Consider the following 57164-nt stretch of genomic DNA (forward strand, 5'->3'; position numbering starts at 1 on the left):
ACGCACGGCTCCACGACGGTGGTGGCGGGTACGGCGTCGTTTGCGCAGCTGACGAAGATGGCGCAGGCGCTGAAGATGGCGTGAGCGCCCGCGCGCACGACAGGGGCCCCGGTACCGCCGGGGGCCCCTGTCGTGCGCGGGATGCTCAGACCGTCGTGATGACGTCGTCGTACGCCAGTCGCGGCGAGCGCGGGAACCAGGCGTCCTCGCCCGGCCTGCCGATGTTGACGACCATCAGCGGAGTGTGGTCGGCGTCCAGGAACTCCTTCTGGACGCTGGCGAAGTCGAGACCGGTCATCGGGCCGGCGGCCAGGCCCGCGGCGCGGATGCCGATGATGAAGTACGCGGCCTGCAGGGCGGCGTTCATCGCGGCGGAACCCTCACGGGCCGGGCGCTCGCCGAAGAACACGTCCTTGGCCTGCGGGAAGTGCGGGAAGAGGGCCGGCAGCTCCTCGTGGAACTCGTTGTCCGCGGAGAGGATCGCGACCAGCGGGGCGGTGGCCGTCTTGGCCTGGTTGCCCTCGGCCATGTGCTGGACCAGGCGCTCGCGGGCCTCGGGGGAGCGGACCAGGGTGATGCGCAGCGGGCTCTGGTTGAAGGCGGTCGGGCCGAACTTCACGAGGTCGTAGATCGCCTGGACCTGCTCCTCGGTCACCGGCTCGTCGGTGAAGGTGTTCGCGGTGCGGGCCTCGCGGAACAGCAGGTCCTGGGCGGCGGGGTCAAGAACGAGAGACATGCGTGAACTTCCTCGAATGCGTGTCCGGTCCCGGAATGCCGGACCGGCTTACGCATCCGAACGTACGCCAATGAAGTTCAAGCTTCAACCAAAACCGGGGTGTGGTGATCCGCTTCACAGCTGACCAGCACAAACGGCTACTCGTCGGCCTCTTCCGCCGCGGCCGCCTCCTCCTCGGCAAGCGCCGCGTCCAGCCGCGCCCGCGCCCCCTCCAGCCAGCGCCGGCATACCTTGGCCAGCTCCTCGCCGCGCTCCCACAGGGCCAGGGACTCCTCCAGGGTCGTCCCTCCGGCCTCCAGTCGCCGTACGACCTCGATCAGCTCGTCGCGCGCCTGCTCGTAGCCGAGCGCCTCATCCACCTTGCCGGTCATCCACTCACCCTAAGAATCGACTCGTACGGAGAACTCACCCTCGGCGACCCGCGCCCGCAGCGCCTCGCCCCCGGCCACCTCGTCCGGGTCCCGCACCACATGACCGTCGGACTTCTGCAGCACCGCGTAACCGCGCTTCAGCGTCGCCGCGGGGGAGAGGGCCACCACGCGCGCGTGCGTGTGCGTCAGCTCGGAGTCGGCGCGGTCCAGGAGGTGCCCGAGGCAGCGCCGGGAGCGCTCGGTCAGCGACGCGATCTGGTCCGCCCGCTCGTCGACCATGCGGTGCGGATCCTCCATCGAGGGCCGGGCCAGCGCATGGGCCAGCCCGCGCTCCTCCCGCTCGATGAACGCCCCCACACACCGCCGCGCCCGGTCCCGCAGCAGGCGCACGCGCTCGAACTCCTCGCCCACGTCCGGCACGACCTTCTTGGCGGCGTCCGTCGGGGTCGAGGCGCGCAGGTCGGCGACATGGTCGAGCAGCGGGTTGTCCGGCTCGTGCCCGATGGCGGACACCACCGGCGTACGGCAGGCGGCCACCGCGCGGACGAGCTGCTCGTCGGAGAAGGGCAGCAGATCCTCGACGCTGCCGCCGCCGCGCGCGACGATGATCACGTCGACGTCCTCGAGCTCGTCGAGCTCCTTCACCGCCTGCACGACCTGCGGCACCGCGTGCACGCCCTGCACGGGAACGTTGCGCACCTCGAATCGCACGGCGGGCCAGCGGTGCCGGGCGTTCTCCAGCACGTCCCGCTCCGCGGCCGAGGCACGGCCGCAGACCAGGCCGATGAGCTGGGGGAGGAAGGGCAACGGCTTCTTGCGCTCGGGCGCGAAGAGCCCCTCCGCCGCGAGCGTCTTCTTCAGCTGCTCCAGCCGGGCCAGCAGCTCCCCGACCCCGACCGGTCTTATCTCGGCGGCCCGCAGCGACAGCTGCCCGCGCGGCGCGTACCACTCGGGCTTCGCGTGCACGACGACCCGGGCGCCCTCGCCCACGACGTCGGCGACGGCGTCGAACACCTGCCGATAGCAGGTGACGCTCACCGAGATGTCGTACGACGGATCGCGCAGCGTCAGGAACACCACGCCGGCACCCGGCCGCCGCGACAGCTGCGTGATCTGCCCCTCGACCCACACCGCCCCGAGCCGGTCGATCCAGCTCCCGATGAGCCGCGACACCTCACCGACGGGCAGCGGTGCGTCCGCGGACGTGTTGACAGCCATGCGCCCGAGGTTAACGGCCGCCACCGACATCCCGGCCCGATCTTCGGCCTCCGCATGCGGCCTTACGATGGTTCCCATGACTGCTTCGCCTGGCCGCCGTGTCCTGCTCGCCGCCCCACGTGGCTACTGCGCGGGTGTGGACCGCGCCGTGATCGCCGTCGAGAAGGCCCTGGAGCAGTACGGGGCCCCGATCTATGTCCGGCACGAGATCGTCCACAACAAGTACGTCGTGCAGACCCTCGAGAAGAAGGGCGCGATCTTCGTCGAGCAGACGGAGGAGGTCCCGCCCGGGAACATCGTCATGTTCTCCGCGCACGGGGTCGCCCCCGTGGTGCACGAGGAGGCCGAGCGCGGCCGCCTCGCCACCATCGACGCCACCTGCCCCCTGGTCACCAAGGTCCACAAGGAAGCCGTCCGCTTCGCCGACGAGGACTACGACATCCTCCTGATCGGGCACGAGGGCCACGAGGAGGTCATCGGCACCTCCGGCGAGGCCCCCGACCACATCCAGCTCGTCGACGGCCCCGGGGACGTCGCCAAGGTGGAGGTCCGCGACCCCTCCAAGGTCGTCTGGCTGTCGCAGACCACGCTCTCCGTCGACGAGACCATGGAGACCGTCGACGCCCTGAAGGACAAGTTCCCGCAGCTCATCTCCCCGCCGAGCGACGACATCTGCTACGCCACGCAGAACCGCCAGCTCGCCGTGAAGCAGATGGGCGCCGAGGCGGAGCTCGTGATCGTGGTCGGCTCCCGCAACTCCTCCAACTCCAAGAGGCTCGTGGAGGTCGCCAAGCTCGCCGGCGCCCGCGAGGCCTATCTGGTGGACTTCGCCGACGAGATCGACGAGGCCTGGCTGGAGGGCGTGACCACGGTCGGCGTCACCTCCGGCGCCTCCGTCCCGGAGGTCCTGGTGGAGCAGGTCCTGGAGTGGCTCGCCGAGCGCGGCTACGGGGACGTCGAGCTCGTCAGGGCGGCCGAGGAGTCCATCACCTTCTCGCTGCCCAAGGAACTCCGCCGCGACCTGCGCGAGGAGGCGGCGGCCCTGGTCGCCGAGCGCGGCGGATCGGGTACGTCGGACGTGTGACCGGCGGTCCGCCCGGGGCGTGACTGTCAGTCGTACGACGTAACGTAGAGCCATGCAGATCTTCGGCGTGGACATCGGCGGATCCGGGATCAAGGGCGCCCCTGTGGACCTGGAGCGGGGCGACCTCGCGGAGGAGCGCTTCAAGGTGCTCACTCCGCACCCGGCGACGCCCGACGGGGTGGCCGACGGAGTGAAGGAGGTCGTCGAGCACTTCGGCTGGACGGGCCCGGTCGGGCTCACCTTCCCGGGCGTGGTCACCGGCGGCGCCATGATCCGTACGGCCGCCAATGTGGACAGGAGCTGGATCGACACGGACGCGCGCGCCCTGTTCAGCGACCGCCTGGGCGGCCATGACGTCACGGTCGTCAACGACGCGGACGCGGCGGGCATCGCGGAGATGAACTTCGGCGCCGGCCGCGACCGCCGGGGCACGGTCATCCTGCTGACCTTCGGCACCGGCATCGGAAGCGCCGTGTTCGTCGACGGCGCCCTCGTCCCGAACACCGAACTGGGCCATCTCGAGCTGAACGGCCACGACGCGGAGAAGCGGGCCTCCAGCAAGGTCAAGGAGGACCACGACATGACGTGGGAGCACTGGGCCCGCCGGGTCCAGAAGTACCTCGCCCACGTCGAGATGCTGTTCTCCCCCGAGCTGTTCATCATCGGCGGCGGCGTCAGCCGCAAGTCCGACAAGTTCCTGCACCTCATCGAGGGCATCAAGGCGGAGATGGTCCCGGCGCAGCTGCAGAACAACGCGGGGATCGTGGGGGCGGCGATGCGGGCGGTCAAGCAGGGCTAGCGGGGGTTGCGCTCACGCCCGTCGCCGACGCCTGACCAGCCGGATCCTCCGTACGATCACGATGACACCGGCGACGAGCGTCCCCCCGTACAGCCACCCGGCCTGCGTGGCCAGTGCGGTCACCACGCCCATCAGTTCCCCGGCCGTCCCCCCGCTGCTGTTCGCGACGGGCAGCAGCCCCGCGGCGAAGGCGATCGGCACGACGACGGGCGCGATCATCAGATCGCTCCCGCGCACCCACAGCGCGGTCAGTACGCACACCGGCAGGAACAGCACGCCGTACACCGTCAGGGACGCCCCGAACAGCAGCTGGTCGAGGTAGCCCAGCAGGAACATCACCGCCCCGCAGAACAGCCCGCCCCCCAGCCCGGTGAGCCGGGGGTTCGACATTCGCCGCGAGGGCCGGGCCGGTCGTGCCGGACCGGGAGAGGGCCGTCGTACGCCCTCCGGACGGCGTCTCGCCTGGGGCGGCAATGGCGCTCGCGGGGTGCCGCGTCGCGGTCCGTGCTGCGGGGGTCGCGTCCTGTGTTGCTCCACTGGACCAACTTAGGTCTGTTTATGTGTCGAATCGCCCCTCAGACACGCCGATGGGCAGACCTTGGCCAACCGTTCGACGCGGCCGCCGGGGCCCCGCCGGGTACGCCGTAGACTGGTGGATCGGCCGGACTCCTGGCCCCCTGGCCCTCTCCACATACGGGAAGTCGCAACGTGTCGCTCACGATCGGAATCGTCGGTCTGCCGAATGTCGGCAAGTCGACCCTGTTCAACGCCCTGACCAAGAACGACGTGCTCGCGGCCAACTACCCGTTCGCCACGATCGAGCCCAACGTGGGTGTGGTCGGCGTCCCCGATGCGCGCCTCACCAAGTTGGCCGAGATCTTCGGCTCGCAGCGGATCCTCCCGGCCACCGTCGACTTCGTCGACATCGCCGGCATCGTGCGCGGCGCCTCGGAGGGCGAGGGCCTGGGCAACAAGTTCCTCGCGAACATCCGTGAGTCCGACGCGATCTGCCAGGTCATCCGCGCCTTCAAGGACGAGAACGTCGTCCACGTCGACGGCAAGGTCTCGCCGAAGGACGACATCGAGACGATCAACACCGAGCTGATCCTCGCGGACCTCCAGACGATCGAGAAGGTCCTGCCGCGCCTCCAGAAGGAGTCGCGCATCAAGAAGGACGTCGCGCCCAAGGTCAAGGCCGTCGAGGAGGCCAAGGAGATCCTGGAGAAGGGCGACACGCTCTTCGCCCACGGCATCGTCCAGGGCACCGAGCGCAATGAGCTCCTGCACGACCTGCACCTGCTGACCACCAAGCCGTTCCTGTACGTCTTCAACGTCGACGAGGACGAGCTGGTCGACGAGGACTTCAAGAACGAGCAGCGCGCCCTGGTCGCCCCCGCCGAGGCGATCTTCCTCAACGCCAAGCTGGAGGCGGACCTCGCCGAGCTCGACGAGGAGGACGCGCTGGAACTCCTGGAGTCGGTCGGCGCCGAGGAGCCCGGCCTCGCCACCCTCGCCCGCGTCGGCTTCAACACCCTCGGCCTGCAGACCTACCTCACGGCCGGCCCGAAGGAATCCCGCGCCTGGACCATCAAGAGGGGCGCCACCGCCCCCGAGGCCGCCGGTGTCATCCACACCGACTTCCAGAAGGGCTTCATCAAGGCCGAGGTCATCTCCTTCGCCGACCTGGTCGAAACCGGTTCGGTCGCCGAGGCCCGCGCCAAGGGCAGGGCGCGGATGGAGGGCAAGGAGTACGTGATGCAGGACGGGGATGTGGTGGAGTTCCGCTTCAACGTCTAGTCGATCCGGCAAAGGGCCGTCCGACCTGCGGTGGAGCGGGTCGGGCGGCCTTTGTGCGGCCGGCCGCCAGGAGAGAGGGGCAGGTCCGTCGAGGCGGTAGGGGCGGCCGCGGCCGGTCGATCAATGAACCGCCCAAGCCGTCGTACACCGCCAGCCTCCGCCCCCGTACCTGCTCGTCGGCCACGGGCGTGAAGTACTTCTTCAGCACGGCGGTCTTGATCCTGTCCCGATCGGCCGTCACCGGTTTCGCCGCCCGAGCCGCGTCCGTCACCAACAGGATCCGTTGCTGGGCAAGCATCGCAGCACGTATGTGCTCCGGGCTTGCCTCCACACCCTTCAGCGTCCCGGACTTCTCCCCGGCTCTGGGTGAGCCCCGTCGCATGACCGGGTGAGCCCGCGCCCGCCGAATGGCCCACCCCGCGTGGCTTCGCGCGGACGTGGGCCGCTCTTGCCGCTTACCGTCACCCGGGGAGCAACTCCCGATCTTGTTGCCGGGCGCCAAGGAGGCGGCAATGGTGTCGCGAGAGTCGTGGGCTCGCCGGTCAGGGCGAGGGTGCCGTCGCGCCGTCGGGGCCTGGGCGCTCGCGGTGGGGTGCGTCGCGGCAAGCTGCGTGCCCGCGGCGGCCGTGGCGGGTCCGGAAGGGGACGCGGCCCGGCAGTGCGCCACGACTCCCTTCCCTCCGTCGGAACCCACACCTCCGCCGATCCTGTCGGGCAGCGACGTGTGGAGCTTCGTCTCCGAGCCCGGTCTTCACCCGATGCGGGTCAGTGTCACCGCGCACCGGCCGGGGACGGCTCCCGGCGGGATCTTCGTCGGCCCGTTCAGCGCGGATCAGATGGTCGGCCAGACCGGGGCGCTCATCAACGACAACTCCGGTGATCCGGTCTGGTTCCGTCCGCTGCCCTCCACGAATCTGCAGAACGCCGACTTCAGGGTGCAGACCTATTACGACGGCCGCGGGGGCCGGGGGCGGCCGGTGTTGACCTGGTGGCAGGGCACCCTCGCGCTTCCCCCGGCGTATACGAACCTGCCGGCCGGTGCGCCGGAACCGGGCGGGTGCTACTACATCTACGACACCCACTACCGCCTGCTCAGGACGGTCCTCGCCCATCACGGCTACTACCCGGACGAGCACGAATTCACCCTGACCCGCAGGGGCACCGCACTGTTCATCGCCTCCAAGCCGGTGCCCATGGATCTCACGCCCTATGGCGGTCCGGAGAACGGGGCCATCGAGAACAGCGAGATCCAGGAGGTCGACCTCGCCACCGGCAGACTCCTCTACTCGTGGAACGCACTGGACCACCTCGACCCCGCCGATTCCGAGGAGGCGGCCTCGACCGCGTCGTCGTCCGGCGGAGTGTGGGACGCCTTCCACATCAACTCGGTCGACGAGGGTCCCGACGGCCGGCTGCTGATCTCGGCCCGGAACATGTGGGCGGTCTACGACGTCGCCAAGAAGTCCGGGAAGGTCCGCTATCAGATCGGGGGCAAGAAGAGCGACTTCACCTTCGGCCCCGACGCCGACTTCTACTGGCAGCACGACGCCCGGTTCCGGCCGGGAAACCGGATCAGCATGTTCGACGACGGCTGCTGCGATCTGCCCGACGGCTCCCCCGAGCAGCGGTCGCACGGCCTGATCCTCAACCTGGACTTCCGCGGCCGGACGGCGACCGTGGACCGGGCCTACTACCACCAGCCGCCGCTGGAGTCACCGACCCAGGGGAACACCCAGGCCCTCGCCAACGGCAACGAGTTCATCGGGTGGGGCCAGAGCCCGTACTACTCGGAGTACGCGGGCGCGGGGAACACCGAGGGCAGCGCCGCACGGAACCTGCTGTACGACGCGAAGCTGCCCGGCTCCGACATCTCCTACCGGGCGTTCCGGAACGAGTGGATCGGCACGCCGTACTACCCGCCGAGCGCCGCGGCACGCACCGACGGCGGGCACGGCGTCGTCTACGCCTCCTGGAACGGCTCGACCGAGACCAGGGCCTGGCAGGTGCTGGCCGGGCCTGCCGCCGACCGGTTGTCGGTCGTCGCCGGACATGTTCCTCGAGCCGGGTTCGAGACCGCCGTCAGCACGAACAGCCCCGGGCCGTACTTCCAGGTGAAGGCGCTGAACGCGCAGGGCAAGGTCCTTCGCGCCTCCCGCGTCGTGACTCTCTCGGGCGGGTGAGATGAGCAGGGTGTGGCTGATCACCGGCGCCAGCAGCGGGTTCGGGCGCGCCATCGCCGACGCGGCGCTCGCCGCGGGCGACACCGTGGTCGGTGCCGCCCGCAGGACGGAGGCGCTGGACGAGCCGGCCGCCGCGCACCCCGGCCGGCTGGAGCCGCTGCGCCTGGATGTGACCGACATCGCCGCGATCGGACCGGCCGTGCGGGACCTGGTGTCCCGGCACGGCCGGATCGACGTCCTCGTGAACAACGCGGGCCGCACCCATGTCGGCGCCCTCGAGGAGACCACCGACGCCGAGCTCCGTGCCCTCTTCGACCTGCATGTCTTCGGCCCGGCCGCGCTGGTGCGGGCGGTCCTGCCGCACATACGCGAGCGGCGGTCGGGCGCGATCGTGCAGATGAGCAGCATGGGCGGGCAGATGTCCTTCGCCGGCTTCTCGGCGTACAGCGGGACGAAGTTCGCCCTGGAGGGCATGTCCGAGGCGCTCGCGGACGAGGTGCGGGAGTTCGGCATCAAGGTGCTGATCGTGGAGCCGGGCGTCTTCCGGACCTCGATCTTCGGCAGGGGCAGGGCCGGCGCCAGCGCCGACAGCGGTGTCTACGCCAAGGTGACCGAGGCCCGTCGCTTCATCGAGGGCGGCGACGACACCCGGCCCGGCGACCCCGCCAAGGCCGCGGCGCTGATCATCGCCGCGCTCGATGCGGACGAGACCCCCCTGCATCTGCCCCTGGGCGCCGACTCGGTGACCGCCGTGCTCGGTCAGCTCGACACGGTACGCAGCGACATCGCCGCCTGGGAGCAGCGCACCCGGGCCACCGCCTTCGACGACTGACCGTCAGATTCCCCGCACGGACGCCACGGTGAACGGCGACTCGGGCACCCCGGGTCCCATCGGCCCGCCCTTGTCGAACTGCGAGCGCACGACCAGCAGCCGTCCCCGGTCGCGGACCAGTGTGGTCGGGATCTGCAGCGCGGGGTCGGTGAACCGCCGCTCCAGACGGGCCGAGGAGCCGTCCGGAGACAGCCGCCACCTGGTGATCGTGTCGACGGCGTTGTGCGCGGCCCACAGCGTGCCGTGCGCCAGCTCCAGACCGTCGCCGTGCGTCAGATCGCCGCCGTGCAGGGCGACTTGGCGTACGGCCCCGGTGGCGACGTCCACCCGGTAGAGCCCGCCGCCGGTCATGTCGACGGCGAACAGCCGGCGCCCGGCCGGGTCGGCCACGATGCCGTTGAGAGTGAAGGCGTCCGGGGAACCCGGGTCCTTGACGTAGCTCAGGTCGTAGGCCGGGGTCAGCGTCCCGCGCGGGCCGCGGGCCAGGTCGGCGGGGCTGACGCGGTAGATCACCGCACGGGTGCTGTCGGTGAGGTAGACCGTGCCGTCCGCGGTGACGGCCAGGTCGTTGACGAAGCGGGGCGCGTCGCCGGGCACCTCGAAGCGGGCGATCAGGGACCGGTCGCGCAGGTCGTAGACGTCGACCCCGGCGGTCGAGTCGGTGACCCACAGCCGTCCGGCCCGGTCGGCCTTGAGTCCGTTGGCGGTGGCGCGGCCGTCGGCGCCCGCGGGCAGGAACACCTCTGCGGTGCGCTCACCGCGAGCGGCGCGGTAGACGGCGCCGGTCGTGTACGAGCCGACGTATATGTCCCCGGTGCGAGGGTCGAGGGCGATCCCCTCGGGGTAGACGCGGTCGCCGGGCAGCGCGAAGGCGGCCGAGACACGGGGCGTGGTGGCCGCGTGTGCCGTGGGGGCGGCCGCGGCGACGGCCAGGGCGGCGGCGGTGGTGGTGAGGAATGTGCGGCGGTGCATCGAACGGGACACAGCGGTGCCTCTCGGTTCGGCTTCTCATAGAACAACGAACATGAACGTAGATTAGAACCCTAATTATCGTCAATGCATTAACGTCCCGCAGAGGGTGAATCGATGCATGGGGCGACTAGCATGCGCAGATGACGTCCATGCCCGCCTCCGAGCGCCTCGGCTCCCACCTCAAGCGGGCCGAACAGGCCCTCGCCGCGACCAAGGCCGCGGTCCTGAAACCGGCGGGCCTGACCGTCGCTCAGTACTCGGCGCTGCTCCACCTCGCCGGCAATCCCGGCATCAGCGCGGCGGCCCTCGCCCGGCTGTGCGGGGTCACCCCGCCGACCATGAACACGGTCCTGAAGAACCTCCAGGACCGTGCGCTGATCGAACGCACGCCGCACGAGTGGCACAGGAACGTGCTGGAGACGAGGCTCACGGACGAGGGCCGCGCCGTCATGAACGACGCGGACGCACGGGCCGTACGGGTGGAGCGGGCGCTGGCCGCGGAGTTCACCGACGAGGAGCGGACGGCGCTGACCGCTCTCCTCGCCCGTTGTGTCAGCGTCCTGGAGCGGGAACGCCCCTGATGCCCGGGGTGTTGAACGGCGCCGGATCCGTGACCCAGCCGGCCGCGAGCACGAGACGCGTCTCCCGGTGCACGGCGAGGAAGCCGAAGGGCCGGTCGAACGCCACCCGGACGACGGTGGTCTCGTAGCGGTACCGGGGAGGGCCGCTGCCCGCCACGGGCATCACGGCCGTCACCGCGGCGGCGCGGAACCCGAGGGCACCGAACTGGGCGACCGCCGACTGCCGGGCCGCCCCGACGGCCAGCGGAGAGCCGCTGATCCCCGGGAAGTGCCCCTGCCGGGTGTCCCGCGCCGCCGTGAGCCCGAACAGGCGGTGCAGGGCCAGCAGATCGTGGTCCGCCCGCACCTCGTACGCCACCGTCCTGATGTCCAGTGTCGTCGGCTCCGGGGTGAGGGAGGGCTGCCGCTCGACGCGGAGGCCCGGTCCCGCGTCCCCGTACGGGAGTCGGCCGCCCCCGACGGCCGGCAGCGCGCGCTCCAGGATGCCGACGCCCGCCCTCAGCACCTGCCCGGGGGCCATCCGCTCCTCGCCGAGCAGCAGATGGACGTCGATGCCGTTGTCGCCGGGCACCTTCAGGGAGGTGACGAAGCCTTCGGGTGTGCTCGTCAGGCCGACCCGGTCGGGCCGCACACTCCTGCGGTAGAGCCCGAGCAGCGTGCGGCCCTGCCACGGCCCGGCGCCCGGTCGCAGCGGCAGTTCCCTGAACGGGTGCGGCCAGTCCGTGCGCAGGGCGAGCGCGCCGGCGAGCACCATCCTGGCGTCCTGCGACAGCTCGACCGGCATCCGCTCGATCAGCCCGCCCGTCCGCTTGGCCGCCCAGGCGTCCAGCGCCTCCTGGGAGGCGGCGAGGTCGTGCGTGAGCACGCCGTGCGTCTGTGCGGGCAGCCCCGCACGCCATTCCTCCCGCAGCTCCAGCGTGCGGTCCGTCCACAGGCCGAGCGCGGAGTCCAGGCCGGGCATGGCGTCCATCGCGGCCAGCAACTCCCTTGCGGCGTAGGCCGCCTGCTCCGCCGGCATCCCGAGCGCCGCCGCGAGCTCGGACCGCGCCGGACCCGCCGCGCCGTCGGCGAGAAAGGCCAGCAGCGGCCACACCCCGGCGGCCGAGAACACCGTGCCCTTGTCCGAGGCCCCCGCCCACCGTGCGGTCAGTCCGTTCACCGCCCGCACGGTCGCATCCGTGACCCGCATTCCACCCCCGTCGGCAGCGCGCTTACCATGCGCCCAGTCGTACGTCAGTTCAGCGTCGCCGCTGCCCGACCCAGGAGCACGGTACCCGTGTCCATACCCCCGCCTCCCGGCCCCCACCAGCCCGAAGGGCAGTACCCGTCGTATCCGCAGGAGCCTTACGCGCGGGACCCGTACGCGCAGGGCCCGTACGCCCAGGGCCCGTACGGCGGACTGCCGTACCAGCCCTGGTCCCAGGGCTACAGCCCCTTCAACCAGCCGGCGCCCGTCAACGGGCTCGCCATCGCCGCCCTCGTGCTCGGCATCCTCTGTTTCCTGCCGGGCGTGGGACTGGTCCTCGGGATCGTCGCGCTGGTCCAGATCAGGAAGCGGGGCGAGCGCGGCAAGGGGCTGGCCATCGGTGGCTCCGTGCTGTCCGGGATCGGGCTCGCGCTGTGGGTGCTGGCGCTCGCCACCGGCGGGGCCTTTGACTTCTGGGAGGGCTTCAAGGAGGGCGCGCGGGGCGGCGCGAGCCTGTCGCTGGCCAAGGGCGAGTGCTTCAACGCGCCCGGCGGCTCGCTGTCCGGCGAGACGGAGGACGTCGACAAGGTGTCCTGCGACCGCGAGCACGACGGCGAGGTGTTCGCCTCCTTCAAGCTGAAGGGCCGCTCCTACCCGGGCGACGGCCCGGTCACCAAGGCCGCCGACGAGCGCTGCTACGGACTCCAGGACAGCTACGCGATGGACGGCTGGGCGGTCCCCTCCGACGTCGACGTCTACTACCTCACGCCCACCCGGGACAGCTGGAGCCTGGGCGACCGCGAGGTCACCTGTGTGTTCGGCAACACCACCGAGGGCAAGCACCTGACCGGCTCGCTGCGCAACGACGAGACCGTCCTCGACCCGGACCAGGTCGCCTATCTGAAGGCGGCTCACGTGCTCAACGCCGCGATGGAGAGCGCACCCGAAGCGGAGTACGTCGAGGACGACCTGCCCGGGCACAGGGCGTGGGCGGGCCGGGTCGAGGTCGCACTCGCCGCGCAGGCCGGGATGCTGCGCGGTCACCAGTGGCCGGCGGGCGCGAAGAAGCCGGTCGCCACGTTGGTCGTGGAGCTCGACAAGTCCCGCGCCGAGTGGGCGAAGGCCGCCGTGGCCGACGACGCCGACTCCTTCTACGCGCACTACGACAAGGGCTTCAAGCTGCTCGACCGGAACAGGACGGTCACCGCCCGCAAGGCTCTGGGCCTGGCCACGACCCCGCCGTCCTACGAAGACGACAGCGGCGGCTCCGACAGCGGGGGAGACGGCACGGGCATGGAGGTGTGATCGCGGCTATAGCGGGGAGAAAGTGCCTGCGTAAAGCCCTCCCGGGCCACAAGTCATCACATCGAGTGATTCTCTGGCCTTTGCTTGCATGGCACAACCCACGGTTGCCACGCTGTTGCTGTCTGTACAATCTGATGGGAGCGGCCAGTGACTTTCGGTGAGCAGCCGGCGTATCTGCGTGTCGCGGGTGATCTCCGCAAGAAGATCGTCGACGGTTCGCTGCCGCCCCACACCCGGCTCCCCTCCCAGGCGAGGATCCGCGAGGAGTACGGCGTCTCGGACACGGTCGCCCTCGAGGCCCGCAAGGTGCTGATGGCCGAGGGGCTGGTCGAGGGCCGTTCCGGCTCGGGGACGTATGTGCGCGAGCGGCCCGTGCCCCGGCGGGTGGCCCGCTCGGGGTTCCGCCCGGCCGGCGGCGCCACGCCGTTCCGGCAGGAGCAGTCCGACGCCGCCGCGCGCGGCACCTGGGAGTCCAGCAGCGAGCAGACCGAGGCGAGCGGCGCCATCGCAGACCGGCTCGGCATCCGGCCCGGCGACCGCGTGATGTGCACCAAGTACCTCTTCCGCGACGGTGGAGAGCCGATGATGCTCTCCACCTCCTGGGAGCCCCTCGCCGTCACCGGGCGCACGCCCGTGATGCTGCCCGAGGAGGGCCCGCTCGGCGGCATGGGCGTCGTGGAGCGGATGCGGGCCATCGACGTCGTCGTCGACAACGTCACCGAGGAGGTCGGCGCCCGTCCTGGCCTCGCCGAGGAACTGCACATCCTGGGCGGCGTGCCCGGTCATGTCGTCCTCGTCATCCAGCGCACGTACTACGCCTCCGGCCGCCCGGTGGAGACGGCGGACGTGGTCATCCCCGCCGACCGCTACCGGGCCGCGTACCACCTACCGGTGAAGTAGCGCACACCCTCGGGGCAGTTGCCCCCGTCACCCCATCGATCCGCGGGCTGTGCCGGGCCGTTGGAATCCGGCCGTTTTCGCAGGTGACCCCCGCTGTCCCCGGTATGCCGCCGACCGGACGCACCGGGGCGCCCGGACGGCGCATTCGTCATCGTGCGCCCCCGGGGTTCTGGCTGGTTGCGTACCTCTTTGTGAAAAGCCGTGTTCGCTGCGTAAAGGTTAGGCGTACGCTCGGGCATATGCGGATTGCGGTTTCCTTAGAGCGCGGGTCCATGGGGAGCGGAGGGGTGGGGCGCCATGAGTGAAGGGACGGTCGCTCTTCCCTGGCTCGTGATACGGCAGGACGACAACGGCAATCGCTACCGCGTGGGCAGGTACGCGACGCGGGCCGAGGCGCAGAAGATCGCCGACAGCCTCGACGACCGCGGACACAAGCAGCTCTACTGGGTCGAGCGCATCGCCCACAACGGAGACGGCGGCACGCGCAACTGACCCCGTCCGCGCTCCCGTAGGCTCCCGGCCATGACGGAACGGATCGTGGTGGTGGGAGCCGCCCTGTTCGACGACGCCCGCCTGCTCGCCGCGCGCCGCAGCGCACCCCCCGAGCTGGCCGGCCGCTGGGAGCTGCCCGGCGGCAAGGTCGAACCCGGCGAGAGTCCCGAGGCCGCCCTGGTGCGCGAGCTGCGCGAGGAACTCGGCGTCGAGGCCGAGGCCGTCGAGCGCGTCCCGGGGGAGTGGCCCCTGAAACCCCCGTACGTGCTGCAGGTGTGGACCGCCCGCCTGCGCCCCGGCTCCGCCGACCCCAAGCCCCTCGAGGGCCACGACGAACTGCGCTGGCTCGCCCCCGGTGAGATCTGGGCCGTGGACTGGCTCGACCAGGACGTCGCCGCCGTCCGGCAGCTCGAGAACCGCCTGGAACCGGGAGCGGGCTGAGAATCCCTACGCCGTTCGTGCCACACTGCGCCCCTCCGGGCGGTACTGCCCCCTGGATATCGGGTATGTGCCCATTAACCCCACGAAACCGGACATGGGTGGGCTCGCTTGCCTGGGAAGTGATCGGGCGTGATCGACACCGAAGGCGACTGTGCCGAATGGACCTTCCCCGCGGATCCCGGTGCCGTGCGCACCGCCCGCACGGCGGTCCGGGCCCAGTTGCTCGGCTGGGGGCTGGAAGCCCTTGCGGACATGACGGCGCTGCTGGTCAGCGAGTTGGTGACAAACTCGCTCCGGCACGCCACCGGCCCCATCGGCGTACGCCTCGTGCGCCCCTGCGGCCTCGGAGACACCCTCCTGGTGGAGGTCTCGGACCCGCTGCCGGATCCGCCGCACGAACGGGTCGCCCATCTCGAGGACGAGAGCGGCCGTGGCATCCAACTGGTCGCCAGTTCCTCGCGCCGCTGGGGAACACGGCCCGGCGACAACGGCAAGACGGTCTGGTTCGAGCTCGCGGTTCCGGGATGAACCGCGCGCCGCAGGCGTGGTGAACCGCGCGGCGCAGGCGTGGTGAACCGCGAGCCGCGGACGTGGTGAACCGGGCGCCAGGGGGGGCGAACCGGGCGCCCCGGGGGTGGTGAACCGGGCGCCCGGGGTGTACAGCTTCCCCTTCCGCCGTCCATGGAACGGCACAGGCCGGTGACCATTGCCGGAGTCTGTGATTCGAGGGTGTGTTCCCTGGTTAGAAGACTGGGAGTGTTGTCGCGGTCCGGTCCGAAAACCGCTTGGACCGACCTGTGATCGTGAACACCGTGTCGTGCGGCGCCGTAGTGCTGGATACTGCGGGCAGCCGCCTCCGGTGACCGGTGCCGGACGCGGTGAGCTGGAGGGGACGGTTCGCGTGAGCGAGATACCAGCGAAGGCCACGGAGTCCGAGGACCCGTCGGACGGCGCAAGGGCGGGGGGCGTGGATTCTGCCGCGGCTCCCGGGGACGCCATGTGGCAGGTCAGTCCGCCCGGCTCCATGTACGACTACATCAAGGTCGCGTCCTTCTCCATCGGACCCGGCGGGCTCGTCGACCAGTGGAGCCTGCGAGCCGAGCAGCTCTTCGGCATCACCGCCGAGCGTGCCGTCGGCATGGACCCCATCGAGGCCTTCATCGACCCCGATCTGCGCGCGCGGGGCCAGCGCAAGATGGCCGAGATCCTCGACGGGCGGGAGTGGACCGGGGTGGTCCCTTTCCGGCTGCCCGACACGGTGGACGGCGAGCGCGGGGAGGAAGGCCTCGCCGAGGTCTATGTCATGCCGACCCGGACCGCCGAGGGCGACCGGGCCGCCGTGTGCATCGTGGTCGACGTCCGCACTCTGCGCAGCATCGAAACCGACCTCGCCGCCTCGCAGGCCATTTTCGGTCAATCTCCCTTTGGCTTCCTGCTGATCGACACCGACCTGCGGGTCCGCCGCGCCAACATGCGGTTCGCCTCGATCTTCGGCGGTACGCCGGACGACCACCGGGGCAAGGGAGTTCACGACTACCTGCCGCGGGGCGAGGCCGAGCGGGTCGCCGCCACCCTGCGCCGGGTCCTGGAGAGCGGGAACTCCATCACGGACATGCACGTCACGGGCTTCGTGCCCGGTTCCGAGGAGCGCCGGCACTGGTCCATCAACCTCTATCGCGTGCACAGCGGCAGCGGCCGGCCCATCGGCATCGCCTGGCTGGGCACCGACATCACGGCTCGTCGTGCGGCGGCCCGCGAGGCGGCGGCCGCACGGCGAAATCTCGCCCTTCTCAACGAGGCGGGCGCCCGCATAGGCAACTCGCTGGACCTGGAGACGACGGCCCGCGAACTCCTCGACGTCGTCGTGCCCGGCTTCTGCGACCTCGCCACCGTCGACCTCTATCAGGGTCTCCTGGCCGGCGACGAGACCCCGCCAGGCCTGGCCGACGGCAGCGCGGAACTGCGCCGGGTCGCCTTCGCCAGCGCGGTCTCGGACGCGCCGTTCGTCGGCGGCGGCTCACCGGTCGCGGTCGGCGCGGTCCACCACTTCCCCTTCAACTCGCCCTGCGCGGACGCCCTGCGCACCGCCCGCCCACAGAACGTCCCCGCCGAGGAGGGCGGGCTCGTCCAGTCCACGCTGGCCGTCCCGATGGTCGCCCACGACACGGTCGTGGGGCTCGCCCAGTTCTCCCGGACGAAGGGCAGCGAGCCGTTCGGCGACCGTGACCGGGACCTCGCCGTGGAACTGGCCGCGCGGGCCGCCGTCTGTATCGACAACGCCCGCCTGTACCGCCGCGAGCACGAACGCGCGCTGATACTGCAACGGTCCCTGCTGCCCCCGGGCGACCCCGAGGCGTCCGGCCTGGAGATCGCCTGCCGCTACCTGCCCGGCAATGCGGCGACCGAGGTCGGCGGCGACTGGTTCGACGTGATCGAACTCCCCGGTCATCGCACCGCGTTGGTGGTGGGCGACGTCATGGGCCGCGGACTGCGCGCGGCGGTGGCGATGGGCGAACTCCGCACGGCCGTCCGCACGCTGGCGCTGCTCGACCTGGAACCTGCAGAGGTCCTCTCGGCGTTGGACGAGATCGCCCGCGGCCTCGGCACCCCCGGCGGCGTCCAGCAGGCGACCCGCGCGGCCCGCCAGCCCCGGGACGCGGACCTCTCCGAGGTCTATCTGGCGACCTGCGTGTACGCGGTGTACGACTCGGTGACCAGACGCTGCACGTTCGCCAACGCGGGCCATCTGCCGCCGGTGCTCGTGGAGCCGGGCGAGGCGGCGCTGATGCTGGACGTGCCGCCGGGCATGCCGCTCGGCGTGGGCGGCGAGCCGTTCGAGGAAGTGGAGGTCGAACTCCCCGAGGGCGCGCTGCTCGCCCTCTACACCGACGGACTGGTCGAATCCCGGGACCACCCCCTCGACGAGGGCCTCCAGGCCTTCGTGGGCGCGCTCACGGACCCGACCAGCCCGCTGGAGGACGTCTGCGACCACGTCCTCAACACCCTCGACACCCACCACGGCGAGGACGACATCGCCCTGCTGATGGCCCGCGTCCAGGGGCTGCCGGCCGACTCGGTCGGCGACTGGGCACTGCCGCGCGAGCCGCGCAGCGTGGGCCGCGCCCGTGAGTACGCCCGCGGCCAGCTCGTCAGCTGGGATCTGGGGCCCCTGGTCGACACCACGGAGCTGCTGGTCAGCGAGCTGGTGACCAACGCGCTGCGGTACGGCGAGGGCGAGATCAGACTCAGGCTCCTGCTGGACCGCACCCTGGTCTGCGAGGTCTGGGACTCCGGCCTGGTCCAGCCCCGCCGCCGACGTGCCCGCGACACCGACGAGGGCGGCCGCGGCCTCCAGCTCGTCGGTCTGCTGAGCGCCGCCTGGGGGTCCCGGCGCACACCTCGTGGCAAGACGGTCTGGTTCGAACTCCCGCTGCCCGACGGCGAGAACACCCTGACGGACCCCGCGGAGGCGTTGCTGAGCCTGTTCTGAGGACGGGCGGCGGCCGGGGCCCGCGAAAGTCCCAACCGGCAGTCCCAACAGGCCCTACTCCCGCGGGAGCCTGCGCCGGTCACGCGTGTCCGGGCCGCCGAAGCTCGCCGGCGGCCCTCCGTCGGGTTCCTCGCCGAGCAGGATGCCGCCGAGGACCGCCCCGGCCAGCCCGCTCGCTCGGTCGGCGGCGCCGTCGTACGGGTTGCCGTGTGCCCGTACGTCCCGCTCCGCCAGCTCACGGGCCTCCCGGGCGAGGCCGTCGGCGACGGCGTACTCGCCGGCCTCCGCGGCGAGCAGCCGCTCCGCCTCCGCCAGGCGCGTGCGGGCCTCGGCGCCCACCGCGGCGCGGTGCGTGGCGATGAAGTCCCCCGCGGCGGACGTGGCACTGCGGGCGGCCAGCAGGCCGGCCACGGGCACGACACCGGCGCGTCCCACCCCGAGCAGTCCGACGGCCCGCGTGATCCGCCGCAGGGCGTCCAGCGGGTCGTACGGGCCGCGGATCAGCTCCTCCCGTACGGCGGCCAGGGCCGCGTCGGCGTGGGCCAGGCGGGCCCGGAGCTCACCCTCGGGAAGGAGCGGGGGCCGCCTGCGCGCCTCGGCGACCTCCGCCTCCCCGCCGGTCAGCACGGCCGGCACCAGCCCCGCCGCCTCCGCCAGCTCCGCGGCCAGCCGCTCCACTCCGGACACGAGGATCTCCGCCTGGGCCACGGCCCCCTCGGCCGCGCGCAGTTCACGGGCGGCGCGCTCGCCCTCCCCGGAATCGGCCAGCTGACGGGCCCGGTTGAGGTGGGTCGTGGCGAACACGAGGCGGTCCTTGGCCTGTTCGACGTACCCGGTGACGGGCGCGGCGGCCGAGGGCGCATATCGCTCGCCCAGCTCGGCCGGCACGGCACCGGCGCCCTTCGTCCGTCCGGCCAGTGCCCGGAACCGACCCTCCGCGACCCCCAGCGCCTCATCCATCCCCCCTTCCAGTGACCGCAGTTGATCGAACCCGGCCGCCTCCGTGTCCAGCCGCCGTCCGGCCTCCGCGCACCGCCCCACGATCCCGACCAGCGCCTGCCGCCGGGCGGTCTGGTCCTCCGGAACCCCCTGCTCGTACCGCCGCCGTATCGCGAACGCGGCCGCCAGCTCGGTCTCCGCCGCCCGCAGGGCCGCCGCGAAGGGCTCCACCGCATCCACCGCCTCCGGCCCGAACCGCGCCTCGGCAAAGCCCAGTTCCTCCCGGCTCGTGCGCACGCTGTCGTCCGCCGCGACCAGCGAGGCCCGTGCCTGCCGCTCGAAGTCGCGGGTCGACGGCTCGGGCGGGTGCGCGGACACCAGGCCGGGCGTCGTACGGCTGCGGGCCCGCCGGGTGCGGCGCAGGTACCCGTACGCCGCCAGCACCACCGCCGCGGCCACGACGACGAGCGGCAGGACCAGGTCGGCGGGAGAGGTGCCGCCCTGCTCCGCGGCGGCGGTCACCCCGGCCACGGGAACCGGCTCTTCGGCTCTGATCGTCATCCCCGGCAACACCAGCCACACGACCCCGACCACACACCCCAGCAGGGCGTGCGCCACCCGCACGGCTATGTGCGACTTGGCATGCCTGGGCCGGCCACGGATCGAGGATGACGTCACATTTCGGAGCGTATGGGCAGGTAAGCGCCTCCGCGACCGCTGTGGATGCGCGTGGGGGACGACGGACAGGGGGTACGGGATGGACACGGCACCGATACGGCCCGCGGAAGGCGAGGTGCCGACGGCGGAAGGCCAGGACGCCGGTACGGGGGCCGGTCCCCGCGTCCGGCGTCGGGGGTGGGTCACGTGGGCACGGCGAGCCGTGCTCGGGGTGGTCCTCGCCGTCCTCGTGCCCCTTCTCGCCGTCGAGACCGCCCTGCGCGTGAACTACGCCGGTGACCCGGCCGACGGCACGTACACCAGGAACAAGGACGCCATCTGGCTGGGCCACGCCTGGGTCGACGGGCGCAAGGGCGACGCCGACGTCGAGGCCCTCGCCCGCCGGCTGCGCGACACCGGCATCCGGGATCTGTACGTCCACTCGGGTCCCCTGGAGCACGACGGGACCCTTCCCGAGTCCGACCATCCGAAGGCCCGTTGGCTGATCGCCGCCGTGCACCGGGAGCTTCCCGGCGTACGCGTCCAGGCCTGGCTCGGCGACAAGCTGGCCAGTGAGTCCCCGGACGGCCTGCGCCTGGAGCGAGCCGGCACCCGCGCGGCCGTCGTCCGCTCCACCCGGCAGATCCTCGCCACCGGCTTCGAGGGCGCCCACTTCGACCTGGAGCCCCTCCACTCCGGCGACCGCGACTACCTGTCCCTCCTGGACGACCTGCGCCGCGTCACCCGCGACAACAACGCCCTGCTCTCGGTCGCCGCCCACCAGATCGACCCGCTGCCCGCCTTCCACTCCTTCTGGGGCACGACCACCGGCCACCCCAAGTGGTGGTCGCAGGCGTACTTCGGCCAGGTGGCCCGCCGCGTCGACCAGATCGCCGTCATGTCGTACGACACCATGCAGCCGCTGCAGAGCCTGTACGGCGGCTATGTCGCCGAGCAGACCAGTCTCGCCCTCGAGGTCACCCCGGCCTCCACCGACCTCCTTATGGGCCTGCCCTTCTACCACGAGAACCGCTTCGGCCACTGGGCGCACGCCGAGACGGTCCCGGCCGCCGTACGCGGCGTACGTCTGGGCCTGTCCCGTACGGACGCGGACCGCTCGCGCTTCGGCGTCGCCCTGTACGTGGACTTCGCGGCCACGGAGGCCGACTGGAGCGCCTACAAGGAAGACTGGGTGCGGTGACCCGCGCACGACAGCAACCGACCGTTACCGCACTCGCCCCGCTCGCCCGGGCCGCCGTAGGCCCGGACCGTACCCTCGTGGCCGTCACCCGGCTGCGCGGCGGCTCCAGGAAGGGTGCTTACCGTCTCGCCTTCGACGACGCCACGACGGTGGTCGCCTACGTCTGGTCCCCGGACGAGGACTACTGGGACCAGCCGGACGGCGACCCCCGCGACCCGTTCTCGCACGCCTCCGCCCTCGACCTGTTCACCGCGTCGCACGCCCGTCTGTCAGCCCTCGGCGTCCGTACTCCCCGCCTGCTGCACACCGACCCGGAGGCGGACGCGGCCGTCGTCGAGGACATCCGGGGCGGCAGCCTGGAGGAGGCGCTCCGGCGCGACCCGGAGGCGGCCCGCCCGGTCCTGGAGCGGCTGGCCGGGGCGCTGGCGGCCATGGGCGACTGCACGGCGGCCGGCTTCGGCAAGGTGAACCTCGTCGACAACGGCGGCTCCTCGCACGGCGGTTCCTGCGAGCGGCTCGTCACCGACCGCGCGCTGGGCGACATCGCCGAGGCCGCCGTACGCGACCCGCGGATCGCCGCCGCCCGCCAGGCGCTGGAGGACTCCGTGCGCTCCCTGGCCGCCGAGGTCCGCCCGCGCGCCCGTCACTGCCTGATCCACGGCGAACTCGGCCCGGACCACGTCCTGGTGGACGCCGGCGGGAACCCGGTGCTCATCGACATCGAGGGCCTGATGTACTTCGACGCCGAGTGGGAGCACGTGTTCCTGCGGCTCCGCTTCGGCCCCGCGTACGACGTCCTCCGCGCCCCCGGTCTCGACGAGGCCCGCCTGCGCCTTTACCGGCTGGCCATGCACCTGAACCTCGTCGCGGGCCCGCTGCGCCTGCTCGACGGGGACTTCCCCGATACGGAATCCATACGCGGTATCGCGGAGTACAACGTGGTCCAGGCGCTGGCTCTGGTGGCACCATGACCGTCATGCACATGTACTTGGTCGTCGCGGCAGCGCTGGTCGTGACGCTGATGGCGGTGTTCGGCATCGCAGGCATCACGACCGGCTGGGTGGTGCCGTTCGGTCGGCGCCGCATCCTGCGGCCGAAGCTGTGGGGGTACAGCCAGCTGCTCGGGGCGGTCGGGATGTCCCTGTGGATGTTCCTGGGCGTGTTCCCCGAGAAAATGGATGTGATCCCGCTCATCGGCTGGTTCATGTTCATGGGGAGCCTGGGCATTCAGGTACTGGCCCAGCGCCCCGGCCGTACACCGCGACTGCCCCCTACGAAGTCCGCCTCCTGATCTTCGACCCCAGCCACACCAGCGGGTCGTACTTCCGGTCGACGGCCCGTTCCTTCAAGGGGATCAGCGCATTGTCCGTGATCTTGATCCCCTCGGGACACACCTCCGTGCAGCACTTGGTGATGTTGCAGTAGCCGAGGCCGTGTTCGTCCTGGGCCGTGCTCTTGCGGTCCAGGCCGGTCTCGGCCGCCGCGTCCAGCGGGTGCATGTCCAGTTCGGCCACCCGCATCAGGAAGCGCGGCCCGGCGAACGCCTTCTTGTTCTCCTCGTGGTCGCGCACCACATGGCAGGTGTTCTGGCACAGGAAGCACTCGATGCACTTGCGGAACTCCTGTGACCGGTCCACGTCCTCCTGCATCATCCGGTACTCGCCCGGACCGACGCCGGCCGGCGGCACGAACGACGGAACCTCCCTGGCCTTCTCGTAGTTGAAGCCGACGTCCGTCACCAGGTCGCGGATCACCGGGAAGGCGCGCAGGGGAGCGACCGTGATCGTCTCCTCGCGGGTGAAGACCGACATGCGCGTCATGCACATCAGCCGCGGCCGCCCGTTGATCTCCGCGGAGCACGAACCGCACTTGCCCGCCTTGCAGTTCCAGCGCACGGCCAGGTCCGGCGCCTGGGTGGCCTGGAGGCGGTGGATGATGTCGAGCACCACCTCGCCGTCGTTGACCTCGACCTCGAAGTCCTCCAGGCCGCCGCCCTCGACGTCGCCCCGCCACACCTTGAAGCGGGCCTCGTAGCTGCTCACTCGTAGAGCTCCTCTTCGGCGAGGTACTTGACCAGCTCCTCCTTCTCGAAGAGGGCGAGCAGGTCCGGGCGGATGGGTTCGGTGGTCTCGCGGGTGAGCTCGATCTGGCCCTGGACCGGGTCGGTCGCGGCCAGGCCGCCGGTCGGGTCTGCGAGCCCGCACAGCAGGTTGATACGGCGCCACCTGCGGTCCATCGTCGGGTGGTCCTCGCGGGTGTGCCCGCCGCGCGACTCCGTGCGCTCCAGGGCGGCCCGCGCCACGCACTCGCTGACCAGCAGCATGTTGCGCAGATCGAGGGAGAGGTGCCAGCCCGGGTTGAACTGGCGGTGACCCTCGACACCGGCCCGGCGGGCCCGTACCCGCAGGTCCGCGAGTTTCTCCAGGGCCTGGGCCATCTCGCCCTCGCGGCGGATGATGCCGACGAGGTCGTTCATGGTCTGCTGGAGTTCCTGGTGGAGGGTGTACGGGTTCTCCGGCGGGCGGCCCCGTTCGGGCTCCTCGCCCGGTACCGGTCCCTCCGCCGAGAACGGGCGCAGCGCCTCCGCGGCCGCCGCGTCGACCTGGACGTCGTCCACCGGGGGCCGTCCGTCCGCGAGCCCCGCCACGTACTCGGCCGCGTGCCAGCCCGCCCGGCGCCCGAACACCAGCAGGTCGGACAGCGAGTTGCCGCCGAGCCGGTTGGAGCCGTGCATACCGCCCGCGACCTCGCCGGCCGCGAACAGACCGGGCACCCCGCGCGCCGCCGCCGTGTCGGACTCGACCGCGATGCCGCCCATCACGTAGTGGCAGGTCGGCCCGACCTCCATCGCCTCCGCCGTGATGTCGACGTCGGCCAGCTCCTTGAACTGGTGGTACATCGACGGCAGCCGGCGCCGGATGACCTCGGCGGGCATACGCGTCGACACGTCGAGGAAGACCCCGCCGTGCGGGGAGCCGCGGCCCGCCTTCACCTCGGAGTTGATGGCACGGGCCACCTCGTCGCGGGGGAGCAGCTCAGGGGGACGCCGGTTGTTGTCCGGGTCGTCGTACCAGCGGTCGCCCTCCTCCTCGGACTCCGCGTACTTCTCCTTGAAGACGTCCGGGATGTAGTCGAACATGAACCGCTTGCCCTCGGAGTTCCTGAGCACCCCGCCGTCGCCGCGCACGGACTCCGTGACGAGGATGCCCTTCACCGACGGGGGCCAGACCATGCCCGTCGGGTGGAACTGCACGAACTCCATGTTCAGCAGCGGCGCCCCGGCGAGCAGCGCGAGGGCGTGCCCGTCGCCCGTGTACTCCCACGAGTTCGACGTGACCTTGAAGGACTTGCCGATGCCGCCCGTCGCGATCACCACGGCGGGCGCTTCGAGGACGAAGAAACGGCCGGATTCCCGCTCGTACGCGAAGACCCCGGACACGCGCCCGGCGGCGGAGCCGCTGATGGATGCGTCGTCCTTGAGGACCCGGGTGACCGTGCACTCCTGGAAGACCTTCAGCCGCGACTCGTAGTCGCCCGTCTCGCGATGGTCCTCCTGCTGGAGGGAGACGATCTTCTGCTGGAGGGTGCGGATCAGCTCCAGGCCCGTGCGGTCGCCGACGTGCGCGAGGCGCGGGTACTCGTGGCCGCCGAAGTTGCGCTGGGAGATCTTCCCGTCCTTCGTGCGGTCGAACAGCGCGCCCCAGGTCTCCAGCTCCCACACCCGGTCCGGGGCCTCCTGCGCATGCAGCTCGGCCATCCGCCACTGGTTGAGGAACTTTCCGCCGCGCATGGTGTCGCGGAAGTGGACCTGCCAGTTGTCGTGCACGTTGACGTTGGCCATCGCCGCGGCGATGCCGCCCTCGGCCATCACTGTGTGCGCCTTGCCGAACAGCGACTTGCAGATCACCGCCGTACGGGCGCCCCGCTCCCGGGCCTCGATCGCGGCGCGCAGCCCGGCACCGCCGGCACCGACCACGACGACGTCCCACTCCTGCCGGTCGACCACGGACATCAGAAGGCCCCACCCAATCTAGAAGAAGCGCGGATCGTCGAAGACACCGGACGCGATCAGATAGACGTAGAAGTCGGCGAGCGCCACGCTCACCAGCGACGCCCAGGCCAGCAGCATGTGGCGGGCGTTCAGCCGCCCGACGAACTGCCACGCCTTGTAGCGCACGGGATGCTTCGAGAAGTGCTTGAGCTTCCCGCCGACGATGTGCCGACAGGAGTGGCAGGAGATGGTGTACGCCCAGATCAGGGCGATGTTGACCAGGAAGACCAGGGTGCCCAGGCCCATGTGGCCCCAGCGGTAGTGCTCGTCGCGGAAGGACAGCACCGTGTCGTAGGTGAGCACTCCGGCGACCAGGAGGGCGGCGTAGAAGAAGTACCGGTGGATGTTCTGCAGGATCAGCGGGAAGCGGGTCTCACCGGTGTACTTCTTGTGCGGCTCGGCCACCGCGCAGGCCGGCGGGGAGGCCCAGAAGCTGCGGTAGTAGGCCTTGCGGTAGTAGTAGCAGGTCAGGCGGAAGCCCAGCGGAAAGATCAGGATGATGATCGCCGGGGAGATCGCCCACCAGCTGCCGAACAGATCGGCGTTCGGGCCCGCGTGCATGGTCCGGCAGTTCTCCGCCAGGCACGGCGAGTAGAAGGGTGAGACGTACGGCGCCGCGTAGTAGCGCGCATTGGCGAAGGCTCGCCAGGTCGAGTAGACGACAAAGGCGAACAGACCGGCCGCGGTGACGGCCGGGGCCAGCCACCAGCGGTCGGTCCGCAGATGCGGGGCGGCGATCGCGGCGCGCGTATCGGTGTGTACGCCGCCGCTGTTCATATGGGGTTCCGTACCAGTGGCCAACTCATGACTCCGGTCGGGTTCGGGTTGTGGGAGTGCCTGCGGGCACGCCCTGGGCGGCCTGCGGGCAGCGCTCCTAGGGGGCGTGCCGGTCGCGGGCGCCGAGACCCTCGTCGTCCGAGTCCGTCCACAGGCTGATGTCGTACGGCGTGTCGGAGATGGTCACGAGATCGGGGCGACGCGGCTGGCCGAGGCCGGGGGCGGCCTCGCGCAGCAGTGCCACGCTCTCGCGCAGGTGATCGGCGTCGGCGCGGACGCGGCGCATCTCCAGTCCGCCGCTCCCGAGCTGTTGCTCCAGGCGTCCGACGGACCGGAACAGGTCGTCGAGACAACGCTGGACTGACGTCAGGTCGTCGTGCACGGACATGACGTGACCTCACTTCCCGCGGACCTCGTGGTCCTAGGTGGCAACGTTCATGCGCCTGCGAGTGTTGCGCGTCACACCTGCAGATGTGAAGGCATGTGCAGCGATTGGCGGATTGCGCGCCTCCACCGCACGCCCGCATGCGCGCTCTGTATGCGCCGGGAGCGCGTGTTGCGCCGCACGGGTGGGCTTACGAGCCCCCGCCGCCGTGTCGCCCCCGACAGGCGAACCCTTTCCTCTTCAGTGGGGTCCGTACATCTGATCAGCACCAAAATACCGCCAAATGTGAACAGACCACACCCGTGTCACCGGGCTCCCCGGAGGTAGCAGATGTCCCACGACGGCGTCGCACTGCGCGCGGTCATGCGCTCGGTCGCCTTCCTCACCGCCGGCGCGCTCGCGGTAACCCTCCTCGTCGGCTGCAGCTCCGGGGACGACGAGGCGGGCCGTCCGCTGGCCGGGCAGGACATCGCACCCGCCGCCCGGAACCTGGTCGCCGAGGGCGGCACCCTGCGCTGGGCGGTGGACGCCGTCCCGGAGACCCTGAACACCTTCCAGGCCGACGCCGACGGGGGCACCACCCGGGTCGCGCAGGCCGTCCTGCCCTCGATGTTCCGTACCGACCAGAACGGGCGCCCGGTCCGCAACCCGGACTATCTGGAGTCCGCCAAGGTCATCGAGACCGAGCCGCGCCAGGTCGTCCTGTACAAGCTCAACCAGCAGGCCGTCTGGAGCGACGGCCGGGAGATCGGCGCGGCCGACTTCGCCGCCCAGTGGCGCGCGCTGTCCGGCAAGGACGCCGCCTACTGGACCGCCCACAACGCCGGCTACGACCGCATCGCCAAGATCGAACGCGGCGCCAACGACCTGGAGGTCCGGGTCACCTTCAGCCGCCCCTACGCCGACTGGAAGTCACTGTTCTCCCCGCTGTACCCGAAGGACGTCATGGGTACCCCGGACGCCTTCAACGACGGGGCGCGCCGCAAGCTGCAGATCAGCGCCGGGCCGTTCAAGGTCGCCAAGGTCGACACCGCCAAGAAGGACGTCGTCCTCACCCGCAGTCCGCGCTGGTGGGGTCGCCCCACCAAGCTGTCCGAGATCGTGCTGCACGCCGTGCCCCGCGACAAGCGGGCCGCCGCGCTGGCCGACGGCACCGTGGACCTGGCCGAGATCGACCCCGCCGAGGTCGAGCGCATCACCATCGCCGGCCGCGACGGGGGCACCGGCACGCCCCTGCAGGGCGCCGGGCGCATCTCCGCCAAGAAGCTGCGCTCCTGGGCTCTCGCCCACGGCCTCGACCCCGAGCAGGTCAAGGGCAGCCGGGAGAAGGTGAGCGAAGCCATCACGACGTACCGCCGCGAGCAGGACCAGCTGCGTGGCGTCGAGGTGCGCAAGTCGCTGGAACCGGCCTACACCCAGCTCGCCCTCAACGGCTCCGGGGGACCCCTTGCCGACGAGCGGGTCCGCCGTGCCGTCGCCCGCTCCCTGGACCGCACGGCGCTCGCCAAGATCGTCCTGACGCCGCTCGGCCTGCCCGCCGTCCCCGTCGGCAGCCACCTGGCCCTCGCCGGGCAGACCGACTACGCCGACAGCAGCGGCGCCCTGGGCGGCCAGGACACCAAGGAGGCGCAGGCGCTGCTCGCCAAGGCCGGATGGGTGCTCGGCGGGCCGGTCAAGGAGCAGAAGAAGTCCGAGAAGGCGGCCGGACCGAAGGGCAACCCCGCCGACCAGTCCAACGGCGGCGACGACGGCGTGTACATCGTCGGCGAGGACGACAAGGACCCCAGGGACCACAAGAACAAACACCGCGAGCCGACCGGTGACGAAGGCGGCAGACACCTCGCACAGGACGGCAGGCAGTACACGGACCGGCATCTGCAGCAGGGCGGCGCACCCGGTGCGTACGCCCCCAAGGGCACCGCAGCCCCGGCCGGAGCCGCCGCCGGGACGCTGGCCAAGGACGGCAAGGCGCTCACCCTCCGCTTCGTGATCCCCTCGGGTCCCGGCTCGGACGGCCTGCGCTCGGTCGCCGACCGGATCACGCAGATGCTGGAGAAGGTCGGCATCCGCACGGAGATCACCAGGGTCTCGGACGAGAGCTACTTCAGGGACCACATCGCCTCGGGCCAGTACGACCTGGCCCTCTACTCCTGGCCGTCCTCCGCCTACCCCGCCACCGACGCCCGCCCCGTCTACGCCAAGCCGGTCCCGGCCGCCGACGGCTCCCTGAGCGTCGAGCAGAACTACACCCGCGTCGGCACCGACCAGATCGACCAGCTCTTCGACGAGGCCGCCGCCACCCTCGACGAGGACGAGGCCAAGGACCTGATCCGCAAGGCCGACTCCCGCATCTGGGCGGCGGCCGGCTCGCTGCCCCTCTATCAGCGTCCCCAGCTCATCGGAGCCAGGAAGGGCCTGGTCAACGCGGGTGCCTTCGGTTTCCAGACACCGATCTACGAGGACATGGGCTTCCTGAAGAAGGGTGCGAAGGCATCCCCGAGCCCGTCGGCGAAGTAGGCCCTGTGCGGCCCTGCGGAAGCCGCCTCCCGCTGGGCCACGTAACATGGGGTGAGGCCGTGGCATGTCAAGCCCGGCAGGGCCCGCGTCACACGGACGTACACAGAGGGCCTTCCTCACACTCCGGGAGTACGTCGCAATATGGCCACGCGCCACGACATCCGCAACGTCGCCATCGTCGCCCACGTCGACCACGGCAAGACGACCATCGTCGACGGCATGCTGAAGCAGGCCGGTGCCTTCGCCGCCCACCAGCTCGAGCAGGTCGACGACCGAGTCATGGACTCGAACGACCTGGAGCGTGAGAAGGGCATCACGATCCTCGCCAAGAACACGGCGGTGAAGTACCACCCCAAGGACGGCGGCGAGCCGATCACCATCAACATCATCGACACCCCCGGCCACGCCGACTTCGGCGGCGAGGTCGAGCGCGGTCTGTCGATGGTCGACGGTGTCGTGCTGCTCGTCGACGCCTCCGAGGGTCCGCTGCCGCAGACCCGCTTCGTGCTGCGCAAGGCCCTCCAGCAGCGGCTGCCCGTCATCCTGTGCATCAACAAGACGGACCGCCCGGACTCCCGCATCGACGAGGTCGTCAACGAGACCTACGACCTCTTCCTCGACCTGGACGCGGACGAGGAGCAGATCGAGTTCCCGATCGTGTACGCGTGCGGCCGTGACGGCATCGCCTCGCTGACCAAGCCGGACAACGGTACGGTGCCGGCCGACTCCACCAGCCTGGAGCCGTTCTTCTCCACGATCCTGGAGCACATCCCGGCCCCGACCTACGACGAGGAAGCGCCGCTCCAGGCCCACGTCACCAACCTGGACGCCGACAACTTCCTCGGCCGTATCGCGCTGCTCCGCGTCGAGCAGGGCGAGCTGCGCAAGGGCCAGACCGTGGCCTGGATCAAGCGCGACGGCTCGATCAGCAACGTGCGCATCAGCGAGCTGATGATGACCGAGGCCCTCACCCGCAAGCCCGCCGAGAAGGCCGGCCCGGGTGACATCTGCGCCGTCGCCGGTATCCCGGACATCATGATCGGCGAGACTCTCGCGGACCCCGAGAACCCGGTCCCGCTCCCGCTGATCACGGTCGACGAGCCCGCGATCTCCATGACCATCGGCACCAACACCTCCCCGCTGGTCGGCCGCGGCGGCACCGGCAAGGGCGCCGACGCGAAGGCGGCCGTCAAGGACCGCAAGGTCACCGCCCGCCAGGTCAAGGACCGCCTCGACCGCGAGCTGATCGGTAACGTCTCCCTCCGTGTCCTGGAGACCGAGCGTCCGGACGCCTGGGAGGTCCAGGGCCGTGGTGAGCTGGCGCTCGCCATCCTGGTCGAGACCATGCGCCGGGAGGGCTACGAGCTCACCGTCGGCAAGCCCCAGGTCGTCACCAAGGACGTCGACGGCAAGGTCTATGAGCCGGTCGAGCGCATGACGATCGACGTGCCCGAGGAGCACATGGGTGCGGTCACGCAGCTCATGGGCGTCCGCAAGGGCCGTATGGACAACATGTCCAACCACGGCTCCGGCTGGGTGCGCATGGAGTTCGTGGTCCCCTCCCGCGGTCTGATCGGCTTCCGTACCGAGTTCCTGACCCAGACCCGCGGCACGGGCATCGGCCACTCCATCCACGAGGGCTTCGAGCCCTGGTTCGGCGCCCTGCAGACCCGTAACAACGGCTCCCTGGTCGCCGACCGCGCCGGTGCCGTCACCGCCTTCGCGATGACGAACCTGCAGGAGCGCGGTGTGCTCTTCGTCGAGCCGGGCACCGAGGTGTACGAGGGCATGATCGTCGGCGAGAACTCCCGTTCCGACGACATGGACGTCAACATCACCAAGGAGAAGAAGCTCACCAACATGCGGTCCTCGACGGCCGACGTGGCCGAGTCGATCGTGCCGCCGCGGAAGCTGTCGCTGGAGCAGTCGCTGGAGTTCTGCCGCGACGACGAGTGCGTCGAGGTCACCCCGGAGGCGGTCCGCATCCGCAAGGTGAACCTGGACGCCCGCGAGCGCGCACGCGCCGCGAGCCGCGCCAAGCACGGCTGACGCACAACGGACCCTCAGCCCGGCCCGGGTGTCCCCATGATGGGGACACCCGGGCTTTTTGCAACCCGTTTTCTGGTGGCTGATGTCCGTATTGCGGAGATCGCTGCCCGATACCCATGTAACACGTCCGTTTCGCGCCCTTCTTCGGTCGAACAGTTTGTCCAGATTTTGGAAGGTCTACGCGTGAGCTGTGACTGAATTGAGATTTAAGAACGGTGGTCGGTGGTCGGCCCATGGCAGATAGTTAGCCGCGTAGCGCTCGGGTCAATGGGTCTCGCGCTGTGGGGACAGCGCCGACTCACGAGCACCAGGGGGTGTCTGACCCTCCGTCAGGGGTGTCGGAGGACGAGGACGGTTACCCCCTCCCGTTGGTGAACACGTGATGTCATGAGGAGGAACCCCCATGCGTGGTCATTCCGGCCGTTCGTCCGGCGACCAGGTCTGAGAATCCCGCGACCGCTCAGTGCGGCCGCTCAACTACGCGCGTCCCACTGCGGATTCGCGTGGCTCGGAGTACCTGGACGCCTCTCACACCCACACTTGTGAAACGGACGAACAGTGACAAGTCCTATCGACATTGAGGGCGGCGGGACAACGGTGGCCGTCGGTGGCGACCCGGGGCCGCAGGCGCAGCCCGAAGCCGCCAAACTCGAAGGCCGGTCCCCCGGCCAGCTGATGTGGATCCGCTTCAAGCGCGATCGTACGGGCGTGATCTCGGCCTACGTCGTGGGTTTCTTCTTCCTGGTCGGGCTGCTCGCGCCGCTGATCGCCAAGCTGTACGGCAAGGATCCGTACACGGTGTACGCGGACGAACGCCCCGAACTCTTCGACAGCGCGGGTGTGCCCGTGCAGCCCAACGGCGGCATCAGCAGCGAGTTCTGGTTCGGCCTCGAACCCGGCAACGGCTACGACGTCTTCACCAAGCTCATCTACGGCATCCGCACCTCGCTGATGATCTCGGTCGCCGTCACGATCGCGGTCGTGCTGACCGGCATCGTGCTGGGCGTCGCGGCCGGCTATCTCGGCGGCAGGACCGACTTCTTCATCGGCCGGGTCATCGACTTCCTGCTCGCCTTCCCGGCGCAGCTGTTCTTCATCGCCAGCATGCCCGTCGTGGTCTCACTGTTCGTCAGCCCGCGCGACGAGACACCGACGTACGTGCGCGTGGTCGCGCTCATCCTCGTCCAGTGGTTCCTCGGCTGGATGAGCCTGGCCCGTATTCTGCGTGGCACCTCACTCGCCCTGCGTGAACGGGAGTTCATCGAAGCGGCCAAGGTGAGCGGGGCCTCGCCCTGGCGGATCATCCGCAAGGAGATCCTGCCTAACGTCGTCACACCGCTCCTGGTGCAGTCGACGTATCTGCTGCCCAGCTTTGTGACCGCCGAGGCCGGTCTCTCCTTCCTGGGCGTGGGCATCGTCGAACCGACGCCCGATTGGGGGCAGATGTTCTCCAAGGCGTCCACCGAACTGGTGATGCAGAACGACATCACCTACATGTTCTTCCCCGGCATCTCGATGATCATCTTCATCGTCGCGTTCAACCTGCTCGGGGATTCGGTCAGGGACGCCTTCGACCCCAAGACCGCTCGCTGACCGGGCACTTGCACATCTTCTCCACGGCAGTTCTTCCGCACTGGTGGCAGACGGGGCACCGGTGACACACAAGATGGGTGGGAAACTGAGTGATGAGTAGGGGCGGACGCCACGTCTACGGCGCACTCTCCGTGCTCGCGGCCGGAGCTCTTGTGCTCACCGGTTGCAGCAAGGGCGGCAGCGACAGCGGTGGCAACGACAAGAAGGACCAGGAGAACGCCAAGCGCCAGCAGGCGTCGATCAAGTTCGGCGGCACGGCGGACTCCACCGGCCCGGCGGCCGACGTACCCGGCGCCAAGCCCGGCGGCACCATGGAAGTACTGCAGCGCGACAGCTACGCACACCTCGACCCGGGCCAGATCTATGTGTCCGACGAGGGCTCCCTGGCCACGCTGCTCCACAGAGGCCTCACCGGCTACAAAGCGACCAGCAACGACGGCTCGAAGCACGAGGTCGTCGGTGACCTCGCCACCGACTCCGGTACCACCACGGACGGCGGCAAGACCTGGAAGTACACGCTGAAGGACGGCATCAAGTTCCAGGACGGCTCCCCGATCACCTCCAAGGACATCCGGCACACCATCGAGCGGCTCTTCGCGCCGTTCATCAACCAGGGCCCGACCTACCTCCAGCAGTGGCTCGCCGACTCCCCGGGCGCCGCCTACCGCAAGCTCCTCAAGGACGGCCCGTACAAGGGCAAGCACCTGCCCAGCAGCGTCCTCGAGACGCCGGACGACAAGACGATCGTCTTCCACTTCAAGACGCCCCACCCCGACCTGCCGTACGCGCTGGCCATGGCGGGCTACGCGGCGGTCTCCGAGAAGGGCGACACCAAGGAGAAGTACGACAAGGCACCGGTGGTCACCGGCCCGTACAAGATCCAGTCCTTCAAGTCCGGCAAGTCCATGGTCCTGGTCAAGAACACCAACTGGGACCCGAAGACGGACCCGATCCGCCACCAGTACGTGGACCAGTTCAACATCACCTTCAACCAGCAGTTCGAGACCTCCACCAAGGCGCTCCTCGCCGACAGCGGTGCCGACCAGACCGGCCTCAGCTTCAACAACCAGGTGGACGCGGGCAACCTGTCCAACGTCCTCAAGGACCCGAAGATGAAGGCCCGCACGGTCTCCGGCTACCAGCCGTACGTGGGCCAGATGAACATCAACATGAGCCACCCGGCGCTGAAGGACAAGACGATCCGCGAGGCGATCGCCTACGCCCTGCCGATCACCCCCTTCGTCCGTGCCTACGGCGGCACCGACGCCATGGAGGTCGCCGGCGGCCTGATCTCCCCGACCGTCAGCGGCTACGACGCGGCCTTCGACCCGTGGGGCAAGAAGAAGAAGCCCGCCGGTGACCCGGACAAGGCCCGCGAGCTGCTGAAGAAGGCCGGCAAGCTCAACATGAAGCTGACCTTCGGCTACATCAACACCCCCGAGGGCCAGCAGTACTCCACCGCCATGGCCGCGGGCCTGAAGAAGGCCGGCTTCAACGTCCAGCGCCAGGAGATCCCGGCCGAGACGTACTACGACCAGGTCTCCAAGCTGAACAACAACTACGACATCTTCCACACCGCGTGGGGTGCCGACTGGCCGTCCGCCTCTACCGTGCTCCCGCCGCTGTACGACGGCCGCGTGATCGCCGACGGCGCGCAGAACTACTCGCAGGTCAACGACCCCAAGGTAAACAGCGAGATCGACCGCATCAACCAGATCACCGACCCGGTGAAGTCCGCGGCCGAGTGGGAGAAGCTCGACCAGTACCTCGTCAAGGACGTCGTCAACGTCGTTCCGACGGCGTACTACAAGCAGACCCAGATCGCCGGTTCCAAGGTCGGCGGCCTTGTCTACGACGACGTGATCGGCGGCATCGACCCGCGTCGCCTCTACATCAAGTAACCGTCCCCGCCCGGTACCCGGTGCATCACCTCAGTGAGGGGGAGCACCGGGTACCGTCCGGCCCGCCGACGTCAGAGAGCTGCCCCTGTCATGCTGCGCTTCCTCGTCCGCCGGATCCTCGGTGCCATCGTCATTCTCTTCCTGCTGAGCATCGTCACGTTCTTGCTGTTCTTCGGGATGCCGCGCGACCCGGCGCTGCTGATGTGCGGCAAGACCTGTAACCCGGCCAGCCTCGCGAACATCCATCATGTGCTCGGCCTCGACAAGTCGATACCCGAGCAGTACTGGATCTTCCTGCACAACCTGGTGATGGGCAGCAACCAGTTCGCCCAGGGCCCCTGCCCCGCGCCCTGCTTCGGGTACTCGTACCACACCAACGAACCGGTGTGGGCCACGCTGATGGACCGGCTGCCCACCACCGTCTCGCTCACTCTCGGCGCGGCGTTCTGCTTCCTGCTCGTCGGTCTCGGCAGCGGCCTGCTCGCCGCCTGGCGGCGCGGCACGCTCATCGACAAGGCGGCCACGGCCGGGGCGATGGTGCTCAGTTCGATGCAGATCTACTTCCTCGGCCCGCTCGCCCTGGCGATCCTCGTCTACCAGACCCACTGGTTCGACAAACCCGCCTACAACAACTTCACCGCCGACCCGATCACCTGGTTCACGGGCCTGATCATCCCCTGGGTGGTTCTCTCCACGATCTTCGCCGCGCAGTACACCCGTATGGCGCGCTCGTCGATGATCGAACAGCTCCAGGAGGAACACGTACGCACCGCCCGCGCCAAGGGCATGTCCCGGCGGTACGTCTTCTTCCGCTACGCCTGGCGCGGCTCGCTGATCCCCATCGTCACCATCTTCGGCATCGACCTGGGATCCCTGCTCGGCGGCGCCATCATCACCGAGTACACCTTCAGCCTGCCGGGTCTCGGCCAACTGGCGGTGCTGTCCGTCTTCTTCAGTGACCTGCCGCTGCTGCTCGGCGTGATGCTGTTCTCCGCGACCATGATCCTTCTCTTCAACATCATCGTCGACGCCTGCTACGCCTACATCGACCCGCGCGTGCGGCTGGCCTAGGCCGTTTAGGAGCACTTTCGTGACCACTCTGACCAAGGAGGCCGGCGCTCCCGTCCCGGCCGGTGCGGGTCCCCTGTTGTCCGTGCGGGACCTGCACGTCAGCTTCAAGACCGAGGACGGCATCGTACGGGCCGTGGACGGACTCTCCTTCGACCTGGAACGCGGCAAGACCCTGGGCATCGTGGGGGAGTCTGGCTCGGGGAAGTCGGTGACGAACCTGACCATCCTGGGCCTGCACAACCCCATGTTCACCACCGTCGAGGGCGAAATCCTGCTGGACGGGCAGGAGTTGACCACCGCGCGGGAGTCGGAGCTGGAGAAACTGCGCGGCAACAAGGTCGCCATGATCTTCCAGGACCCGCTGACCGCGCTGTCCCCGTACTACACGGTGGGCCGCCAGATCGCCGAGCCGTTCATGAAGCACAACGGTGCCTCCAAGCGGGCCGCCTGGGACCGCGCGGTCGAGATGCTCGGCAAGGTGGGCATCCCGAATCCGAAGGAGCGGGCGAAGGACTACCCGCACCAGTTCTCCGGCGGTATGCGCCAGCGCGCGATGATCGCCATGGCGCTGGTGTGCGACCCCGACCTGCTGATCGCCGACGAGCCGACCACGGCCCTGGACGTGACGGTCCAGGCCCAGATCCTCGACCTCCTCAAGGATCTCCAGCAGGAGTTCGGCTCCGGGATCGTCTTCATCACCCACGACCTCGGCGTGATCGCCGACATGGCCGACGACATCATGGTGATGTACGCGGGCAGCGCGGTGGAGCGCGGCACCGTCGACGAGGTGCTGCGCTCGCCCCAGCACCCGTACACCTGGGGTCTGCTGAACTCGATGCCGCGACTGGACTCCGACCTGGCGGCCCCGCTGTCGCCCATCCCGGGCACCCCGCCCTCGCTGCTCACCCCGCCGTCCGGCTGCCGCTTCCACCCGCGCTGCACCTTCCAGGACCGGGTGCAGGGCGCCGGACGCTGTGTCAACGAACGCCCGCTGCTGGCGCCCGACCGGGCCTCCGCCTGTCATCTGACGGGCGAGCAGAAGCGGACCATCTTCATCGACGAGATCAAGCCCGCTCTGGGCTAGGGCCAGGAGGACACGGCATGAAAGAGGACCTCGTCCTCCCCGCTCCGCGCGAGTCGGCCGGCGGCGTGGAGGGAGAAGCGCTCCTTGAAGTCTCCGGGCTGACCAAGCACTTCCCGGTCAAGGGCGGTTTTCCGATCCGGCGTACGGTCGGCCATGTCCAGGCCGTCGACGGCATCGATCTGACCGTGCGGGTCGGCGAGAGCTTCGGCCTGGTGGGCGAGTCGGGCTGCGGCAAGTCGACGACGGGCCGGCTGATCACCCGGCTCCTGGAGCCGACGAGCGGGAGGATCGCGTACCGGGGCAAGGACATCAGCCACGCCTCGCGGGCGCAGTTGGCGCCCATCCGCTCCGAGATACAGATGATCTTCCAGGACCCCTACTCCTCGCTGAACCCGCGCCAGACGGTCGGCAGGATCATCTCCAACCCGATGGAGGTCAACGGGATCGCGCCGGAGGGCGGCCGGGAGAAGCGCGTTCGTGAGCTCCTGGAGATCGTGGGCCTCAACCCCGAGCACTACAACCGCTTCCCGCACGAGTTCTCCGGCGGTCAGCGCCAGCGCATCGGCGTGGCCCGCGCGTTGGCACTCGAACCGAAGCTGATCGTGGCGGACGAGCCGGTCTCGGCGCTGGACGTCTCCATTCAGGCGCAGGTGGTGAACCTCCTCCAGGAGGTCCAGCAGGAACTGGGCATCGCGTTCCTGTTCATCGCCCATGACCTCGCGGTGGTCCGCCACTTCTCGCAGCGTGTGGCGGTGATGTACCTCGGCAAGATCATCGAAGTGGGCGACCGCGACTCCATCTACACCCGTCCCCGTCACCCCTACACCCACGCGCTGCTGTCCGCGGTGCCCGAGGTGAACCTCACCGAAAGCGACTCGGCCGGGCGCGAGCGCATCCGACTGGCCGGCGACGTCCCGTCCCCCATCTCCCCGCCGTCCGGCTGCCGCTTCCGCACCCGCTGCTGGAAGGCCCAGGACAAGTGCGCGGCCGAGGAGCCCCCGCTGGTCCAGATCTCCGGCAACCTGACCGGCCACCTGACGGCGTGCCACTTCCCGGAGGAGCCGACCATCGAGGCCCGGGACGAGGACATCGTGCTGGACCCGGCACTGGCGGCGTTGGAGGAGGGCGACAGCTGACAGGACCGCTGGGCCCTGTCGTCATATTCCCGCCTGCCCTGCGACGCCATGCACGCTCCCCCAAGCTCTTCGAGCAGGGGGGACCCCCACTCGCCGCACCGGGCGCAGCCCCCAGTACATCCAGTACGAGGGCCTGTGCCCGGCACGCCGAGAGCACGCTCCCCCGCGCTCTCGGCTTCGCCCGAGCAGGGGGACCCCCATGACGCCGCAGGGCCGGCCCTCCGGCCGGACGACGGGGATTCGACGACAGGACCTAAGCCATCCGCTCCGCCACGGTGATGATCTCCGGGCTCGCGGGGGTCACCGGCCCCCGTTCCCAGTCGCCGTACTGTTCGACGACCTCGAGTCCGGCCTCCGCGAGGAAGCCGGAGAGGGAGCCGGGGTCCAGGAAGCGGAGTGTGGCCCGGCTGACCCGGGGCCGGGCCCAGCCGTCGCCCTCGTAGGTCTCGGTGAACGTCACCCGGCCCGCGACGGGACCGCCCTGGACCTCGTGCCACACGCGTACGGCCGTGCCGTCGGCGCCCGTGACCTCACGCACCCGGTCCGGCGTCCACGTCTCCCAGGCGCGGACGGCCGGGTTGCGGATCTCGAAGACGAACCGCCCGCCGTCCGCCAGGGCCGACCGCACGGCGCGCAGACAGAGACGCAACTCCTCGTCGTGCAGCAGCACTTGGAAGGCATGCCCGGTCATCACGACCAGTTCGAACTCGCCGTCCCACAGCCGCGTCCGCAGATCCCCGAGCACCCATTCCACGGCAGGGGCGTTCCGTCGTGCCTGTACGAGCATGGCGGCGGCCGGATCGAGGCCCATCAGCCGGCCGGGGTGGCCGTCCTCGTGTGCCCGCCTGAGCAACTGCCCTGTGCCGCAGCCGACGTCGAGCACGGACTCCGCGGCCTTCACCAGGCCGAGATAGAAGTCGTCAGCCGGCCCCCAGGGGTTGAGGTTGTCGTACAGGGCGGCAAGCGAAAGATCGGCGAACGAATGATCGACCACCGCGGCAGTTTGTCATACGTGAGTGAACCGTACGGCGGGATCCGCCGTCTTCTTGTCAGGTTCCGAACTCGGGGCAACGCCCTGTCGGCCCAGGGGAGTTGGCGGTACAGCGAAGGCCCGCGCCTGGGGAGGCACGGGCCTTCGTCCCCTGGAACAGGACGTTCATGGGCTCGGGTCAATGGGCCGGTGAAAGTCCGTTCCGCAGGCGACGGCTGACGGAAAGGGGTGTGTCAGGCCGCCGTCTCGGGGTCCTTGGAGAGGCGCTGCGCGGGAATCATGTCCGCCGTCTCCGGGTAGTGGCAGGCGGTCAGGTGGCCGGGCTTGTTGCCGTCGACCTGGACCAGCGGCGGGGCCTCCGTGGCGCACTTCTCCGTCGCCTTCCAGCAGCGGGTGCGGAAGCGGCAGCCGGAGGGCGGGTTGATCGGGGAGGGCACGTCACCGACGAGGCGGATGCGCTCGCGCGGGGTCTCGTCCACCGTGGCCTCGGGCACGGCGGAGAGCAGGGCCCGCGTGTAGGGGTGGCGCGGGTTGCCGTACAGGTCTTCGCGGTCGGCGATCTCGACGATCTTACCGAGGTACATGACCGCGACGCGATGCGAGAAGTGCCGGACGATCGCCAGGTCGTGGGCGATGAAGACGAACGCGATGCCCAGTTCCTTCTGGACCTTCTGCAGCAGGTTCACGACCTGCGCCTGGATGGAGACGTCCAGGGCCGAGACCGGCTCGTCCGCGACGATCAGCTTCGGCTCGAGGGCGAGCGCGCGGGCCACGCCGATGCGCTGGCGCTGGCCGCCCGAGAACTCGTGCGGGAAGCGGTTGTAGTGCTCGGGGTTGAGGCCGACGATGTCCAGCAGCTCACGGACGCGGTTCTCGCGGCCGCCGGCCGGGTTGATGCCGTTGATCTCCATCGGGCCGGAGATGATCTTGCCGACCGTCTGGCGCGGGTTCAGCGAGGCGTAGGGGTCCTGGAAGATCATCTGGATCTCGGAACGCACTGGCGCGAGCTGCCTGCGGTTGGCGTGCGTGATGTCCTGGCCGCGGTAGACGACCTTGCCGCCGGTCGGCTCCAGAAGCCGGGTGATGAGCCGGCCCGTGGTCGACTTGCCGCAGCCCGACTCGCCGACCAGACCCAGGCTCTCACCCTCGGCGACCTGGAAGTCGAGGCCGTCCACTGCCTGCACCGCGCCGATGGTCCGCCGGATCGGGAAGCCGCCCTTGATCGGGAAGTGCTTGGTCAGCCCGGAGACGTCCAGGAGGGGGTTTGTGTTGCTCATGGTCGTGAAGTCCCGTCTCGTGTCCGTCACTTGTGCCGGGATCCGGCGAAGTCGGCGAAGAATTCCTGGCGCTGCTCCAGCGTGAGGTGGCAGGCCGAGCCCCGGCCCTCCACCACTTCGAGTACCGGCCGCTCGCTGGAGCACCGCCCGCCCGCGACCTTCTCGGCGAAAGAGCACCGCGGGTGGAAGCGGCAGCCGGACGGCGGGTTGAGCAGCGAGGGCGGCGAGCCCGGAATCGGCGACAGCGGCACGTCCACCGGCCCGTCGAGGCTCGGCATGGAGTTGAGCAGACCGAGGGTGTAGGGGTGCTGCGGGGTGCTCAGCACCTCCTTCTTCGTACCACGCTCCACGCAGCGGCCGCCGTACATCACGAGCACGTCGTCCGCGATGTCGGCGATGACGCCCAGGTCGTGGGTGATGAAGATGATCGCGGTGCCGAACTCCTGCTGGAGGTCCTTGAGCAGGTCCATGATCTGGGCCTGCACGGTGACGTCGAGGGCGGTGGTCGGCTCGTCCGCGATCAGCAGCTCGGGGTCGCACACCAGCGCCATCGCGATCATCGCGCGCTGGCGCATACCGCCGGAGAACTGGTGCGGGTAGTCGTCGACGCGTACGTCCGGCTGGGGGATGCCGACTCGCTTCAGCATCTCGATCGCCCGAGCCCGGGCCTCCTTCTTGGAGGCGCCGGTGTGCTTGCGGTAGGTCTCGCCGATCTGCGTGCCGATGGTGTGGTACGGCGACAGCGAGGCCAGCGCGTCCTGGAAGATCATGGACATCTTGTTGCCGCGCAGCCGCTCCAGCTGCCGCTCGGGAGCGGTGAGCAGTTCCTGGCCGTCGAGCAGGATCTCGCCGTCGATCGCAGTCCGGTCGCGGTCGTGCAGACCCAGGATCGTCAGGTTGGTGACGGACTTGCCGGAGCCCGACTCGCCCACGATGCCGAGCGTCTGGCCCTTGGCAAGGTCGAAGCTGAGCCCGTCGACGGCCTTGACGATGCCGTCCTCGGTGGAGAAGTGGACCTTCAGGTCCTTGATGGAGAGGAACGGCTGCTGTTCGGTGCTCGTCACGGTGACGCTCCTGGGGGGTGATGCGGGGGGTCGGGGTGGGCGGAGGTCAGGCGAGCCGGATCCGCGGGTCGATGAGGGCGTAGACGGCGTCCACGATGATGTTGAAGAAGACGATCGCCGCCGACGCCACCAGGGTCACGCCGAGCAGCATCGGAAGGTCGTTGGCGTCCACCGCGGTGAGCGAGAGCCGGCCGATGCCCTGGAGGCTGAAGACGTACTCGGTGATGATGGCACCGCCGATCAGCGTGCCCATGTCGATGCCGAAGATCGTGACGATCGGGCCCATCGCACCACGCCAGGCGAAGCGGAAGAACACGGAGCGCCGGGACAGTCCCTTGGCCCGTGCGGTGCGCACGTAGTCCTCGCTGAGCTGCTCCACCAGCTGGGAGCGCGTCATACGGGTGTAGTTGGCGGTGAAGATGATGGACAGCACCAGCCACGGCAGCAGCAGCCCCGAGGCCCACTTGACCGGGTTGTCCGTGAACGGCGTGTACGACGGCTGGTCGAGGATGCCGAGCTGCTGCACCAGGAAGAACATGGCGATGTAGCCGACGAAGTAGATCTGCAGCGAGGAGCCGATCAGCGAGAAAGAGCTGGCGAGCTTGTCGGCCGCCTTGCCCTGCTTGACGGCGGCGATCATGCCGGTGCCGACGCCGATGATCAGGAAGAAGAACGAGGCGCCCAGCGCGAGCGAGATGGTCAGCGGCATGCGGTCCAGGATGGTGCCGAGGACCGGCTCGCGGTTGGTGAAGGAGAAGCCCAGGCAGGGCGCGTTGCAGTTGCCGAGACCGCCGTAGTCGCGGCCCAGGAAGAGGCCCTCCAGCCAGTGCCAGTACTGCACCGGCAGCGGGTCGGCCATGCCGAGGTTCTGCCGGACCTGCGCGAGCAGTTCCGGGGTGCATACCTTGCCGCACGCCATACGGGCCGGGTCACGCGGGAGCGCGTAGTAGAGCATGAAGGTGACGGCGCTGATGATCAGCAGAATGACAAGTGCGCCGATGACACGGCGGACTAGAAAACGGAACATGGCGTGACTTTCCGGACGGGGCGCCGTCGCCGGGATGTGGGGAGTGGATCGGAGGGGGAACCGGGGCGGCGGCGGTGGCCGCCGCCCCGAAGCGGGATCAGGCCTTCGCGTAGACCTTGCCCAGAGCGATGCAGGTGTTGCCGGAGTCCCAGATCACGCCGCCGACCTTGGAGCCGTAGAAGTAGTTGCGGATCGGGTTGTAGTCCGGAACCACCGCGGCGATCTGCATGATCTGCTCGTCGATGTCGCCCCACATCTTCGCGGCCTTCTTCTGGTCCGTCTCGGCCGTGGCGGCGGCGATCGCCTTGTTGATGCCCGTGTCGTTCAGCTGCGGCCAGTTGACACCGCCGTCGGCGATCTGGCTGCCGTCGAAGCAGGGCTGGATGACCGCGTAACCGGCCGGCCAGTCCGGGCCCCAGCCCGCGGCGAACAGGTCGTACTTGTTGTCCAGCTGGCCGATCTGGCTGTAGAAGGACGTCTTGTCGACCTGCTTGACGACCGGCTTGAAACCGGCCTTGGTCAGCGCGCTCTTGATCGCGACGGCCTGCTTGACGGAGTTGTCCGACTGCTGCATCGCGATGACGACGGTCTGACCCTCCTTGCCGGCCTCCTTGAGCAGGGCCTTGGCCTTGTCCGGGTCACCCATCGGCTTGGTCTTCTTGCCGTAGAGGTCGAAGTCCTTGTGGCCCGGGGTGAGCGGGCTGATGATCGTGGTCGCGGTCGCCGAGGAGAGCGAGCCACCACGGATCTGCTTCAGCTGCTGCGACGGCCACGCGTAGTTGAGCGCCTGACGGACCTTGACGTCCTTGACGCGCGTGGTGTTGATCGCGAAGTAGTAACAGGTGGTGTCGACCTGGGTCAGGACGCGCTTCTTGAGCGCCGGGTTCGTCATCACCTTCTGGAGGCGCTCGGGGGCGACCTCGTTGAGCACCGACAGCGTGAACTGGTCGTTGCCCTGGTCGGCGATGTAACGGTCCGTGGACGCCAGGTTCTGGAAGCCGAACTGGAACTCGACCTTGTCCGGGTAGGCGTTGCGGATCGGGTCCGTCTCGGCGACCCAGTGCTCGTTGCGGACCAGCGACGCCGACTTGCCGATGTCGCGGTTCGCGATCTTGTACGGGGCGCAGGAGAACGGGCGCTTGTCGTACTTCTCCTTGGTGTCGTGCTTCTTCGGCACGATGGAGAAGCCGCGCATCGCGAGCATGAAGTTGAAGTCGGCGTGGGCCTCCTTCAGCTTGAACGTGATGGTGTTGCCGTCCACCTCGATGGACTTGAGGTGCTTGCCCTCGTAGGGGCCCTTGTACTTGTCGCCGCCGAGCAGCCAGCTCTGCGGGTAACGCGGACCCTGGGTGACGAACTTGGCGAAGAGGCGCTCGAAGGTCCAGCGGACGTCCTCGATGGTGACGGCGGCGCCGTCCTCCCACTTCACGTTGTCCTTGAGCGTGAAGGACCAGGTCTTGCCGCCGTCCTTCACCGTGCCCGCGTCAGTGGCGAGGTCGCCGACGAGGGTGGTGGTGCCCTTGGAGTCGATCTTGTAGCCGGTCAGACCGCGCAGGAACAGGACCGAGCAGGCGCCCTCGTACGAGGAGTAGACCTGAGCGGGGTCCAGGTGGTCCCAGTCGATCTGCTCCAGCGTGTAGATCGTGCCGCCCTTGACCGCCCCCGGGACCTCGGGAGCCGGACCGGTGGAGTCGGCCTTGGTGCCGACATCGATGGTGGCTGCCTTGGCCTTGTCGACCGACGGAGCCTTGCTGGCACCGCTGCCGCCCGCGTTGCCGCTGCTGCACGCGCTCAGCACGGTGGTCGCGCCGGCCGCCACACCAGTGGCTATGAGGAAGTTTCTGCGGGAAAAGGACATGGCTTACCTGCCTAGGGGTGGATGGAGTGAGAGAGGAGGTGCAACCAGCCGGACGACGATGACCGGACCGGAGTGGGACTCAGCGCTTGGACTTCGGGTCGAGCGCGTCGCGGACCGAGTCGCCGAGAAGGTTGAAGGCGAGGACGAAGAGGATCATCGAAACGCCCGGGAAGATCATGAAGGTGATGTCGTCCGAGTAGAACTGCGCGCCGCGCCCGATCATCACGCCCCAGTCCGGGGTCGGATCGATCATGCCGACGCCCAGGAACGCGAGGCCCGCCTCGGCCGTGACGTAGGCCGGGAGCAGGAGGGTCGACTGGATGAGGATCGGCGTCCACAGGTTGGGCAGCAGTTCCTTGAAGATGATGCGGCGCGGCGATGCGCCGGTCACCTTGGCCGCCTCGACGAACTCCCGTTCACGCAGGCCGAGCACCTGGCCGCGCAGCAGTCGCGCGATGGAGGCCCAGCCGAAGGCGGAGAGGACGAGGATCAGGCAGGTGGCCCGCAGCCAGGCCGGGACATCCTCGTCGAAGGGGACGAACATGCCGTAGACGACCGGCATGAAGGCGATGAAGAACAGCGTGGACGGGAACGACAGCAGAATGTCGATGACCCGGCCGATGAAGTAGTCGGTCTTGCCGCCCAGGTAGCCGGCAGTGGTGCCGATCACCACGCCCAGCAGAGTGGTCAGCAGCGTGGCGGCGGTGGCGATCAGCAGCGAGGTCCGGATGCCGTAGATCAGGAACGTGAAGACGTCCCGACCGAGCTGGGGCTCGATCCCGAACCAGAAGTCGCCGGAGATGCCGCCGTTGGGCTTGACCGGGTAGGCGAAGTCGTTGAGCAGCCCAGGGGTCTCCTGACCGTACTGCTCGTACGGGTTCTTGCCGTAGAGCTTGGCGATCAGTGGCGCACCGATCGCGACGACGAAGAAGAAGATCACCACATAGGCGGATATGACGCCCGTACGGTCACGCTTGAACCGATTCCAGGCAAGCCGTCCCGGCGAGCGGCTCTCGTTGCCCTTCGGGGCCGATGAAGTGGTCGACTTCTCGACGCTCTCGTCGGTCACCTCAAGCGGGGCAGCCGCAGATGGAGTTGGGGGGGTCATGGTGCTCCTGGCCCAAGGGAGGGTCTGATGACTCCGCAGGGCGCTCCCCTACGGGCTACGCCGGACTTTTTCAACGCAATTCATTCAAGGTCAATAAATTCTCGGTCGCCTTGGTTGTCTATTTACCTTCTTTACTCGCGCTTGACCATTCCGTAGCTACGCGGGTAGCGCGCTGTAATCGTTCTGTGCTTTAGTTCGGACTAATTGGACTATTCGGGCAACGAGTTCGATATGCGGACGCCTGTGTGTCGAAATGCGTACATCGGCGGGGCGCAATCCAACGTTTCGGCATCGTTACGCAGAGATCCATTGCATTCGTCGCCCAAGATCGACGCGACCCCCCGGCGGGGCCTGCGTGCATCCGGATGACCTGTCCCCTGAAAGGCCCCCTCTCGAGTGGCGCACACATGCGATATGCAGCATTTGCGCTGATATTGACCGGTAATGGATCAGCGCTCTCGGAGGAGGCACGCCATGCGTGGAGCCAGGCACGCCGGATGGGCCGTCGGTGCGACGGCGGTGGCGCTCGTCGCGACGGCGTGCGGGGGCGGAGCCTGGAGCAGCACGGGAGGCGCGGTCCTCAGTTCCTCCTGGGGCGACCCGCAGAACCCTCTTGAACCGGCCAACACCAACGAGGTGCAGGGCGGCAAGGTCCTCGACATGATCTTCCGCGGTCTGAAGCGGTACGACCCGAAGACCGGCCAGGCCCAGAACATGCTCGCCGAGAAGATCGACACCCCGGACTCGCAGAACTTCACCGTCACGATCAAGGACGGCTGGACCTTCAGCAACGGCGAGAAGATCACCGCCAAGTCCTTCGTGGACGCCTGGAACTACGGTGCGAGCCTGAAGAACAACCAGAAGAACGCCTACTTCTTCGGCTACATCCAGGGGTACGACAAGGTCCACCCGGCCAACGGCTCACAGAGCGCCGACACGCTCTCCGGTCTGAAGGTCGTGAACGACAGGACCTTCACCGTCAAGCTGAACCAGAAGTTCTCCGGCTTCCCGGACACCCTGGGCTACGTGGCCTTCGCGCCGCTGCCCCAGTCGTTCTTCTCCGACCACGCGGCCTGGCTGGAGAAGCCGGTCGGCAACGGGCCGTACATGATCGGCTCGTACACCAGGGGCTTCCAGATGGCCCTGACGAAGTGGGACGGCTACCCCGGCGCCGACAAGGCGCAGAACGACGGTGTGACGCTCAAGGTGTACACGGACAGCGACACCGCCTACACCGATCTGCTGGCCGGAAACCTCGACCTCGTCGACGACGTCCCCGCCTCGCAGCTGAGGAACGTCAAGAAGGATCTCGGCAACCGCTACATCAACACCCCGGCCGGCATCATCCAGACCCTCGCCTTCCCGTACTACGACAAGGACTGGGACAAGGCCGGCTCAGCGAAGGTCCGCACGGGCCTGTCCATGGCGATCAACCGGAAGCAGATCACCGACACGATCTTCCAGAAGACCCGCACCCCGGCGAGCGACTGGACCTCGCCGGTCCTCGGCACGGAGGGCGGTTTCAAGGAAGGGCTGTGCGGGAGCGCCTGCGAGTACGACCCGGCCCGGGCCAAGAAGCTGATCCAGGAGGGCGGCGGACTCCCGGGCGGACAGCTCAAGATCACCTACAACGCCGACACCGGCTCGCACAGGATGTGGGTGGACGCCGTGTGCAACTCGATCAACAACGCGCTCGGCAACGACAAGGCCTGCGTGGGCAACCCGATCGGCACCTTCGCGGACTTCAGGAACCAGATCGGCCGGCACAAGATGACCGGCCCCTTCCGGGCCGGCTGGCAGATGGACTACCCGCTGATCCAGAACTTCCTGCAGCCGCTCTACTACACCAACGCATCCTCCAACGACGGCAAGTGGTCCGACGCACAGTTCGACAAGCTCGTCGACCGGGCCAACGCCGAGACCGACACCGCCAAGGCGGTCTCCACCTTCCAGCAGGCCGAAGAGGTCGTCCGGGACAACATGGCCGCCATCCCGCTCTGGTACCAGAACGGCAGCGCGGGCTACTCGGAGCGGCTGTCCAACGTCGCGCTGAACCCGTTCAGCGTCCCCGTCTACAACGAGATCAAGGTCGGCTGAGCCGCCATGGGGCGCTATGTCGTCCGGCGTCTGCTCCAGATGGTCCCGGTGTTCGTCGGGGCGACGCTGCTGATCTTCCTGATGGTGAACGTGATGGGCGACCCGATCGCGGGGCTGTGCGGCGAGCGCGCCTGTGACCCGGCGACGGCCGCCCAGCTGAAGAAGGAGTTCGGCCTCGACAAGCCCCTGTGGCAGCAATACCTGACCTACATGGGGAACATCTTCACCGGCGACTTCGGCACGGCGTTCAACGGCCAGCCCGTCACCGAGCTGATGGCGACCGCGTTCCCCGTCACGATCCGGCTGACGATCGTGGCGATCCTCTTCGAGATCGTCATCGGCATCACGCTGGGCGTCGTCACCGGACTGCACCGCGGCCGCCCCGTCGACACGGGTGTGCTCCTCGGCACCCTGGTCGTGATCTCCGTGCCGACCTTCGTCACCGGCCTACTGCTCCAGCTGCTGCTCGGCGTGCAGTGGCACTGGATCCAGCCGTCGGTCTCCCAGGAGGCCGCCTTCGGCGAGCTGATCGTGCCGGGCCTCGTCCTGGCCGCCGTCTCGCTCGCCTACGTCACCCGCCTGACCCGAACCTCCATCGCGGAGAACAAGCGGTCCGACTACGTCCGCACCGCCGTCGCCAAGGGCCTGCCCCGGCGCCGGGTCGTCACCCGGCATCTGCTGCGCAACTCGCTCATCCCCGTCGTCACCTTCATCGGTGCCGACATCGGGGCGCTGATGGGCGGCGCGATCGTCACCGAGCGGATCTTCAACATCCACGGCGTCGGCTACCAGCTGTACCAGGGCATCCTGCGGCAGAACACCCAGACGGTCGTCGGCTTCGTGACCGTCCTCGTGCTGGTCTTCCTGGTGGTCAACCTGCTCGTGGACCTGCTGTACGCCGTACTCGACCCGAGGATCCGCTATGCCTGAGCAGTTGCACGAGCCCGAACGCGCCATCGCGGGGACCGGAGCCGGCAGCGGGATGGACCTGGCGGCGAGCGAGGCCGAGACGCTGGAGAGGACTCCGGCGGGACCGCTGGGCACGGGGCCGCGCGCCAAGCCGCGCAGCCTGTGGTCCGACGCCTGGCGGGACCTGCGCCGCAACCCCGTCTTCATCGTCTCCGGGCTCGTCATCCTCTTCCTCGTCGTCATCTCCCTGTGGCCCTCGCTGATCGCCTCCGGCAGCCCCCTGCAGTGCAACCTCGCCAAGTCCCAGGAGGGCTCCCAGCCGGGCGCTCCCTTCGGGTACGACGGCCAGGGCTGCAACGTCTACACACGGACCGTCTACGGGGCCCGTACGTCCGTCACGGTCGGCGTCTGCGCCTCGCTCGGGGTCGCGCTCCTCGGGTCCGCCCTGGGCGGCCTCGCGGGATTCTTCGGCGGGGCCTGGGACTCCCTCCTGTCCCGCACGACCGACATCTTCTTCGCGATCCCCGTCGTCCTCGGCGGTCTCGTCCTCCTCTCCGTGGTGACAAGCAATACGGTCTGGCCGGTCATCGGGTTCATGGTGCTGCTCGGCTGGCCGCAGATCTCCCGTATCGCCCGCGGCTCCGTCATCACCGTCAAGCAGAACGACTACGTCCAGGCGGCCCGCGCCCTGGGCGCCTCAAACTCCCGCATCCTGCTGCGCCACATCGCGCCCAACGCGGTCGCCCCGGTGATCGTCGTGGCGACCATCGCGCTCGGCACCTACATCTCGCTGGAGGCGACCCTGTCGTATCTCGGCGTCGGCCTGAAGCCGCCCAGCGTCTCCTGGGGCATCGACATCTCCGCCGCCTCCCCCTACATCCGCAACGCCCCGCACGCGCTGCTGTGGCCCTCCGGGGCCCTGGCGATCACGGTCCTGGCCTTCATCATGCTCGGCGACGCGGTGCGCGACGCCCTCGACCCGAAGCTGAGGTGAGCCGCCGTGCTGCTCGAAGTGCGTGATCTGCACGTGGAGTTCCGGACCAGGGACGGGGTCGCCAAGGCCGTGAACGGCGTCGGCTACGGCGTGGACGCGGGTGAGACCCTCGCGGTGCTCGGTGAGTCGGGGTCGGGCAAATCGGTCTCGGCGCAGGCGATCATGGGCATTCTCGACATGCCGCCCGGCCGGATCACGGGCGGCGAGATCCTCTTCCGGGGCCAGGACCTGTTGAAGATGAAGGAGGAGGAGAGAAGAAGGATCCGCGGCACCGCAATGGCGATGATCTTCCAGGACGCCCTGTCGGCGCTGAACCCCGTGCTCTCCGTGGGCGAGCAGCTCGGCGAGATGTTCGTCGTGCACCGGGGCATGTCACGGAAGGACGCGCGGGCCAGGGCGGTCGAGCTGATGGACCGGGTGCGCATCCCGGGCGCCGCCCAGCGGGTGCGCGACTATCCCCACCAGTTCTCGGGCGGTATGCGCCAGCGCATCATGATCGCCATGGCGCTGGCCCTGGAGCCGGCGCTGATCATCGCCGACGAGCCCACCACCGCCCTCGACGTCACCGTCCAGGCCCAGGTCATGGATCTGCTCGCGGAGTTGCGGCGCGAGTACGACATGGGGCTGATCCTGATCACGCACGATCTCGGCGTGGTCGCCGACGTCGCCGACCGCATCGCCGTCATGTACGCGGGACGGATCGTAGAGTCGGCCCCGGTCCACGACATCTACAAGGCGCCCGCGCACCCGTACACGCGCGGCCTTCTCGACTCCATTCCGCGCCTGGACCAGAAGGGCCGGGAGCTCTACGCCATCAAGGGCCTGCCGCCGAACCTGATGGACATCCCGCCGGGCTGCGCCTTCCACCCGCGGTGCCCGATGGCGCGGGACGTGTGCCGCACGGACGAGCCCCCGCTGTACGAGGTCTCGGAGGAGCGCGGCAGCGCCTGCCACTTCTGGCGGGAGTGCCTCCATGACTGAGCCGATCCTGGAGGTCAGCGGCCTCGTCAAGCACTACCCGCTCACCCGGGGCATCCTCTTCAGGAAGCAGATCGGCTCGGTGAAGGCCGTGGACGGCGTCGACTTCACGCTCGGCCGGGGCGAAACCCTGGGCCTCGTGGGCGAGTCGGGCTGCGGCAAGTCGACGGTCGCCCGGATGCTGTGCAATCTGGAGCAGCCGACGGCGGGCTCGATCAGATTCAAGGGCGAGGACATCACCAGGCTCTCGGGCAAGGCCCTGAAGGCCGTGCGGCGCCACATCCAGATGGTCTTCCAGGACCCCTACACCTCGCTCAACCCCCGTATGACGGTGGGCGACATCATCGGGGAGCCGTACGAGATCCACCCCGAGGCGGCCCCGAAGGGCGAACGCCGCCGCAGGGTCCAGGAGCTGCTGGACGTGGTCGGCCTCAACCCCGAGTACATCAACCGCTATCCGCACCAGTTCTCGGGCGGCCAGCGCCAGCGCATCGGCATCGCACGCGGGCTGGCGCTGCGCCCCGACGTGATCGTCGCCGACGAGCCGGTGTCGGCGCTTGACGTCTCGATCCAGGCGCAGGTCGTCAACCTGCTGGACCGGCTCCAGACGGAGTTCGAGCTCTCCTACGTCTTCATCGCCCACGACCTCTCGATCGTGCGGCACATCTCGGACCGGGTGGGGGTGATGTACCTGGGCCGCATCGTGGAGATCGGCAGGGACGCCGAGATCTACGACCACCCCACGCACCCCTACACCCAGGCCCTGCTCTCCGCGGTCCCGGTCCCGGACCCCGAGGCCCGCGAACACCGCGAGCGCATCATCCTCACGGGCGATGTCCCGTCCCCCACGAACATCCCCTCCGGCTGCCGCTTCCGCACCCGCTGCTGGAAGGCCCAGGAGCGCTGCGCACTGGAGGTCCCGGCACTCGCCGTCCCCGCCGAGTTCCGCCGCACGACGGGCCCCGCGGCGCACGACTCGGCATGTCACTTCGCGGAGGAGAAGCAGGTGGTCCCCTTGGAGGAACACGGCAACGGGCCGGGATGACATGGTGCATCCCGGCCCGTTCACGGCACCCGCACGGCCGTACGCTGTTCAGCCTCGCGCGTCCGTATATCGGTACCGCTTCCGTGAAGTTGCCTGCGCGTTAACGCAGTTCACGGGTGTTTGCGCGGTTGTGCCAGCGAACGCTTGAGGAAGTCCACCTGGAGGAGGAGCAGATTCTCCGCGACCTGTTCCTGCGGGGTCATGTGCGTGACGCCGGACAGCGGCAGCACCTCGTGCGGGCGGCCGGCGGCCAGCAGGGCGGAGGACAGGCGCAGCGCGTGGGCCACCACCACGTTGTCGTCGGCCAGACCGTGCACGATCATCAGCGGGCGGTGCGGCTCGGCGGGGGCGGACAGGCCGTCGTCCGTGACCAGGGAGCTCTTCGCGTACGACGCCGGGTCCGTGGCCGGGTCGCCCAGATACCGCTCGGTGTAGTGGGTGTCGTACAGGCGCCAGTCGGTGACCGGAGCCCCCGCGATGCCCGCGTGGAAGACGTCCGGGCGGCGCAGCACGGCCAGGCCCGCCAGCCAGCCGCCGTAGGACCAGCCGCGGATCGCCACCCGGGACAGGTCCAGGGGATAGCGCTTCGCCAGGTCCTGGAGCGCCTCGATCTGGTCGTCCAGGGACACCGTGAAGTCACGGTGCACCGCCTTCTCCCAGGCGGGGGAGCGGCCGGGGGTGCCCCGGCCGTCGGCGACGACCACCGCGAAGCCCTGGTCGGCGAACCACTGCGAGGTCAGGTGCGCGTTGTGCGCGGCGACCACGCGCGGTCCGTGCGGACCGCCGTAGGGGTCCAGCAGAACCGGCAGGGGAGTGTCGGAGTGGTAGTCCTGCGGCATAAGCACGGCGCACGGGATTCGCCGTGCGCCCCCCTCGGTGAGCGTCACCCGCGGGGACATACCGGGATCTTCGGCGTACGACAGGACAGTCGCCGTCGGTTTTCCGTCACGCAGCACCTGGACACGGGCGCCCGGACGGTCCAGCGCGGCGGAGATCAGTACCGTCACGCCCCCGGCGCGCACCGCCGAGTGCACGCCGGGGTCCTGTGAGACGCGCTCCACGCCGAGTTCGTTCACCCGGTAGACGTGCACCTCGCCGATGCCGGGAGCCTCGGACTCCTCGCCGGCCGAGGCCGAGACCAGCACATCGTCGTCCGAGACGTCGAGCACCGCACGGATGTGCAACTGGGCTCCGGTCAGCGGGCGTTCGCCCACCGCGAGCACCCGCGCACCGCCCTCGTCGGCGATCCGCACGAGTTGTCCGGAGGGGCTCCAGCAGGGCACGCCAGGGAAAAGTTCCAGCCATGTTGGATCTTCTTCCGCATGCACCATCCGGGTCGCCCCCGACTCCGGGTCCACGGCCAGGAACAGCTGGCTGCGCTGGTCCCGCGCCTGTACCAGGACCAGCGGGGCACCCGCCTCTGACCAGTGCACATGCGCCAGATACGGATAGCGCGCCCGGTCCCAGGCAACCTCCGTGCGCGTCCCGTCGAGGCCGATCACGAACAGCCGTACGTCCGCGTTGGCGGTGCCCGCCGCCGGATACGCGACGTGTTGTGGCTCACGCTCCGGGTGGGCCGGATCCGCGATCCACCACCGCCCCACCAGCGCGTCGTCCGCGCGCGCCACGAGCAGCCGGTCCGACTCCGGGGCCCACCAGAAGCCCCGTGAACGCCCCATCTCTTCGGCCGCGATGAACTCGGCCAATCCATAGGTGACCCCGTCCGCGTCGGGCTCCGCCAGCGCCCGGTCCCCGTCGCCCTCCGCGCCCACCACTCGCAGGGCACCCCCGGCGACATACGCCACATGCCGTCCGTCGGGGGCGGGACGCGGGTCGATCACCGGCCCGGGGACCGTGAGTTCACGTGCCGTGCCGGCCCTCAGCTCCGCTGTGAAAAGCCGCCCTGACAAGGCGAAAGACGCCAATTCCAGGGCCGTGTCGGTGGCGTAGCCGACGATGCCGGCACCACCCTCGCGGCTGCGTTCGCGGCGCGCCCGCTCCTCGGGCGAGAGATGCTCCGAGGCGCCGCCCAGCAGCGCGCGCGGGTCGGCCGCCAGGCGCTCCCGGCCGTCCGTCACATCAAGAATCCACAGGGAGTTGGCCCGGTCCGTACCGGAGTGGGAACGCAGGAACGCGACACGGGAACCGTCGGGAGCCACGGTGAACGCACGCGGCGCGCCGAGCGTGAACCGCTGGGTGCGGGCGTGCCGTCGGGGGAAGGAGTCAGGCTCGGTCGTCATCCCCCGACCATATTGGCCATGCGCCCCCTTGTGCGGCCGTGCGCCGACCGATGCGCGAGTACGGATAGTTATGATCACTACCGCTGAGTGGGTATGACCCTGCTGGCTTCTGTATGGATTTGCTGTACCGATCTACAACCCCCATAGTCCGAACCCCCGCGTACCTGGGATCTTTGGAGGTGAGCCGCCGTGGCACTCTCGATTTCGGCGGTGGTGCTGCTGGCGATCATCGTCTTTCTGCTGATCAAGAAGTCAGGACTGAAGGGCGGCCACGCGGTCGTCTGCATCCTGCTCGGCTTCTACCTCGCCTCCTCGACCGTCGCTCCGACGATCAGCGAGCTGACGACGAACGTGGCGAGCATGATCGGCAGCATCAAGTTCTGACCCGGGGCGCCCGGCCCTGCGCGGCGCTGTCGGCGCCGCCTCGTAGGGTGGGGACATGACGGAACTGCCCGCCCGGCGTCTGCTGCTGGTGCACGCGCACCCGGACGACGAGTCGATCAACAACGGCGCGACCATGGCCAAGTACGCGGCCGGGGGAGCGCGGGTCACCCTGGTCACCTGCACCCTCGGGGAGCGGGGTGAGGTCATTCCGCCCGAGTTGGGGCATCTGTCCGGTGCCGCCCTGGGCGAGTACCGGCTGCGCGAGCTCCGGGGTGCCATGGGGGAGCTGGGCGTCGCCGACTTCCGGCTGCTCGGCGGCGCCGGACGGTACGCGGACTCCGGGATGATGGGGCTGCCCGACAACGACGACCCCGCCTGCTTCTGGCAGGCCGACCTCGACGAGGCCGCCGGGTACCTCGCGGAGGTGATCCTGGAGGTCCGCCCCCAGGTCCTGGTCACCTATGACGACAACGGCGGATACGGCCACCCCGACCACATCCAGGCCCACCGCGTCGCGATGAGAGCCGTGGAGCTGGCCGCCGACGCCGGCTGGCGCATCCCCAAGGTCTACTGGAACCGCGTCCCGCGCCGGGTCGCCGAGGACGCCTTCGCCCGCCTTCGGGACGATCTGCCCGGTCTCCCCTTCGCCAAGCCCGCCTCCGTCGACGACGTCCCGGGTGTGGTCGACGAGGAGCGCGTCACCACCGAGGTCGACGGCACCGCGTACGCCACCGCCAAGGCCGCCGCGATGCGCGCGCACGCCACCCAGATCGAGGTGGCCGAACCGTACTTCGCGCTCTCCAACGAACTGGCCCAGCCCGTCTTCGTCACGGAGTACTACGAGTTGGTGAGCGGAGAGCGCCCGCGGACCCGGGAGACCGACCTGTTCGCCGGGACCGGCGTCGAGGAGGCGTCATGAGCTCGGCAGGACGCGGCTCGATGCTCGCCCAGCCGCTGCAGCGCCCCTCCGCAGGGCGGATCGCCGCCCATGTGGGCCTGTTCGTGCTCGGAGCCCTGGTCGGCCTCGCCGGGGCGCTGGTGCAGGCCGGCTGGTTCCCCGGCGGGCTGCTGCTCGCCCTGGCGGGCGCGGCCGGGCTGTTCCTCGGCGGGGCGCGTGCCGCCGGCGGCCGCGCCGGGGCGGTCGCCCCCGCGGCCGGCTGGATCGTCACCGTCATCCTGCTCACCGCCGGCCGCCCCGAAGGGGACTTCCTGTTCGGTGCGGGGGGCGGCTCCTATCTGTTCCTGCTGGGCGGCATGGCCCTGGCTGTGATCTGCGCCACCCTTGGGGCGGGGCGGCAACCGGACGGCGATGCCGCCCGACTTGCCAAGTGACGTACCAATTCGCCATAGCGTGCGCGTGCGAGTCCGGTGTGGGTTTCCCCAGCGGTCACGGGATACGCGTCAGAAGTGGCCAGTATGGTGGTGCGCGCCGCCGAGCCGCCCGAGCAAGGTCGAAACGGGCGGTGGAGCCAACCGGGAGAACCTGCCTTGAGTCGTGAAACTGACAGTCCGTCCTCCGGGCCCAACGGGCGCGGCGGAGCCGCATACCCCTCGGGCACGCCGCCGTACGGGACCCCCAAGGTTTCCGGCGACGGTACGGGCGCGGACCGTTCGGCCGCGCAGCCGGAGGAGCGAAAGACCGAGACCACGCTGACGACGCGCATCCGGATCAACATCCCCGGATCGCGGCCCATTCCGCCGGTCGTCGTGCGCACGCCCGTCGCGGACACCGAGGCCCCCGACGACGACACCGGCGCGGCCGCCGAGGCGCAGCCGGCGCCCGCCCCGAAGTCCGCCGGCAGCGTCGAGCCTTCCGGTGAGCCCGCGGTGGCGGCCGAGGAGAAGACCAGTGACTGGTTCGCGCCCCGCAAGTCGGGCGCGGGCAAGGGCGGTCCGGCCGGCGGCGGCACGAACGGCGCCGGAATCCCCGGCGGTTCCGCGACCGGTGCGACCGCTTCGGGCACGGGCACGGCCGCCCCCGGCGGCGCGGGTGCGGCCAAGGGCGCGCGTCCGGGTGGCGCGGGCACCTCCGGTGCCGCGCGGCCGGGCGCCGGACGCCCCGGCGGTGTGGTCGGCTCCATGAGCGTGCCGGGCGGCTCCCGTCCCGGCGGTACGAACGGCGCGGGGCTCCCCGGCGCCACCGGCGGACCCGTGGCCCCCGGGCACGGCGGCGGCACCGGCTCCTTCGACGTGACCGAGGCGCTGGCCGCGGGCCCGCTGGGCAACGGCTCCCGTCCCGGCTCGGGCGGCGACGAGCCGCGCCGCGACGACCTGCCGTACTTCGCGGAGAGCGGCCCCGGCGGCCAGAACGGCTTCGGCGGTGCCAATGGCCAGGGCGTCGGCCCGGCCGGCCCTGACGGCTTCAGCGGTCCGAACGGCCTCGGCGTACCGCAGGGCCCCGCGGGCCCGACCGGCGGTCCGGTCACCGGTGACGGCCCGATGGTGCCGCCGGTCACCGGCGGACCCGGCGACCTCGGCATGGCGCCCGGCGAGTCCTTCACCGGCCCCGGCACCGTCGGCGGCCCCCGCCACCGGACCCCCGGCGCCGGTCCCGCCGCGAACCGTGGCCCCGGCGGCGGTCTGAGCGACGACACCGCGATCCTCACCCCGCAGAAGCCGGCCCCCGAACCGGGGATGCCCGGCTATGGCTCCCCGGCGGACAACGTCTCCGGACACACCGTGACCAGCGGCATCCCGGTCGTCCCGCCCACGGCGGCCTCGCCGTTCGGGCCGGGCGCCGCCACCGACGGGGCCGTGTCGCACACGCCCCCGAAGCTGCCCGAGCCGGTCTCGCCGAACGTCCCGCAGAGCAGGCCCAAGAAAAAGAAGGGCCGCAGCAAGCCGGCCCTGCTCGGCGGGCTCGTGGTCGTCGCCGGCATCGGTGTGTACGGCGCCGGACTGCTGATGAACCACTCCGACGTGCCCAAGGGCACCACCGTGCTCGGTGTGGACATCGGCGGCGGCACCCGCGACGACGCCGTCAAGAAGCTGGACGAGGCGTTCGGCGACCGGGTGAACAAGCCGCTGAAGCTGTCGGTGGGCGGCAAGACGGTCTCGCTCACGCCGGACAAGGCGGGGCTCCAGTTCGACACCACCGCCACCGTCAGCGCGGCCGCGACGAGCGACTACAACCCCGTCTCCGTGATCGGCTCCCTCTTCGGGCAGAAGCGGGTCGTGGAGCCGGTCATGCCGGTCGACGAGGAGAAGCTCCAGGTCGCCCTGAAGGACGCCGGTGGCGGCTCCGGCTCGGTCACCGAGGGCACGATCAAGTTCCAGTCCGGCAAGGCCGTCGCCGTCTACGGCAAGGCGGGCAAGGGCATCGACGCCGCCGGTTCGACGCAGGCGGTCGAGGAGGCCTACCGGTCGATGGTGGAAGCCGGCACGGCCACCCCGGTCACGGTGCCGACGACCACCCAGCAGCCGACGGTCTCCAACGCCGAGGTCGAC

General features: G+C 69.7%; 49 protein-coding genes and 1 pseudogene (2 of these 50 cut by a window edge). 32 read left to right on the top strand and 18 right to left on the bottom strand.

What is annotated here, in order from left to right:
* A protein-coding gene (locus Q8A52_RS01785; RefSeq protein ID WP_316747999.1) for a DUF4245 domain-containing protein crosses the window boundary here: on the top strand, nucleotides 1-84 show its final stretch. Its footprint begins 441 nt before the window's first position; only the last 84 of its 525 coding nucleotides appear in the window; the start codon falls outside the window, past its left edge; the stop codon is at nucleotides 82-84.
* Nucleotides 85-145: 61 nt separating this feature from the next.
* On the opposite strand, the gene Q8A52_RS01790 is transcribed toward Q8A52_RS01785, so the two are convergent.
* From Q8A52_RS01790 to xseA, 3 genes are all read right to left on the bottom strand, one after another.
* Nucleotides 146-736, bottom strand: a complete 591-nt coding sequence (locus Q8A52_RS01790; RefSeq protein WP_316748001.1) for a malonic semialdehyde reductase — start codon at nucleotides 734-736, stop codon at nucleotides 146-148.
* A 137-nt stretch (nucleotides 737-873) separates the two neighbouring features.
* Entirely contained in the window at nucleotides 874-1107 is a 234-nt protein-coding gene (locus tag Q8A52_RS01795) for an exodeoxyribonuclease VII small subunit (RefSeq protein WP_316748002.1), read from the bottom strand.
* 9 nt (nucleotides 1108-1116) lie between these two features.
* Nucleotides 1117-2325, bottom strand: coding sequence for an exodeoxyribonuclease VII large subunit (gene xseA, locus Q8A52_RS01800; RefSeq protein WP_316748003.1), 1209 nt, complete (start codon nucleotides 2323-2325; stop codon nucleotides 1117-1119).
* Nucleotides 2326-2401: 76 nt separating this feature from the next.
* Here xseA and Q8A52_RS01805 point away from each other — a divergent pair, with 76 nt between their 5' ends.
* Nucleotides 2402-3409 carry a 4-hydroxy-3-methylbut-2-enyl diphosphate reductase gene (locus tag Q8A52_RS01805; RefSeq protein ID WP_316748005.1) on the top strand — a complete coding sequence of 336 codons (1008 nt, stop codon included), beginning with the start codon at nucleotides 2402-2404 and terminating at the stop codon, nucleotides 3407-3409.
* 52 nt (nucleotides 3410-3461) lie between these two features.
* Entirely contained in the window at nucleotides 3462-4208 is a 747-nt protein-coding gene (gene ppgK / locus Q8A52_RS01810; RefSeq protein ID WP_316748007.1) for a polyphosphate--glucose phosphotransferase, read from the top strand.
* 12 nt (nucleotides 4209-4220) lie between these two features.
* On the opposite strand, the gene Q8A52_RS01815 is transcribed toward ppgK, so the two are convergent.
* Nucleotides 4221-4745, bottom strand: coding sequence for a DUF6542 domain-containing protein (locus tag Q8A52_RS01815; RefSeq protein WP_316748009.1), 525 nt, complete (start codon nucleotides 4743-4745; stop codon nucleotides 4221-4223).
* A gap of 171 nt (nucleotides 4746-4916) precedes the next feature.
* Here Q8A52_RS01815 and ychF point away from each other — a divergent pair, with 171 nt between their 5' ends.
* The 3 genes from ychF (at nucleotide 4917) to Q8A52_RS01830 (ending at nucleotide 9017) form a co-directional block, all read left to right on the top strand.
* Nucleotides 4917-6005, top strand: coding sequence for a redox-regulated ATPase YchF (gene ychF / locus Q8A52_RS01820; RefSeq protein ID WP_316748011.1), 1089 nt, complete (start codon nucleotides 4917-4919; stop codon nucleotides 6003-6005).
* 758 nt (nucleotides 6006-6763) lie between these two features.
* A complete protein-coding gene (locus Q8A52_RS01825; RefSeq protein WP_316748013.1) occupies nucleotides 6764-8185 on the top strand; it encodes an arylsulfotransferase family protein in 1422 nt (473 codons plus the stop codon).
* 1 nt (nucleotide 8186) lies between these two features.
* Complete coding sequence (locus tag Q8A52_RS01830) at nucleotides 8187-9017, top strand: oxidoreductase (RefSeq protein ID WP_316748015.1); 831 nt, start codon at nucleotides 8187-8189, stop codon at nucleotides 9015-9017.
* 3 nt (nucleotides 9018-9020) lie between these two features.
* Here Q8A52_RS01830 and Q8A52_RS01835 read toward each other — a convergent pair whose 3' ends face one another.
* Nucleotides 9021-9989 carry an SMP-30/gluconolactonase/LRE family protein gene (locus Q8A52_RS01835; protein WP_316748017.1) on the bottom strand — a complete coding sequence of 323 codons (969 nt, stop codon included), beginning with the start codon at nucleotides 9987-9989 and terminating at the stop codon, nucleotides 9021-9023.
* Between the two features lie 140 nt (nucleotides 9990-10129).
* On the opposite strand from Q8A52_RS01835, the gene Q8A52_RS01840 reads away from it, so the two are divergent.
* On the top strand, nucleotides 10130-10570 hold the full coding sequence (locus Q8A52_RS01840; RefSeq protein ID WP_316748018.1) for a MarR family winged helix-turn-helix transcriptional regulator: 441 nt from the start codon (nucleotides 10130-10132) through the stop codon (nucleotides 10568-10570).
* Here the strand turns inward: Q8A52_RS01840 and Q8A52_RS01845 are convergent.
* The gene (locus Q8A52_RS01845; RefSeq protein ID WP_316748020.1) at nucleotides 10542-11759 is read right to left on the bottom strand and encodes a serpin family protein; all 1218 of its coding nucleotides are present in this window, start codon (nucleotides 11757-11759) and stop codon (nucleotides 10542-10544) included. The genes Q8A52_RS01840 and Q8A52_RS01845 overlap by 29 nt on opposite strands.
* A gap of 87 nt (nucleotides 11760-11846) precedes the next feature.
* Here Q8A52_RS01845 and Q8A52_RS01850 point away from each other — a divergent pair, with 87 nt between their 5' ends.
* From Q8A52_RS01850 to Q8A52_RS01875, 6 genes and pseudogenes are all read left to right on the top strand, one after another.
* Nucleotides 11847-13061: a DUF4190 domain-containing protein gene (locus tag Q8A52_RS01850; RefSeq protein ID WP_316748022.1), complete on the top strand. Its 1215-nt coding sequence runs from the start codon at nucleotides 11847-11849 to the stop codon at nucleotides 13059-13061.
* Between the two features lie 147 nt (nucleotides 13062-13208).
* Nucleotides 13209-13961: a GntR family transcriptional regulator gene (locus Q8A52_RS01855; protein ID WP_316748023.1), complete on the top strand. Its 753-nt coding sequence runs from the start codon at nucleotides 13209-13211 to the stop codon at nucleotides 13959-13961.
* Between the two features lie 297 nt (nucleotides 13962-14258).
* Complete coding sequence (locus Q8A52_RS01860) at nucleotides 14259-14453, top strand: SPOR domain-containing protein (RefSeq protein WP_316748025.1); 195 nt, start codon at nucleotides 14259-14261, stop codon at nucleotides 14451-14453.
* Between the two features lie 30 nt (nucleotides 14454-14483).
* Nucleotides 14484-14894 carry a (deoxy)nucleoside triphosphate pyrophosphohydrolase gene (locus Q8A52_RS01865; protein ID WP_316748027.1) on the top strand — a complete coding sequence of 137 codons (411 nt, stop codon included), beginning with the start codon at nucleotides 14484-14486 and terminating at the stop codon, nucleotides 14892-14894.
* A 98-nt stretch (nucleotides 14895-14992) separates the two neighbouring features.
* Nucleotides 14993-15422: pseudogene (locus tag Q8A52_RS01870) on the top strand (ATP-binding protein).
* Nucleotides 15423-15795: 373 nt separating this feature from the next.
* Nucleotides 15796-18384 carry a SpoIIE family protein phosphatase gene (locus Q8A52_RS01875; protein WP_316748029.1) on the top strand — a complete coding sequence of 863 codons (2589 nt, stop codon included), beginning with the start codon at nucleotides 15796-15798 and terminating at the stop codon, nucleotides 18382-18384.
* A gap of 54 nt (nucleotides 18385-18438) precedes the next feature.
* Here the strand turns inward: Q8A52_RS01875 and Q8A52_RS01880 are convergent, their stop codons facing one another.
* On the bottom strand, nucleotides 18439-19884 hold the full coding sequence (locus Q8A52_RS01880; protein ID WP_408649167.1) for a hypothetical protein: 1446 nt from the start codon (nucleotides 19882-19884) through the stop codon (nucleotides 18439-18441).
* 196 nt (nucleotides 19885-20080) lie between these two features.
* Between Q8A52_RS01880 and Q8A52_RS01885 the strand changes: the two genes are divergently transcribed.
* Genes Q8A52_RS01885 through Q8A52_RS01895 form a run of 3 tightly spaced genes read left to right on the top strand, consistent with a single transcriptional unit; the run spans nucleotide 20081 to nucleotide 22472 of the window.
* Nucleotides 20081-21181, top strand: coding sequence for a glycoside hydrolase family 18 protein (locus Q8A52_RS01885; RefSeq protein WP_316748033.1), 1101 nt, complete (start codon nucleotides 20081-20083; stop codon nucleotides 21179-21181).
* Nucleotides 21178-22152, top strand: coding sequence for a phosphotransferase (locus Q8A52_RS01890; RefSeq protein ID WP_316748035.1), 975 nt, complete (start codon nucleotides 21178-21180; stop codon nucleotides 22150-22152). Before Q8A52_RS01885 ends, Q8A52_RS01890 begins: the two co-directional genes overlap by 4 nt.
* Before the next feature lie 5 nt (nucleotides 22153-22157).
* Nucleotides 22158-22472 (top strand): hypothetical protein, encoded by a 315-nt coding sequence (locus Q8A52_RS01895; RefSeq protein WP_316748037.1) that lies wholly within the window; start codon nucleotides 22158-22160, stop codon nucleotides 22470-22472.
* Here the strand turns inward: Q8A52_RS01895 and Q8A52_RS01900 are convergent.
* The 4 genes from Q8A52_RS01900 to Q8A52_RS01915 form a co-directional block, all read right to left on the bottom strand.
* A complete protein-coding gene (locus tag Q8A52_RS01900; protein ID WP_316748039.1) occupies nucleotides 22453-23223 on the bottom strand; it encodes a succinate dehydrogenase/fumarate reductase iron-sulfur subunit in 771 nt (256 codons plus the stop codon). The two genes, Q8A52_RS01895 and Q8A52_RS01900, sit on opposite strands and share 20 nt — an antisense overlap.
* Nucleotides 23220-25193, bottom strand: coding sequence for a fumarate reductase/succinate dehydrogenase flavoprotein subunit (locus Q8A52_RS01905; RefSeq protein ID WP_316748041.1), 1974 nt, complete (start codon nucleotides 25191-25193; stop codon nucleotides 23220-23222). Before Q8A52_RS01905 ends, Q8A52_RS01900 begins: the two co-directional genes overlap by 4 nt.
* Before the next feature lie 18 nt (nucleotides 25194-25211).
* The gene (locus Q8A52_RS01910; RefSeq protein WP_316748043.1) at nucleotides 25212-26033 is read right to left on the bottom strand and encodes a hypothetical protein; all 822 of its coding nucleotides are present in this window, start codon (nucleotides 26031-26033) and stop codon (nucleotides 25212-25214) included.
* A 73-nt stretch (nucleotides 26034-26106) separates the two neighbouring features.
* Entirely contained in the window at nucleotides 26107-26397 is a 291-nt protein-coding gene (locus Q8A52_RS01915) for a hypothetical protein (protein WP_316748045.1), read from the bottom strand.
* 327 nt (nucleotides 26398-26724) lie between these two features.
* On the opposite strand from Q8A52_RS01915, the gene Q8A52_RS01920 reads away from it, so the two are divergent.
* From Q8A52_RS01920 to Q8A52_RS01950, 7 genes are all read left to right on the top strand, one after another.
* On the top strand, nucleotides 26725-28911 hold the full coding sequence (locus Q8A52_RS01920; protein WP_316748047.1) for an ABC transporter family substrate-binding protein: 2187 nt from the start codon (nucleotides 26725-26727) through the stop codon (nucleotides 28909-28911).
* A 141-nt stretch (nucleotides 28912-29052) separates the two neighbouring features.
* A complete protein-coding gene (typA, locus tag Q8A52_RS01925) occupies nucleotides 29053-30960 on the top strand; it encodes a translational GTPase TypA (protein WP_316748049.1) in 1908 nt (635 codons plus the stop codon).
* A 558-nt stretch (nucleotides 30961-31518) separates the two neighbouring features.
* Complete coding sequence (locus Q8A52_RS01930) at nucleotides 31519-32553, top strand: ABC transporter permease (protein ID WP_316748051.1); 1035 nt, start codon at nucleotides 31519-31521, stop codon at nucleotides 32551-32553.
* Between the two features lie 92 nt (nucleotides 32554-32645).
* On the top strand, nucleotides 32646-34454 hold the full coding sequence (locus tag Q8A52_RS01935; RefSeq protein ID WP_316748053.1) for an ABC transporter substrate-binding protein: 1809 nt from the start codon (nucleotides 32646-32648) through the stop codon (nucleotides 34452-34454).
* Between the two features lie 90 nt (nucleotides 34455-34544).
* Nucleotides 34545-35525 (top strand): ABC transporter permease, encoded by a 981-nt coding sequence (locus tag Q8A52_RS01940; RefSeq protein ID WP_316748055.1) that lies wholly within the window; start codon nucleotides 34545-34547, stop codon nucleotides 35523-35525.
* 19 nt (nucleotides 35526-35544) lie between these two features.
* Nucleotides 35545-36609, top strand: a complete 1065-nt coding sequence (locus Q8A52_RS01945; protein ID WP_316748057.1) for an ABC transporter ATP-binding protein — start codon at nucleotides 35545-35547, stop codon at nucleotides 36607-36609.
* Nucleotides 36610-36626: 17 nt separating this feature from the next.
* Complete coding sequence (locus Q8A52_RS01950; protein ID WP_316748058.1) at nucleotides 36627-37745, top strand: ABC transporter ATP-binding protein; 1119 nt, start codon at nucleotides 36627-36629, stop codon at nucleotides 37743-37745.
* A gap of 253 nt (nucleotides 37746-37998) precedes the next feature.
* Here the strand turns inward: Q8A52_RS01950 and Q8A52_RS01955 are convergent, their stop codons facing one another.
* From Q8A52_RS01955 to Q8A52_RS01980, 6 genes are all read right to left on the bottom strand, one after another.
* Nucleotides 37999-38739 carry a class I SAM-dependent methyltransferase gene (locus Q8A52_RS01955; protein WP_316748060.1) on the bottom strand — a complete coding sequence of 247 codons (741 nt, stop codon included), beginning with the start codon at nucleotides 38737-38739 and terminating at the stop codon, nucleotides 37999-38001.
* 230 nt (nucleotides 38740-38969) lie between these two features.
* Nucleotides 38970-40013 (bottom strand): ABC transporter ATP-binding protein, encoded by a 1044-nt coding sequence (locus Q8A52_RS01960; protein WP_316748062.1) that lies wholly within the window; start codon nucleotides 40011-40013, stop codon nucleotides 38970-38972.
* A 26-nt stretch (nucleotides 40014-40039) separates the two neighbouring features.
* On the bottom strand, nucleotides 40040-41077 hold the full coding sequence (locus Q8A52_RS01965) for an ABC transporter ATP-binding protein (RefSeq protein WP_316748064.1): 1038 nt from the start codon (nucleotides 41075-41077) through the stop codon (nucleotides 40040-40042).
* Between the two features lie 46 nt (nucleotides 41078-41123).
* Nucleotides 41124-42104: an ABC transporter permease gene (locus tag Q8A52_RS01970; protein ID WP_316748066.1), complete on the bottom strand. Its 981-nt coding sequence runs from the start codon at nucleotides 42102-42104 to the stop codon at nucleotides 41124-41126.
* Between the two features lie 97 nt (nucleotides 42105-42201).
* Complete coding sequence (locus Q8A52_RS01975; protein ID WP_316748068.1) at nucleotides 42202-43962, bottom strand: ABC transporter substrate-binding protein; 1761 nt, start codon at nucleotides 43960-43962, stop codon at nucleotides 42202-42204.
* Between the two features lie 79 nt (nucleotides 43963-44041).
* Complete coding sequence (locus tag Q8A52_RS01980; protein WP_408649159.1) at nucleotides 44042-45070, bottom strand: ABC transporter permease; 1029 nt, start codon at nucleotides 45068-45070, stop codon at nucleotides 44042-44044.
* Between the two features lie 474 nt (nucleotides 45071-45544).
* Here Q8A52_RS01980 and Q8A52_RS01985 point away from each other — a divergent pair, with 474 nt between their 5' ends.
* From Q8A52_RS01985 to Q8A52_RS02005, 5 genes are read left to right on the top strand one after another with little or no spacing between them, the layout of a single operon-like run.
* Complete coding sequence (locus Q8A52_RS01985) at nucleotides 45545-47167, top strand: peptide ABC transporter substrate-binding protein (protein WP_316748072.1); 1623 nt, start codon at nucleotides 45545-45547, stop codon at nucleotides 47165-47167.
* 6 nt (nucleotides 47168-47173) lie between these two features.
* Nucleotides 47174-48097, top strand: coding sequence for an ABC transporter permease (locus Q8A52_RS01990; RefSeq protein WP_316748074.1), 924 nt, complete (start codon nucleotides 47174-47176; stop codon nucleotides 48095-48097).
* Nucleotides 48090-49070: an ABC transporter permease gene (locus Q8A52_RS01995; RefSeq protein ID WP_316748076.1), complete on the top strand. Its 981-nt coding sequence runs from the start codon at nucleotides 48090-48092 to the stop codon at nucleotides 49068-49070. Before Q8A52_RS01990 ends, Q8A52_RS01995 begins: the two co-directional genes overlap by 8 nt.
* Before the next feature lie 6 nt (nucleotides 49071-49076).
* The gene (locus Q8A52_RS02000) at nucleotides 49077-50051 is read left to right on the top strand and encodes an ABC transporter ATP-binding protein (protein ID WP_316748077.1); all 975 of its coding nucleotides are present in this window, start codon (nucleotides 49077-49079) and stop codon (nucleotides 50049-50051) included.
* On the top strand, nucleotides 50044-51093 hold the full coding sequence (locus Q8A52_RS02005; RefSeq protein WP_316748079.1) for an ABC transporter ATP-binding protein: 1050 nt from the start codon (nucleotides 50044-50046) through the stop codon (nucleotides 51091-51093). Before Q8A52_RS02000 ends, Q8A52_RS02005 begins: the two co-directional genes overlap by 8 nt.
* 110 nt (nucleotides 51094-51203) lie before the next feature.
* Here the strand turns inward: Q8A52_RS02005 and Q8A52_RS02010 are convergent, their stop codons facing one another.
* The gene (locus tag Q8A52_RS02010; RefSeq protein ID WP_316748081.1) at nucleotides 51204-53333 is read right to left on the bottom strand and encodes a S9 family peptidase; all 2130 of its coding nucleotides are present in this window, start codon (nucleotides 53331-53333) and stop codon (nucleotides 51204-51206) included.
* 189 nt (nucleotides 53334-53522) lie between these two features.
* On the opposite strand from Q8A52_RS02010, the gene Q8A52_RS02015 reads away from it, so the two are divergent.
* From Q8A52_RS02015 to Q8A52_RS02030, 4 genes are all read left to right on the top strand, one after another.
* On the top strand, nucleotides 53523-53717 hold the full coding sequence (locus tag Q8A52_RS02015; protein WP_030649813.1) for a hypothetical protein: 195 nt from the start codon (nucleotides 53523-53525) through the stop codon (nucleotides 53715-53717).
* A gap of 55 nt (nucleotides 53718-53772) precedes the next feature.
* Nucleotides 53773-54636, top strand: a complete 864-nt coding sequence (mshB, locus tag Q8A52_RS02020; protein WP_316748089.1) for an N-acetyl-1-D-myo-inositol-2-amino-2-deoxy-alpha-D-glucopyranoside deacetylase — start codon at nucleotides 53773-53775, stop codon at nucleotides 54634-54636.
* Nucleotides 54633-55049, top strand: coding sequence for a DUF6113 family protein (locus Q8A52_RS02025; protein ID WP_316748091.1), 417 nt, complete (start codon nucleotides 54633-54635; stop codon nucleotides 55047-55049). Before mshB ends, Q8A52_RS02025 begins: the two co-directional genes overlap by 4 nt.
* 156 nt (nucleotides 55050-55205) lie before the next feature.
* A protein-coding gene (locus Q8A52_RS02030; RefSeq protein ID WP_316748093.1) for a hypothetical protein crosses the window boundary here: on the top strand, nucleotides 55206-57164 show its 5' portion. The gene runs 324 nt beyond the window's last position; only the first 1959 of its 2283 coding nucleotides appear in the window; its start codon is at nucleotides 55206-55208; its stop codon lies beyond the right edge, outside the window.

Source organism: Streptomyces herbicida, from assembly GCF_032656585.1.
Lineage (GTDB): Bacteria > Actinomycetota > Actinomycetes > Streptomycetales > Streptomycetaceae > Streptomyces > Streptomyces herbicida.

Excerpts from the sequence above, each read along its gene's own strand:
- Q8A52_RS01790 (WP_316748001.1), bottom strand. The coding sequence starts at position 736 with ATGTCTCTCGTTCTTGACCCCGCCGCCCAGGACCTGCTGTTCCGCGAG.
- Q8A52_RS01795 (WP_316748002.1), bottom strand. The coding sequence starts at position 1,107 with ATGACCGGCAAGGTGGATGAGGCGCTCGGCTACGAGCAGGCGCGCGAC.
- xseA (WP_316748003.1), bottom strand. The coding sequence starts at position 2,325 with ATGGCTGTCAACACGTCCGCGGACGCACCGCTGCCCGTCGGTGAGGTG.
- Q8A52_RS01805 (WP_316748005.1), top strand. The coding sequence starts at position 2,402 with ATGACTGCTTCGCCTGGCCGCCGTGTCCTGCTCGCCGCCCCACGTGGC.
- ppgK (WP_316748007.1), top strand. The coding sequence starts at position 3,462 with ATGCAGATCTTCGGCGTGGACATCGGCGGATCCGGGATCAAGGGCGCC.
- Q8A52_RS01825 (WP_316748013.1), top strand. The coding sequence starts at position 6,764 with ATGCGGGTCAGTGTCACCGCGCACCGGCCGGGGACGGCTCCCGGCGGG.
- Q8A52_RS01830 (WP_316748015.1), top strand. The coding sequence starts at position 8,187 with ATGAGCAGGGTGTGGCTGATCACCGGCGCCAGCAGCGGGTTCGGGCGC.
- Q8A52_RS01835 (WP_316748017.1), bottom strand. The coding sequence starts at position 9,989 with ATGCACCGCCGCACATTCCTCACCACCACCGCCGCCGCCCTGGCCGTC.
- Q8A52_RS01840 (WP_316748018.1), top strand. The coding sequence starts at position 10,130 with ATGACGTCCATGCCCGCCTCCGAGCGCCTCGGCTCCCACCTCAAGCGG.
- Q8A52_RS01845 (WP_316748020.1), bottom strand. The coding sequence starts at position 11,759 with ATGCGGGTCACGGATGCGACCGTGCGGGCGGTGAACGGACTGACCGCA.
- Q8A52_RS01860 (WP_316748025.1), top strand. The coding sequence starts at position 14,259 with ATGAGTGAAGGGACGGTCGCTCTTCCCTGGCTCGTGATACGGCAGGAC.
- Q8A52_RS01865 (WP_316748027.1), top strand. The coding sequence starts at position 14,484 with ATGACGGAACGGATCGTGGTGGTGGGAGCCGCCCTGTTCGACGACGCC.
- Q8A52_RS01880 (WP_408649167.1), bottom strand. The coding sequence starts at position 19,884 with ATGACGATCAGAGCCGAAGAGCCGGTTCCCGTGGCCGGGGTGACCGCC.
- Q8A52_RS01885 (WP_316748033.1), top strand. The coding sequence starts at position 20,081 with ATGGACACGGCACCGATACGGCCCGCGGAAGGCGAGGTGCCGACGGCG.
- Q8A52_RS01895 (WP_316748037.1), top strand. The coding sequence starts at position 22,158 with ATGCACATGTACTTGGTCGTCGCGGCAGCGCTGGTCGTGACGCTGATG.
- Q8A52_RS01905 (WP_316748041.1), bottom strand. The coding sequence starts at position 25,193 with ATGTCCGTGGTCGACCGGCAGGAGTGGGACGTCGTCGTGGTCGGTGCC.
- Q8A52_RS01915 (WP_316748045.1), bottom strand. The coding sequence starts at position 26,397 with ATGTCCGTGCACGACGACCTGACGTCAGTCCAGCGTTGTCTCGACGAC.
- Q8A52_RS01920 (WP_316748047.1), top strand. The coding sequence starts at position 26,725 with ATGTCCCACGACGGCGTCGCACTGCGCGCGGTCATGCGCTCGGTCGCC.
- typA (WP_316748049.1), top strand. The coding sequence starts at position 29,053 with ATGGCCACGCGCCACGACATCCGCAACGTCGCCATCGTCGCCCACGTC.
- Q8A52_RS01935 (WP_316748053.1), top strand. The coding sequence starts at position 32,646 with ATGAGTAGGGGCGGACGCCACGTCTACGGCGCACTCTCCGTGCTCGCG.
- Q8A52_RS01940 (WP_316748055.1), top strand. The coding sequence starts at position 34,545 with ATGCTGCGCTTCCTCGTCCGCCGGATCCTCGGTGCCATCGTCATTCTC.
- Q8A52_RS01950 (WP_316748058.1), top strand. The coding sequence starts at position 36,627 with ATGAAAGAGGACCTCGTCCTCCCCGCTCCGCGCGAGTCGGCCGGCGGC.
- Q8A52_RS01960 (WP_316748062.1), bottom strand. The coding sequence starts at position 40,013 with ATGAGCAACACAAACCCCCTCCTGGACGTCTCCGGGCTGACCAAGCAC.
- Q8A52_RS01970 (WP_316748066.1), bottom strand. The coding sequence starts at position 42,104 with ATGTTCCGTTTTCTAGTCCGCCGTGTCATCGGCGCACTTGTCATTCTG.
- Q8A52_RS01975 (WP_316748068.1), bottom strand. The coding sequence starts at position 43,962 with ATGTCCTTTTCCCGCAGAAACTTCCTCATAGCCACTGGTGTGGCGGCC.
- Q8A52_RS01980 (WP_408649159.1), bottom strand. The coding sequence starts at position 45,070 with ATGACCCCCCCAACTCCATCTGCGGCTGCCCCGCTTGAGGTGACCGAC.
- Q8A52_RS01985 (WP_316748072.1), top strand. The coding sequence starts at position 45,545 with ATGCGTGGAGCCAGGCACGCCGGATGGGCCGTCGGTGCGACGGCGGTG.
- Q8A52_RS01990 (WP_316748074.1), top strand. The coding sequence starts at position 47,174 with ATGGGGCGCTATGTCGTCCGGCGTCTGCTCCAGATGGTCCCGGTGTTC.
- Q8A52_RS01995 (WP_316748076.1), top strand. The coding sequence starts at position 48,090 with ATGCCTGAGCAGTTGCACGAGCCCGAACGCGCCATCGCGGGGACCGGA.
- Q8A52_RS02005 (WP_316748079.1), top strand. The coding sequence starts at position 50,044 with ATGACTGAGCCGATCCTGGAGGTCAGCGGCCTCGTCAAGCACTACCCG.
- Q8A52_RS02010 (WP_316748081.1), bottom strand. The coding sequence starts at position 53,333 with ATGACGACCGAGCCTGACTCCTTCCCCCGACGGCACGCCCGCACCCAG.
- mshB (WP_316748089.1), top strand. The coding sequence starts at position 53,773 with ATGACGGAACTGCCCGCCCGGCGTCTGCTGCTGGTGCACGCGCACCCG.
- Q8A52_RS02025 (WP_316748091.1), top strand. The coding sequence starts at position 54,633 with ATGAGCTCGGCAGGACGCGGCTCGATGCTCGCCCAGCCGCTGCAGCGC.